The sequence below is a fragment of the Streptomyces sp. NPDC050619 genome (genome assembly GCF_040654815.1).
In the GTDB taxonomy this organism is placed as follows: Bacteria; Actinomycetota; Actinomycetes; order Streptomycetales; family Streptomycetaceae; genus Streptomyces.
The window spans coordinates 115,344-172,525 of the sequence record NZ_JBFAIR010000014.1; the positions used below are offsets into that span (position 1 = coordinate 115,344).

Annotated in this window: 50 protein-coding genes and 4 pseudogenes (2 of these 54 cut by a window edge); 32 read left to right on the forward strand and 22 right to left on the reverse strand. The window is 71.0% G+C overall.

Annotated features, from left to right (window positions below; translation table 11 throughout):
- Positions 1-361: the 3' portion of a hypothetical protein gene (locus tag AB0I77_RS23575; protein WP_363284629.1), read on the forward strand. It extends 224 nt beyond the left edge of the window; 361 of the gene's 585 nt are visible here — the last part of the coding sequence; its start codon lies off the left edge, out of view; it ends in the stop codon at positions 359-361.
- 62 nt (positions 362-423) lie between these two features.
- Here AB0I77_RS23575 and AB0I77_RS23580 read toward each other — a convergent pair whose 3' ends face one another.
- Together AB0I77_RS23580 and AB0I77_RS23585 are read right to left on the reverse strand one after the other, a co-directional pair.
- Positions 424-2,583 (reverse strand): HEAT repeat domain-containing protein, encoded by a 2,160-nt coding sequence (locus AB0I77_RS23580; protein ID WP_363284630.1) that lies wholly within the window; start codon positions 2,581-2,583, stop codon positions 424-426.
- A gap of 126 nt (positions 2,584-2,709) precedes the next feature.
- Positions 2,710-4,365 (reverse strand): acyl-CoA dehydrogenase family protein, encoded by a 1,656-nt coding sequence (locus tag AB0I77_RS23585; protein ID WP_363284631.1) that lies wholly within the window; start codon positions 4,363-4,365, stop codon positions 2,710-2,712.
- Between the two features lie 73 nt (positions 4,366-4,438).
- Between AB0I77_RS23585 and AB0I77_RS23590 the strand changes: the two genes are divergently transcribed.
- Entirely contained in the window at positions 4,439-5,197 is a 759-nt protein-coding gene (locus tag AB0I77_RS23590; RefSeq protein WP_363284632.1) for a PaaX family transcriptional regulator C-terminal domain-containing protein, read from the forward strand.
- Between the two features lie 66 nt (positions 5,198-5,263).
- Here AB0I77_RS23590 and AB0I77_RS23595 read toward each other — a convergent pair whose 3' ends face one another.
- A complete protein-coding gene (locus AB0I77_RS23595; RefSeq protein WP_363284633.1) occupies positions 5,264-6,046 on the reverse strand; it encodes a pectate lyase in 783 nt (260 codons plus the stop codon).
- Between the two features lie 32 nt (positions 6,047-6,078).
- Entirely contained in the window at positions 6,079-7,056 is a 978-nt protein-coding gene (locus AB0I77_RS23600) for a polysaccharide lyase family 1 protein (protein ID WP_363284634.1), read from the reverse strand.
- A 310-nt stretch (positions 7,057-7,366) separates the two neighbouring features.
- On the opposite strand from AB0I77_RS23600, the gene AB0I77_RS23605 reads away from it, so the two are divergent.
- The gene (locus tag AB0I77_RS23605; protein ID WP_363284635.1) at positions 7,367-8,449 is read left to right on the forward strand and encodes a non-reducing end alpha-L-arabinofuranosidase family hydrolase; all 1,083 of its coding nucleotides are present in this window, start codon (positions 7,367-7,369) and stop codon (positions 8,447-8,449) included.
- 62 nt (positions 8,450-8,511) lie between these two features.
- Positions 8,512-9,825: a PHB depolymerase family esterase gene (locus tag AB0I77_RS23610; RefSeq protein ID WP_363284740.1), complete on the forward strand. Its 1,314-nt coding sequence runs from the start codon at positions 8,512-8,514 to the stop codon at positions 9,823-9,825.
- A gap of 120 nt (positions 9,826-9,945) precedes the next feature.
- Here AB0I77_RS23610 and AB0I77_RS23615 read toward each other — a convergent pair.
- A pseudogene (locus tag AB0I77_RS23615) lies at positions 9,946-10,086 on the reverse strand (NADH:flavin oxidoreductase/NADH oxidase); the annotation flags it as partial.
- On the opposite strand from AB0I77_RS23615, the pseudogene AB0I77_RS23620 reads away from it, so the two are divergent.
- Positions 10,078-10,415, forward strand: a pseudogene (locus tag AB0I77_RS23620) (helix-turn-helix transcriptional regulator). The pseudogenes AB0I77_RS23615 and AB0I77_RS23620 overlap by 9 nt on opposite strands.
- Here the strand turns inward: AB0I77_RS23620 and AB0I77_RS23625 are convergent.
- Both AB0I77_RS23625 and AB0I77_RS23630 read right to left on the reverse strand, forming a co-directional pair.
- Positions 10,338-11,723: a nucleobase:cation symporter-2 family protein gene (locus tag AB0I77_RS23625; protein WP_363284636.1), complete on the reverse strand. Its 1,386-nt coding sequence runs from the start codon at positions 11,721-11,723 to the stop codon at positions 10,338-10,340. The pseudogene AB0I77_RS23620 and the gene AB0I77_RS23625 overlap by 78 nt on opposite strands.
- A gap of 128 nt (positions 11,724-11,851) precedes the next feature.
- Entirely contained in the window at positions 11,852-13,195 is a 1,344-nt protein-coding gene (locus tag AB0I77_RS23630; protein WP_363284637.1) for an FAD-dependent oxidoreductase, read from the reverse strand.
- Positions 13,196-13,440: 245 nt separating this feature from the next.
- Here AB0I77_RS23630 and AB0I77_RS23635 point away from each other — a divergent pair, with 245 nt between their 5' ends.
- Positions 13,441-13,923 carry a DUF6214 family protein gene (locus AB0I77_RS23635; RefSeq protein ID WP_363284638.1) on the forward strand — a complete coding sequence of 161 codons (483 nt, stop codon included), beginning with the start codon at positions 13,441-13,443 and terminating at the stop codon, positions 13,921-13,923.
- A gap of 89 nt (positions 13,924-14,012) precedes the next feature.
- On the opposite strand, the gene AB0I77_RS23640 is transcribed toward AB0I77_RS23635, so the two are convergent.
- Positions 14,013-14,666 (reverse strand): DUF305 domain-containing protein, encoded by a 654-nt coding sequence (locus AB0I77_RS23640; RefSeq protein WP_363284639.1) that lies wholly within the window; start codon positions 14,664-14,666, stop codon positions 14,013-14,015.
- Between the two features lie 202 nt (positions 14,667-14,868).
- On the opposite strand from AB0I77_RS23640, the gene AB0I77_RS23645 reads away from it, so the two are divergent.
- Complete coding sequence (locus AB0I77_RS23645) at positions 14,869-16,371, forward strand: hypothetical protein (RefSeq protein WP_363284741.1); 1,503 nt, start codon at positions 14,869-14,871, stop codon at positions 16,369-16,371.
- Here AB0I77_RS23645 and AB0I77_RS23650 read toward each other — a convergent pair.
- The 5 genes from AB0I77_RS23650 to AB0I77_RS23670 form a co-directional block, all read right to left on the reverse strand.
- The gene (locus AB0I77_RS23650; RefSeq protein WP_363284640.1) at positions 16,359-17,084 is read right to left on the reverse strand and encodes a helix-turn-helix domain-containing protein; all 726 of its coding nucleotides are present in this window, start codon (positions 17,082-17,084) and stop codon (positions 16,359-16,361) included. The two genes, AB0I77_RS23645 and AB0I77_RS23650, sit on opposite strands and share 13 nt — an antisense overlap.
- A gap of 163 nt (positions 17,085-17,247) precedes the next feature.
- On the reverse strand, positions 17,248-17,943 hold the full coding sequence (locus tag AB0I77_RS23655) for an HAD family hydrolase (RefSeq protein ID WP_363284641.1): 696 nt from the start codon (positions 17,941-17,943) through the stop codon (positions 17,248-17,250).
- 81 nt (positions 17,944-18,024) lie between these two features.
- Positions 18,025-18,696, reverse strand: coding sequence for a phosphatase PAP2 family protein (locus AB0I77_RS23660; protein ID WP_363284642.1), 672 nt, complete (start codon positions 18,694-18,696; stop codon positions 18,025-18,027).
- Between the two features lie 93 nt (positions 18,697-18,789).
- Positions 18,790-19,722, reverse strand: coding sequence for a M56 family metallopeptidase (locus AB0I77_RS23665; RefSeq protein WP_363284643.1), 933 nt, complete (start codon positions 19,720-19,722; stop codon positions 18,790-18,792).
- Positions 19,723-19,860: 138 nt separating this feature from the next.
- Positions 19,861-20,400, reverse strand: coding sequence for a DUF5134 domain-containing protein (locus AB0I77_RS23670; protein WP_363284644.1), 540 nt, complete (start codon positions 20,398-20,400; stop codon positions 19,861-19,863).
- 212 nt (positions 20,401-20,612) lie between these two features.
- Between AB0I77_RS23670 and AB0I77_RS23675 the strand changes: the two genes are divergently transcribed.
- The 3 genes from AB0I77_RS23675 (at position 20,613) to AB0I77_RS23685 (ending at position 26,035) form a co-directional block, all read left to right on the forward strand.
- A complete protein-coding gene (locus AB0I77_RS23675; protein ID WP_363284742.1) occupies positions 20,613-22,739 on the forward strand; it encodes an FUSC family protein in 2,127 nt (708 codons plus the stop codon).
- Positions 22,736-23,293, forward strand: coding sequence for a MarR family transcriptional regulator (locus AB0I77_RS23680; RefSeq protein WP_363284645.1), 558 nt, complete (start codon positions 22,736-22,738; stop codon positions 23,291-23,293). The genes AB0I77_RS23675 and AB0I77_RS23680 overlap by 4 nt, the downstream gene beginning before the upstream one ends.
- 135 nt (positions 23,294-23,428) lie before the next feature.
- Complete coding sequence (locus AB0I77_RS23685) at positions 23,429-26,035, forward strand: cellulosome protein (RefSeq protein WP_363284646.1); 2,607 nt, start codon at positions 23,429-23,431, stop codon at positions 26,033-26,035.
- On the opposite strand, the gene AB0I77_RS23690 is transcribed toward AB0I77_RS23685, so the two are convergent.
- Positions 26,032-27,084, reverse strand: coding sequence for an aldo/keto reductase (locus AB0I77_RS23690; RefSeq protein ID WP_363284647.1), 1,053 nt, complete (start codon positions 27,082-27,084; stop codon positions 26,032-26,034). The two genes, AB0I77_RS23685 and AB0I77_RS23690, sit on opposite strands and share 4 nt — an antisense overlap.
- 84 nt (positions 27,085-27,168) lie before the next feature.
- On the opposite strand from AB0I77_RS23690, the pseudogene AB0I77_RS23695 reads away from it, so the two are divergent.
- Positions 27,169-28,067: pseudogene (locus AB0I77_RS23695) on the forward strand (N-acetyltransferase).
- On the opposite strand, the pseudogene AB0I77_RS23700 reads toward AB0I77_RS23695, so the two are convergent.
- Positions 28,037-28,430 (reverse strand): annotated as a pseudogene (locus AB0I77_RS23700) (VOC family protein). The pseudogenes AB0I77_RS23695 and AB0I77_RS23700 overlap by 31 nt on opposite strands.
- Positions 28,431-28,781: 351 nt before the next feature.
- On the opposite strand from AB0I77_RS23700, the gene AB0I77_RS23705 reads away from it, so the two are divergent.
- The gene (locus AB0I77_RS23705) at positions 28,782-29,318 is read left to right on the forward strand and encodes a GNAT family N-acetyltransferase (protein WP_363284648.1); all 537 of its coding nucleotides are present in this window, start codon (positions 28,782-28,784) and stop codon (positions 29,316-29,318) included.
- A 33-nt stretch (positions 29,319-29,351) separates the two neighbouring features.
- On the opposite strand, the gene AB0I77_RS23710 is transcribed toward AB0I77_RS23705, so the two are convergent.
- Positions 29,352-30,035, reverse strand: coding sequence for a glycerophosphodiester phosphodiesterase family protein (locus tag AB0I77_RS23710; protein ID WP_363284649.1), 684 nt, complete (start codon positions 30,033-30,035; stop codon positions 29,352-29,354).
- A 291-nt stretch (positions 30,036-30,326) separates the two neighbouring features.
- On the opposite strand from AB0I77_RS23710, the gene AB0I77_RS23715 reads away from it, so the two are divergent.
- The 6 genes from AB0I77_RS23715 to AB0I77_RS23740 all read left to right on the forward strand — a co-directional run bounded on the left by AB0I77_RS23715 (position 30,327) and on the right by AB0I77_RS23740 (position 36,190).
- Positions 30,327-31,724 (forward strand): DUF6421 family protein, encoded by a 1,398-nt coding sequence (locus AB0I77_RS23715; protein WP_363284650.1) that lies wholly within the window; start codon positions 30,327-30,329, stop codon positions 31,722-31,724.
- A 41-nt stretch (positions 31,725-31,765) separates the two neighbouring features.
- A complete protein-coding gene (locus AB0I77_RS23720) occupies positions 31,766-32,521 on the forward strand; it encodes an SDR family oxidoreductase (protein ID WP_363284743.1) in 756 nt (251 codons plus the stop codon).
- A complete protein-coding gene (locus tag AB0I77_RS23725) occupies positions 32,518-33,588 on the forward strand; it encodes a low specificity L-threonine aldolase (RefSeq protein WP_363284651.1) in 1,071 nt (356 codons plus the stop codon). Before AB0I77_RS23720 ends, AB0I77_RS23725 begins: the two co-directional genes overlap by 4 nt.
- A gap of 74 nt (positions 33,589-33,662) precedes the next feature.
- The gene (locus AB0I77_RS23730) at positions 33,663-34,235 is read left to right on the forward strand and encodes a transglutaminase domain-containing protein (RefSeq protein ID WP_363284652.1); all 573 of its coding nucleotides are present in this window, start codon (positions 33,663-33,665) and stop codon (positions 34,233-34,235) included.
- A gap of 8 nt (positions 34,236-34,243) precedes the next feature.
- Positions 34,244-34,939: a phenylalanine--tRNA ligase beta subunit-related protein gene (locus tag AB0I77_RS23735; RefSeq protein WP_363284653.1), complete on the forward strand. Its 696-nt coding sequence runs from the start codon at positions 34,244-34,246 to the stop codon at positions 34,937-34,939.
- A gap of 48 nt (positions 34,940-34,987) precedes the next feature.
- Positions 34,988-36,190 (forward strand): hypothetical protein, encoded by a 1,203-nt coding sequence (locus AB0I77_RS23740; RefSeq protein ID WP_363284654.1) that lies wholly within the window; start codon positions 34,988-34,990, stop codon positions 36,188-36,190.
- Positions 36,191-36,208: 18 nt separating this feature from the next.
- Here the strand turns inward: AB0I77_RS23740 and AB0I77_RS23745 are convergent, their stop codons facing one another.
- The 3 genes from AB0I77_RS23745 to AB0I77_RS23755 all read right to left on the reverse strand — a co-directional run bounded on the left by AB0I77_RS23745 (position 36,209) and on the right by AB0I77_RS23755 (position 38,689).
- On the reverse strand, positions 36,209-37,228 hold the full coding sequence (locus AB0I77_RS23745) for a hypothetical protein (protein WP_363284655.1): 1,020 nt from the start codon (positions 37,226-37,228) through the stop codon (positions 36,209-36,211).
- A 127-nt stretch (positions 37,229-37,355) separates the two neighbouring features.
- Positions 37,356-38,084, reverse strand: coding sequence for a lysophospholipid acyltransferase family protein (locus AB0I77_RS23750; protein WP_363284656.1), 729 nt, complete (start codon positions 38,082-38,084; stop codon positions 37,356-37,358).
- A gap of 188 nt (positions 38,085-38,272) precedes the next feature.
- Entirely contained in the window at positions 38,273-38,689 is a 417-nt protein-coding gene (locus AB0I77_RS23755) for a DUF4395 domain-containing protein (RefSeq protein ID WP_363284657.1), read from the reverse strand.
- A 77-nt stretch (positions 38,690-38,766) separates the two neighbouring features.
- Between AB0I77_RS23755 and AB0I77_RS23760 the strand changes: the two genes are divergently transcribed.
- The 4 genes from AB0I77_RS23760 to AB0I77_RS23775 all read left to right on the forward strand — a co-directional run bounded on the left by AB0I77_RS23760 (position 38,767) and on the right by AB0I77_RS23775 (position 41,937).
- Entirely contained in the window at positions 38,767-39,180 is a 414-nt protein-coding gene (locus tag AB0I77_RS23760; RefSeq protein WP_363284744.1) for a thioredoxin family protein, read from the forward strand.
- 208 nt (positions 39,181-39,388) lie between these two features.
- Positions 39,389-39,898, forward strand: coding sequence for a flavin reductase family protein (locus AB0I77_RS23765; RefSeq protein WP_363284658.1), 510 nt, complete (start codon positions 39,389-39,391; stop codon positions 39,896-39,898).
- 232 nt (positions 39,899-40,130) lie between these two features.
- Positions 40,131-40,919, forward strand: a complete 789-nt coding sequence (locus tag AB0I77_RS23770; protein ID WP_363284659.1) for an electron transfer flavoprotein subunit beta/FixA family protein — start codon at positions 40,131-40,133, stop codon at positions 40,917-40,919.
- 55 nt (positions 40,920-40,974) lie between these two features.
- The gene (locus AB0I77_RS23775; protein ID WP_363284660.1) at positions 40,975-41,937 is read left to right on the forward strand and encodes an electron transfer flavoprotein subunit alpha/FixB family protein; all 963 of its coding nucleotides are present in this window, start codon (positions 40,975-40,977) and stop codon (positions 41,935-41,937) included.
- A 60-nt stretch (positions 41,938-41,997) separates the two neighbouring features.
- Here the strand turns inward: AB0I77_RS23775 and AB0I77_RS23780 are convergent, their stop codons facing one another.
- Positions 41,998-42,903, reverse strand: a complete 906-nt coding sequence (locus AB0I77_RS23780; protein ID WP_363284661.1) for an endonuclease/exonuclease/phosphatase family protein — start codon at positions 42,901-42,903, stop codon at positions 41,998-42,000.
- Between the two features lie 215 nt (positions 42,904-43,118).
- Here AB0I77_RS23780 and AB0I77_RS23785 point away from each other — a divergent pair, with 215 nt between their 5' ends.
- Positions 43,119-44,423, forward strand: a complete 1,305-nt coding sequence (locus AB0I77_RS23785) for an aldolase/citrate lyase family protein (protein ID WP_363284662.1) — start codon at positions 43,119-43,121, stop codon at positions 44,421-44,423.
- Positions 44,424-44,518: 95 nt separating this feature from the next.
- On the forward strand, positions 44,519-46,816 hold the full coding sequence (locus AB0I77_RS23790) for a protein kinase (RefSeq protein WP_363284663.1): 2,298 nt from the start codon (positions 44,519-44,521) through the stop codon (positions 46,814-46,816).
- Here the strand turns inward: AB0I77_RS23790 and AB0I77_RS23795 are convergent.
- The gene (locus tag AB0I77_RS23795) at positions 46,762-47,601 is read right to left on the reverse strand and encodes a hypothetical protein (RefSeq protein WP_363284664.1); all 840 of its coding nucleotides are present in this window, start codon (positions 47,599-47,601) and stop codon (positions 46,762-46,764) included. The genes AB0I77_RS23790 and AB0I77_RS23795 overlap by 55 nt on opposite strands.
- A gap of 7 nt (positions 47,602-47,608) precedes the next feature.
- Positions 47,609-48,685, reverse strand: a complete 1,077-nt coding sequence (locus AB0I77_RS23800) for a LacI family DNA-binding transcriptional regulator (RefSeq protein ID WP_363284665.1) — start codon at positions 48,683-48,685, stop codon at positions 47,609-47,611.
- A gap of 197 nt (positions 48,686-48,882) precedes the next feature.
- On the opposite strand from AB0I77_RS23800, the gene AB0I77_RS23805 reads away from it, so the two are divergent.
- From AB0I77_RS23805 to AB0I77_RS23840, 8 genes are all read left to right on the forward strand, one after another.
- Positions 48,883-49,836, forward strand: coding sequence for an ROK family protein (locus tag AB0I77_RS23805; RefSeq protein WP_363284666.1), 954 nt, complete (start codon positions 48,883-48,885; stop codon positions 49,834-49,836).
- 201 nt (positions 49,837-50,037) lie between these two features.
- Positions 50,038-51,069, forward strand: coding sequence for a TIGR01777 family oxidoreductase (locus AB0I77_RS23810; RefSeq protein ID WP_363284667.1), 1,032 nt, complete (start codon positions 50,038-50,040; stop codon positions 51,067-51,069).
- A gap of 170 nt (positions 51,070-51,239) precedes the next feature.
- Positions 51,240-51,431, forward strand: coding sequence for a hypothetical protein (locus AB0I77_RS23815; protein ID WP_363284668.1), 192 nt, complete (start codon positions 51,240-51,242; stop codon positions 51,429-51,431).
- A gap of 145 nt (positions 51,432-51,576) precedes the next feature.
- Positions 51,577-52,617 (forward strand): NUDIX domain-containing protein, encoded by a 1,041-nt coding sequence (locus AB0I77_RS23820; protein ID WP_363284669.1) that lies wholly within the window; start codon positions 51,577-51,579, stop codon positions 52,615-52,617.
- A gap of 392 nt (positions 52,618-53,009) precedes the next feature.
- Entirely contained in the window at positions 53,010-54,041 is a 1,032-nt protein-coding gene (locus AB0I77_RS23825) for an ABC transporter permease (protein ID WP_363284670.1), read from the forward strand.
- A gap of 82 nt (positions 54,042-54,123) precedes the next feature.
- On the forward strand, positions 54,124-55,791 hold the full coding sequence (locus tag AB0I77_RS23830; RefSeq protein ID WP_363284671.1) for an ABC transporter substrate-binding protein: 1,668 nt from the start codon (positions 54,124-54,126) through the stop codon (positions 55,789-55,791).
- Between the two features lie 78 nt (positions 55,792-55,869).
- Positions 55,870-56,862, forward strand: coding sequence for an ABC transporter permease (locus AB0I77_RS23835; protein ID WP_363284672.1), 993 nt, complete (start codon positions 55,870-55,872; stop codon positions 56,860-56,862).
- Between the two features lie 36 nt (positions 56,863-56,898).
- Positions 56,899-57,182, forward strand: partial view of an ABC transporter ATP-binding protein gene (locus AB0I77_RS23840; protein ID WP_363284673.1) — the start only. Its footprint extends 793 nt past the window's final position; only the first 284 of its 1,077 coding nucleotides appear in the window; the start codon lies at positions 56,899-56,901; the stop codon falls past the right edge of the window.

Consider the following 57,182-nt stretch of genomic DNA (forward strand, 5'->3'; position numbering starts at 1 on the left):
CGGTAGGTCCGTCCGGGGCTCCGGTACGGCGAGCGGCGATCGGGTGTGGGCCGAGGTCCGCTGGACCGTGGCGGACGGATCCGCCCACACGGGCCAGGCCCGGGTCGAGCCCGGCAGCGTCTTCGGCACCCCGGTCACCGTGTGGGCGGACTCCGAGGGCCGACTGGTGACGAAGCCCGCCACCGCCGCCCAGGCGCAGCTGCGGGCCGGCTTGATCGGCGGTCTGCTCGGAGTGGGCGCGGCGGCCGTCCCCTTCGCCGGCGGCCGTACGCTGTGCCGCCGTCTGGAGCGCCGCCGCATGGAGTGGTGGGACGCCGAGTGGGCCCGCTTCGGGCCGCTGTGGGGGCGCACGACCGGCTGACGTGGGGGCCTGTGCCCGTCCGTGTCCGCCTGCCCTGTCGCGGGCGCGCGGACAGGGTTGTCCTACCCACTCCTCAGCGCCTCGCGGCACGTCCTCAGCAGCTGCTCGTCCTGCGGGATGTCGTGACCGCTGTATCTCCGGTATCCCCCGTGCCCCGCCAAGTGGCGCCGCCGTGCGCGCAGTTCCGTCTCCAGCAGGTCCCGCAGGGGCGCGGCGGCCCGACCCATCTCGGCCAGGCACCTGGCGACCGTGCCACGCGTGTGCGGGTTCTGCGTCCAGGCCGCGCGCAGTGCCGGAAGAACGGGCTCGGCTTCCCCGTCGATCCGCCACACGGCGCACGCGGCCGTCGCCCGCTCCGACACGTCACCGGACCGCGTGATGCGCCGAAGTGCCGCCGACGCGGGACCGGCCGCCGGACCCATCCGCGACAGGGCGTCCGCCGCAGGCCGGCGACGGCGGGGCTCCTCGCCCGCAAGCTCCCGCAGCAGGACGGGCAGCACGACGGACGCGTCCCCCTCCACTTCCCACAGGGCCCGCGCCGCCACGCTCGCGTACTCCGTGTCCAGCAGTCCCCGCAGCACCGGTATCGCATCCCGAGCGGCGGGCCCGAACGTGCCCAGCGCCCGGACCACGTACCCGACGTGCGCATCGCCCGGCCGCAGACCTGCGGGAGTCCCGCGCACCAACCGCATCACCTCCGGCACGGCCTCCCTGTCGCGCAGGGCGACGAGCGCCGACAACAGCGGTACGGCACGGGCCGGAGTCTCGGGCGAACCCAGAGGTATCGCACCGAGCCTGCGCCGTATCGCGGGCGCGAGCGGGGCTGCGTACGGGCTCAGGTGGCCGATCACCTGCCCCAGATCACCGGGCACCTTCGGCCCGGCCAGCACCTCGGCGAGCACCGGCACCGCCCGTGGATCCCCGCTTCTGGCCAGCGCCTTGAGCGGACCGCCGAGCGCGGGCTCCACCCGATTCCATCGCCGCACCCACAGGTCGGGACGGAAGGCCACCAGCGCGGCGAGCTGGTCTGCGGCAGGAGCGGCCAGCTCGAAGAGATCCACGAGGACGCACACCGCCGCACTGTGCAACCTGTCCTCCTCCGCGGCCAGTTGGGCACCGATCAGCGTGACAGTCCCTGCGTGGTCGGCACGCCACTCGCGCAGCAGCCCCGCGGACATCCATACGCCGTTGCACCGGTCGGTCGGATCGGGGCTGGTCAACTGCCCACGCAGGAGGGCGATCCGGTCGTCCACCCGGTCGTCGAGCGCGGCGTGGAGGGTCCGCAGCAGCAGTGCGCCCTCCTCGTCCGAGGGTCGCGGGCGCCGCATCCGGCCGATGAGCATGTGCGTGCCGTGGCCCGCGGCATCGTCCCGCCCGGCGGGCAGCAGCGCGGACCGCTCCCTGAGCAACCGGACCGCGACGGGCACCAGGTCGGCCGGGAGACGGTCGGGAGCACACCCCGCGAGCTGACCGAGCGCGGCCAGCCGCAGCCCGGCCTCGTACGGCGACGCGCTCTGCGCCACCAGCAGGTCCAGCGCCGGGGCCGCGTGCGTGGGGTGCCGTCGGACGAACAGGCCGAGGCTCTCGGTGAGGGCGAGCAGGACCTGGTCGTCCCGCTCCACGGTGATCCGCTCCCGCAACAGGCCCAGGACCCGCGCCGGTTCGTCGAGGAACCGCACGAGGGCGCCCGCCGCCGCCCGGCGCACCGAAGCGTCCGCGTCCCCGATCATCCGCACGAAGCCCTCGGCGCCCGCGCGGACGACGGAACGGGCCATCGCGTAGGTGCCGTCGGTGCCGTGCACCCGGCCCGGGCTAGCCTGGTTTTCCGGTTCCAGTCCTTGGCTCGCCCGGTTCCCCAGCTCCAGCCCCTCGCTCGCCAGCCCCTCGCTCGCCAGTTCCTCCCCCTCCAGGCCCCCGCGCCCCTGATCCGCTCTAGCCCGGTCCTCGCCCTCCCAGCCGATGCTGACCAGCAACTCCACTATCCCGCCCCGGTCCCGCACCCCCTCGCTCTCCGCGAGCGCGAACAGAAACGGAACGCAGGCGAGCGTCGAGTCGTACACGTCCCCCTGCTGGTGCACGGCGCCGTACAGCCCGTCGAGCGCGCCCTCCCGCTCGGCCGGGTCCGCGGAGGCGAGGCCCCGCAGTAATCCGGGCACGTCCTCCGCGCTGCCGTACGCATGCCGCAGCGTGGCCCAGTCGACCTCGTCGATCCCCGTGAACACGTTGTCCTCCTCAGGCGAAGTCCCAACTGATCGTGAGTCTGCACCACGGCACTGACAACGAAGCGGAATCGAGAGGTGACTGTGTGCGAACCGGCCGAAGAGGCACCCGCCCCTCCAGGCCGCAGATCAGACCCCGTCGGGCAGCGCCCGCGCCAGGATCGCGTCCAGGTCGGCGGCATCGGGAAGCGTGCCGAAGGCATGCCCCCAGTCGCCGCCGAGCCGGGTCGCGCAGAACGCGTCGGCGACCGCGGGCGGGGCATGCCGGACCAGGAGGGATGCCTGGAGGGCCAGCGCCATCAGCTCCACCAGCCGCCGCGCACCGGTCTCGGACACCTGAGCCAACTGCCCCTCGATGCGCGTCACAGCGGCGTCGAGGCGGGCGTCCGCCCCCTGCGCCAGGGCGAGTTCGTCGAAGAAGGCCCGAGCGGTACCGGGCTCTCGCCGCAACGCCCGCATCACATCGAGCGCGTTGACGTTCCCCGAGCCCTCCCAGATCGACAGCAGGGGAGCCTCGCGATAGTGGCGGGGCATGCCGGACTCCTCGACGTAGCCGTTGCCGCCCAGGCACTCCAACGCCTCCGCGGTGAAGGCCGGGCCCCGCTTGGTCACCCAGTACTTGCCCACGGCGGTCGCGATCCGGCGGAACGCCGCCTCACCGGCGTCCCCGCGCACCGCCCGGTCGGCCGCGCCGGCCAGCCGCAGGCTGAGCGTCGTCGCCGCCTCGGACTCCAGCGCGAGATCCGCCAGTACGTTGCGCATCAGCGGCTGGTCGACCAGCCGTGCCCCGAACGCGCTGCGGTGGCGCACATGGTGCCCGGCCTCGACGAGCGTCTTGCGCATCAATGTCGACGACATCATCACGCAGTCCAGCCGGGTGCAGTTGACCATCTCGATGATCGTCTTGACGCCCTGCCCCTCGGGACCGACCCGCCAGGCGACGGTCCCGTCGAACTCGGGCTCGGAGGAGGCGTTGGACCGGTTGCCCAGCTTGTCCTTCAGCCGCTGGATGCGGAAGGTGTTGCGGCTGCCGTCGGGCAGCACCCGCGGGACCAGAAAGCAGGTCAGACCGTCGAGGGCCTGCGCCAGGACCAGGAACAGGTCGCACATCGGCGCCGACGTGAACCACTTGTGCCCGCGCAGGGTGTACAGGCCGGGCTCGGCGGTGGGCGTGGCCGTCGTGGTGTTCGTCCGGACGTCCGAGCCGCCCTGCTTCTCGGTCATCCCCATGCCCGCCAGCAGACCGCGCTTCTCGGTCGGCACCCTGAGTTCCGGGTCGTACTCGCGGCCGGTCAGCAGGGGTTCGTAGATCTTCGCCAGCTCCGGCTGCCTGCGCAGCGCCGGGACGGCCGCGTACGTCATCGAGGTCGGACAGCCGTGACCGGCGTCCGTGTGCCCCCACACCAGTCCGCCCGCGGTACGGGCGACATGGACGCCCGCCCGGTCCTCGGCCCAGGGCGCGCCTGCCAGTCCCTCGGCGACCGCGACCCGCATCAGGTGGTGCCAGCTGGGATGGAAGTCGACCTCGTCGACGCGGTTGCCGTACCGGTTGTGCGTGCGCAGCTCGGGCTCGTGGCGATCGGCCAGCTCGCCCCACTCCTGGGCCTCGGCGCTGCCGGCCCGCAGCCCGAGCCGCCGGATGCCCTCCTCGGCCCACCCGGCGCCCTCCCGGCGCAGCCCCTCGAGAAGGGCCGTGTCCTCGGACGCGTCGTACGGGGCCAGGGGAGGGGGCTGGTTGGTGACGTCGTGCGTGCTGTGCTGCTCGAGCTCGCGTGTGGAGACCATACGGCGAGTGTTGCACTATTGCTGCGATCGCAGCAATAGTGCAACACGCATCCGCCCCGTACAGTGCGTGTCCATGCGGATGAACGTGACAGCCCGGCCCGGCGAGGTCGATCCGCGTCCGCTGTCCGCGCGGTCGGTCGTCCTGAGCCTGCTGCTGGGCGTGCATCCCCCCGAGCTGGCGGCGAAGGACCTCGTGCGCGCCGTGGAGCCGTTCGGCGTCGGCGGGTCCACCCTGCGGGCGGCGCTCAGCCGGATGACGGCCGCGGGTGACCTGCGGCGCACGGACGGCGGCTACCGGCTGAGCGACCGGCTGCTGGAACGCCAGCTCCGCCAGGACGAGGCCGCCCGGCCGCACACGCGCGCGTGGGACGGCGACTGGGAGATGGTCGTGATCACCGCGACGGGCCGCGGCCCCGCCGAACGCGCCGATCTGCGCGCCCGGTTGGCCGCCCTCCGGCTCGCTGAACTCCGCGAGGGCGTCTGGCTCCGGCCCGCCAATCTGCGCCGCCCGCTGCCGGCCGACCTCGACGAGGTGGCCCAGCACTACACGGCCCGGCCCGAGGGACCAGCGCGCGAACTGGCGGCGACTCTGTGGCAGCTCGATGCCTGGGCCACCATGGCCCGGTCGCTGCTGGCCCACGTCGCCCGCGCGGACCGGCCCGCGGACCGTCTCACCGCCTTCGCGGCCGTCGTACGCCATCTGCTCGCCGACCCCGTCCTGCCGCCCGAACTCCTGCCCGCCGACTGGCCGGGCGCGCGGCTGCGTGCCGCATACGCGGACTACCAGCGGGAGATCACCGCGGCGGAGTGGGCGCGCGGACACCGGGCATGACACGGCGGCCGTACGAAGCGCCGTGCGGGGACGCTTCGGACGGCCGCCTCACCTACCGTGGGGGGTTTACCTGTAGGTGATGTCCGAGTTGCTGTACAGGCAGTTCGTGCTGTCGGGGCCCGTCCCGACGGCGGTGGTGTTGTTGTACTTCTGGCAGGGGACGACCTTGCGGCTGGAGTCGTTCAGGATCGTGATGCCGCGCAGGGTCGCCACGTCGTTGCGGTTGACGTTGATGCCGACGAGCCGTGCGGTGGAACCGGTCCCGGTCACCTCGATGTTGCTGAGGTTCACCTTGCGCGTGTACTGCGTGGAGCAGTCCCCGCAGGAGCGGTACAGCGTCTTGAACTCGCTGACGGCGAAGTTGGAGATGTTCACGGTGCCGGGCCCGTTGTGCTGGAAGACCTTGTCCGCCGCCTTCTTGGCGCCACCGCCGGTCACGGTGTAGGTGGAGCCGCCGCGGAAGGTCGCGGCGTCCTCGCCGACGTCCTCCCACCACACGTTCTGGAGGGTGCAGTTGCCCTCGCAGTGGATGCCGTCGGCGCCGGGCGCGCCGATGATGACGTTCTTCAGCGTCGCGCCGGCCGCGAGCTTGAAGATCGGGTCCTGGCCCTCCTCCTGGCCGTCGCCGGCCAGGTCGCCGCTGCCGTAGTACCGCACCATGCCGCCGTCCCGGACGCCGGACACGTTGATGGTCGAGCTCACTCCCTGGCTGCTGGAGGGCGTCGGCCAGGTCGCTGCGCTCGCCGTGGGGGCGTTGAATGTCATGATCATGACACTCGACAGTCCGAATGCGGCTAATGAGCCGGTGAGCGCGCGCTTGCGGGTGCGTGGTCGTGTTGCAGAAGTCATGTCCCGATTCCTTCTGTGGTGATGTGGGGGTGTCAGAGCTTCCCGGTGCCCGCGCCGCTCGTCACCGAGGCGACGACCGACGAGGCGGGCTCCGCGGTGTAGCTGTAGGGCGGGGTGGTGAAGGTGCCGACCCGCGAGACCTCGGTGGCGGCTCCACCGAGGTCGTTGCCGCGCAGGTTGGCGTATCCGTCGACGTCGCTGCTGCGGTTCGTGGTGACCGCGACCTTCGTCGAGCGGAAGACGTTGTTCTCGACCAGCATCTGGGCGCCCATGCGGGAGTGCACGGCGGTCTCGGCACCGACGACGTAGTTGTCGTAGAAGTGCCCGGTGCCGAAGCGCAGGCTGGGGATGCGCGAGTACACGTTGCTGAAGCTGTTGTGGTGGTACGTCACCTTCAGGTGCCCGGTGTCCTGGCTCGCGTTGTTGTCGCTGTGGCCGACGAGCGAGCCCTTGAAGTGGTCCTTGAAGGTGTTCCAGGACACCGTGACGTTGTCGGAGCCGTGGTTGATGTCCAGCAGACCGTCGTAGTAGTCCTTGTCGTGATCGCGGTCGGCCGAGAAGGAGTTGTGGTCGATCCACACCTTCGTCGACGCCTCGACGGTCACGCCGTCGGCCGGTGCGAGCGGCTTGCTGATGTTCAGATTGCGGAGCACGACGTTCGTGACCTTCTTCAGCCGCAGGCCGCCCCCGGTGAACCCGGCCGACGAACCGACGCCTAACACCGTGGTGTTGGAGCCGATGTCGACCTGACCGCTCAGCGAGATCAGGCCGTTGACCTTGACGACCTTCGCCGCGTTGCCGGTGACGGCGGTCTTGAAGGCGGCCAGCGACGAGACGGTGACCGCGGTGGCGCTGCCGCCGCCCGTCGTCCCGGCGCCGAATCCGATCGGCGAGGTCTCGGCGGCCCCGGCCGACTGCGGGGAGGCCAGGACCGCCACCGTCGCGAGAGCGACGGCTCCGGCTCCCAGTGCCGATCTTTGTGCCTGTGTACGTGGGGGGCGAGTACGCATGCGGGTGCGTCCCTTCGGGGGTGCCTGATGGATCATGTACGTGAATGTCGTACGCCATATTGAACGCCGCGCGTGTGCAATGTGACCGTTTGGGCCTTAGCGCGTGGGGGTCGGTCACACTGCTGAACGGAACGTAGGGGGTAAGCGCTTTCTAGTCAACGCTTCGCGCAGAAGACATTCGGCCGACCCAGGTAGGTCGAGCGGGCGAATTCTTTCGGACCGTGGGAGCGCTTCCATGGAAGCCATGTGCATGCCACGATGCTCGCCGGATGCTTCTTTCCCGAGAGGCCGGTGGATGACGACTCCCCGTATGCGTACGTTCATCAGCGGGCTCGTGCTCGCGTTACTGGCCGTCGGAATGTCGGCCCTGTCGCCCGGCCCGGCGGCCGCCGGTGACTCCGAGGCAGGCCGGCCGGACCCGCTGCCCGACTCCTTCACCTGGTCCTCGACCGGTCCGCTGATCGCTCCGAAGCCGGACGCCGCTCACCCGATCGTCTCGGTGAAGGACCCGACGGTGTTCCGGTACAAGAACCGCTGGCACGTCTACGCGACGACCGCCGACACCGCCGGTGCGTGGAGCCTGGCGTACACCAGCTTCAAGGACTGGTCCCAGGCGTCGACCGCACCGCAGACCTTCCTGGACGCCAACCCGAACATCGGCAACCGGTACGCCGCCGCGCCCCACGTGTTCTACTTCGCGCCCCAGAAGCTCTGGTACATGGTCTACCAGACAGGTCCGCCGTCCTACTCCACCACCACCGACCCCTCCAAACCGGAGAGTTGGAGCGCCCCGCGCTACTTCTTCGACAGCGAGCCCCCGGTCGTCACGGAGAACAAGGGCAACGGGTTCTGGCTGGACTTCTGGACGATCTGCGACAAGACCGACTGCTATCTGTTCTTCTCCGACGACAACGGTCACCAGTACCGCTCCCGGACCACCCTCGCGGAGTTCCCGAACGGCTTCCGCGACACCGAGATCGTGCTGTCCGAGCCCAACCGGTTCGACCTGTTCGAGGCGAGCAACGTGTACCGCCTCGGCAAGAGCGGCAAGTACCTCATGCTCGTGGAGGCGCTGGCCACCAAGTCGGACTGGCGGCGCTACTTCCGGGCCTGGACGGCCGACAGCCTGGGCGGCGCGTGGAAGCCGCTGGCCGAGACCGAGGCCAACGCGTTCATCCGCTCCAACAACGTCACCTTCGCGGCGGGCCGGCCGGCCTGGACCCAGGACTTCAGCCACGGCGAGCTGCTCCGCGACGGCGTCGACCAGACCCTGACGATCGACCCCTGCCGCCTGCGCTACCTCTACCAGGGCATGGATCCGGCCGCGAGCGGCGACTACTCCCAACTCCCCTGGAAACTCGGCCTGTTGACCCAGACGAACGCCTCCTGCTGACCGAAACCTCCGCACCACGTCCCCCAGAGCCGCGACCAGAAAGGGACCAGGACGTGTCCACCATCCCCCGCAACACCGCGAGAAGACCGCTGCGTTCGGTGCTCGTGGCGCTCCTCGGAGCGCTGGTGCCGTTGCTCGCGGCCACCGTCCTCACCGCACCGGCGGCCTCGGCCCGCCCCCAGCAAGCCGCCGCTCCCACCGCGACGCTCACCGAGGTCACGAACTTCGGCACCAACCCCAGCAACCTCCAGATGTACCTGTACGTGCCGGACAGCGTCACCGCGAACCCGGCGGTCGTGGTGGCCGTGCACTACTGCACCGGTTCCGGACCGGCCATGTACTCCGGCACCGAATGGGCCTCACTGGCCGACCGCTACGGGTTCGTCGTGGTCTACCCGTCGGTCACCCGGGCCAGCAAGTGCTTCGACGTCTCCTCGCCCCAGGCGCTGAAGCGGGACGGCGGCAGCGATCCGGTGGGCATCAAGTCGATGGTCGACTGGGTCACCCGCACCTACTCCGCCGACACGAGCAAGATCTTCGCCACCGGCATCTCCTCCGGCGCGATGATGACGAACGTCCTGCTGGGCGACTACCCCGATGTGTTCGCGGCGGGTGCCGCCTTCTCCGGCGTGCCGTTCGGCTGCTTCGCCACCACCGACGGCTCCGAGTGGAACAGCGCGTGCTCGGGCGGCACGGTGACCCACAGCCCGCAGGAGTGGGGCGACCTGGTCCGCTCCGCCTACCCCGGCTACACCGGCCCCCGGCCGCGCATGCAGGTGTGGCACGGCACCGAGGACGACGTCCTGCGCTACCCCAACTTCGGGGAGGAGATCAAGCAGTGGACGAACGTCCTGGGTGTCAGCCAGACCCCGGCCGCCACCGACTCGCCCGTCTCCGGCTGGACCCGCACCCGCTACGGCGCCACCGGTGACCGGGCCCCCGTCGAGGCGATCAGCCTCCAGGGCATCGGCCACAACCTCTACAGCTACGGCATGGCGTCCCGCGCGCTCACCTTCTTCGGCCTGGACAGCTCGGGGCCCGCGCCCCAACCCCAGCCGGGCGCCTGCAAGGTGACCGCGAGCACCAACGCGTGGAACACCGGCCTGACCGCCTCCGTGACCCTGACCAACACCGGTACGACGTCGGTCAGCGGCTGGCAACTCGGCTTCAGCCTCCCCGCCGGCCAGACGATCACCAACGGCTGGGGCGCCACGTACACACCGGCATCGGGCACGGTGACGGCCACGAACGCCACGTACAACGGCACGCTCGCCCCGAACACGAGCGTGACCATCGGCTATCAGGCGAGCCATACGGGGAACAGCGTGGCGCCGGGCACCTTCACGCTCAACGGGAAGGTCTGCAACGTGAGTTGACGTCTCCGTTACATGTGCGGCTGAGGCCCCGCCCTCAGACCGACCGGTGGTACTGGTCCGGAACGTGCACCTCCGCGCCGAGTTCCCGGGCCGTATGCCGGGCCCAGGAACTCGTTGCGCGTCCGGTCCGAGCGGCGCACCGCCCGTCCAGGGCGGGTCGGTCGATGACTTCCGGCCCTCGGGACTGACGGCGCTCGCCTCGACGATGATCAGGCCCGTGCCGCCGGCCGCGCATGCAGCGTAGTACGCGAAGTGCCACTCAGCCGTGACCTTCCGCATCCGGCGCGGGAGGAGATCCGGCTGGAATCCGTGCCGCACGCGCTCTGCGACCCCACGCGGCTGCGGATCGCGCGAGGGCTCGCCGCCCACGGCGGCGAGCTCTCCTGTTCGCACTTCCGTCTGCCCGTCACCAAGTCCACGACCACGCACCACTTCCGGGTGCTGCGCGAGGCCGGGGTGACCCGGCAGATCCAGCGGGGCACGGCCAGGCTAACGGCCTGCGCAGGGATGTCCTAGACGACCTCTTCCCGGGACTTCTCGACTGTCTGCTCGCCGCCGCCGGCCGGCAGGCCGTCCGCCTCGGCGGCTGAACCGCCCTTGCCCGGCAGATGGTTGAAGAGCAGGTTCAGCACGATCGCCGTCAGGCAGCCGGCGCTGATGCCGCTGTTCATGACCGTCTGGAACCAGTCCGGGAACTTCTCGTAGATCGTCGGCACGCCCACCGGCAGCATGCCCATGGCCACCGAAACGGCCACCACGGTCAGGTTGTTGTTGCCCCTGAAGTCGACCTGGGCCAAGGTCTTCAGGCCGCTCGCCGCGACCGTCCCGAACATCACCAGGCCCGCACCGCCCAGGACCGGCGCCGGAATGGCCGCCACCACCGCGCCCAGCTTGGGCAGCAGGCCGAGCAGGACGAGGATGCCGCCCGCCGTGGCGACGACCCAGCGGCTGCGGACGTGCGTCATGCCGACGAGGCCGACGTTCTGCGCGTACGCCGTGTACGGGAAGGTGTTGAAGACCCCGCCGAGCACGGTCGACAGGCCGTCGGCGCGCAGGCCGTCCGAGAGCGAGCGCGGCTCGACCTTCCGCCCGGTCAGCTCGCCGACCGCGATGAAGTCACCGGTCGTCTCGGTCATGGACACCAGCGCCACCACCAGCATCGAGATGATCGCCGACGCCTCGAAGGTGGGCGCACCGAAGTGGAACGGCGTGCTGATCCCGACCCAGTCGGCGTCCCCGACCCCGCCGAAGTCCGTGAACCCGAAGGGGACGGCCACCGCGAGGCCCACCGCGATGCCGATCAGCACCGCGATCCGGCTCAGGAACGCCGGCGCGAACCGCTGCACACCCAGGACCACCACGAGCACGAAGGCGGCGAGCGCGACGTTCTTCGGCTCCCCGAAGTCCTTCGCCCCGGCCCCGCCCGCGACCCAGTTGCCCGCGACCGGCAGCAGCGAGACGCCGATGATCAGGATCACGGTGCCGGTCACGAGCGGCGGGAAGAACCGCAGGAGCCTGCCGAAGACCGGCGCGAGCAGCACGATCGCGAGACCCGCGACGATCACCGAGCCGTAGATCGCGGGCAGTCCGCCGCCCGTCGTGCCGATCAGCACCATCGGCGACACGGCCGCGAACGTACAGCCCTGCATGATCGGCAGCCGCACGCCGAAACGCCAGAAGCCGATGCACTGGATGAGCGTGGCGATCCCGCACACCAGCAGGTCCGCGGTGATCAGATACGCCAGGTCGGCGGCCGACAGCTGCATCGCACCGCCGACGACCAGCGGTACGGCCACCGCACCCGCGTACATCGCGAGCACATGCTGCAGACCGAAGGCGGCCAGCTGCCGGACGGGTGGCACCTCGTCGACGGGATGCACGGGTGCGGTCGTTGCCATGGGCACTCCAGAGCGGCGGATGGCTGGGAACATGCGAACAGCACGAGACCGTACGAGTCTTGAACAGTTTGTTGATTTCGACGCTGTTGCCGATGTGTGTCATGCCCAGCCAGTTGCCCGCGATGCCGCTACGAGGCGTCCGATCGCGCCGCAGACAGCAGGGATTCCCAGTCCGGCAGCTTGACCACACCCCGCCCGAGCGAGGCCCCGAGCTCCGCTTCGGCCCGCTCGATCGCCTGCCACCCCGCCCACTCGACCGGCTCGATCCCCTCGGCCCGCAGCGCCGTGAGCGGGTCCCCGGGCAGCTCTTCGTGTACGAGGACGGGGGCGTCCTCCAGCAGAGACGTCACCGTCTCCTTCGCGCAGGGCCGGTTGGTGCCGATGACGCCCGTCGGGCCCCGCTTGATCCAGCCCGCCACGTACTCGCCCGGCGAGATCACGCCGTCGCGCAGAACTCGTCCGGCCTGGTGGGGGACCGTGCCGGTCGCCGGGTCGAACGGCAGTCCCTCCAGCGGTACCCCGCGATAGCCCACCGAACGCAGCACCAGCTGCGCCTCGATGTCCTCGAAGCGGCCCGTGCCCCGCACCCCGCCGCGTCCGTCCGGCGCCGTCCGCTCGAAGCGCACCGCGCCCACCCGTCCGGCGTCGGCGAGCAGTTCGACGGGACGCAGGAAGAACCGCACCCGGATCCGTCGGGGCGCCCCCTTGGCCGGGGCCTCGGCCCAGCCGCGCAGCACCTCCACATTGCGGCGCTGCGCTGCGGGCAGCCCGGAGGGATCGAGGTAGCCCGGGTCCAGCGCCAGCTCCTCCGGGTCGACGGCCACCTCGGTGTCCGGCAGGGCGCCCAGCTCACGCAGCTCCTTGGTGGTGAAGCGGGCCTGGGAGGCGCCCCGCCGCCCCACCATGTGGATCTGGGTCACCCGGCTCGCGGCCAGCGAGGTGAGCGCCGCCTGCGGCATGTCGGTGGGGCTCAGCTCCGCCGGGCCCCGGGCCAGCATTCGTGTGACGTCCACGGCGACGTTGCCCACGCCGATGACCACCGCCGACCGGGCGCCGAGGAGGAAGCGCTCGGGCGCGGAGTCGGGGTGCGCGCTGTACCAGGACACGAACTCCGTCGCCGACCAGCTGCCCGGCAGGTCCTCGCCGGGGATGCCGAGACGCCGGTCGGTGGCCGCGCCCACGCAGTACACGACGGCGTGGTACAGCTCCCGCAACCGCGTGGCCGGCACGCCGCCGGGGCCGACCTGGACACCGCCGAAGAACCGCACCCGCTCGTGCTCCAGGACCGTCCGCAGATTGTTCTGCAGCGACTTGATCTTCTCGTGGTCCGGCGCCACGCCGTACCGCACCAGGCCGTACGGACACGGCAGCCGGTCCAGGACGTCGACGAGCACCTCGGAGTCCTGCTGGACGAGGCTCTGGGCGGTGTAGCACCCGCTCGGTCCCGAGCCGATGACGGCGACACGCAGCACGGCGGAACTCCTAACCCGAGGGATCGACCAACCGAGGGATCGACCAGCTCGAGGGATCGACAGAAGATCGCTCTCGCTTCCAGGATCGCACCGCCACCCCTCCTCTGACAGTCCGCTGACAGGGTGCTGTGCGGAGGACGGGCACGCGTGTCCGTCCGCAGGGGATGTGATCATGCGGTTACGTTGCGTGTGTGCTAGAAGCATCCTTTCTTAATCTTTCTGATCGTTGTCCGACGGACGGCACCGTGTCCGTGCGGCCCGCGTGGGAAGTGCGGGAGGACGGGGGCGCGACGACGTGGTTCGACGTCCGGCTGGAGTTCACCGACGGCGCCCGGGTCGACGCGCTCGCCGTGGTGTCCGCGCAGGGCGTCTGTGTCGAGGACGTCCGGGCCCAGCCGGCGCTGTCGCTCGACGATCTGGCCGTGTTCGCGGACTGGATCGAGGACCCGCTCTGCGAGGCCTGCGGAGTCGGGCCCGGGCGGGTCGCGGGGCCGGACGCGGGGCTTGACGCCGAGGCGGCCGGATCGCGCCGGGCCCGTCCCGCGTGGCCGCGCGGCGTCGAGGGGCGGTGGCTCGTCGCGCAGCGGTACCGCGCGGCCCAGGAGGAGGGCGCCGACCCGGTGCTCGCGGTGATGTGCGCGACCGGGCACAGCCGTCGCAAGTCGCTCAGGCTGATCGCCCAGGCGCGCGACGCGGGTTTCCTGACGCCACGTCACGCGCGCCGCTGAGCGGGCCTGTTACTACCGGCTTCTCGACATTCGCGCCGGTCCCGCCATCCCCGCCATTCCGGCCACCCCTGTCATCCCTGTCAGCCCCGTCACAGCATGTCGCGCATCCGCGTGATCTCGCTGGTCTGCTGGGCGATCACGTCGTCGGCCATCTCTTCGATCCGGATGTTGTTGCCCTGTGCCTTGGCGTCGGTGGCCATGGTGATCGCGCCCTCGTGATGGGTGATCATCAGAGTGAGGAAGAGCTGGTCGAATGCCTTGCCCTCTGCCGCCCGCAGCTTCTTCAGCTGCGCCTCGGTCGCCATGCCGGGCATCGTGGCATGGTCGTGGCCGTCGCTGTTCTCGTCCTTGCCGTGTTCCTTCAACCAGCCCTGCATACCGCCGATTTCCGGTCTCTGGGCCGCGGCGATCCGCTCGGCGAGCTTCGCGACCTTCGGTGACTGGGCCCGGTCCGGGACCAGTTCGGTCATCTCCAGGGCCTGGGTGTGGTGCTCGATCATCATCCGCGCGTAGGCGATGTCCGCCGAGTTGGGGGAATCGTCGTCGGTGCGCTGCTCTTCCGCGTCCTCGGCGGACAGCGTCCGGTTCGCCTCGCCGGGCTTGCCGGGTACGAGCACCGAAGGGCCGGTCGCCGCAGCCGGCTTGGGCTCGGATCCGGAGTCGCAGCCCCCGAGTCCGAGCACGGCCAGAGCGGCCAGCGAGGCCGCGATGAGGGGGGCGCGGGACGCACGGGGGAAGAGCACAACGACCTCCTGTGGCAGGCGGGATGGGGCAGCCTCGGGGACACCTCGTGAGTGTCGATGACCGTCCTAGCACGCTTGAGCGCGTGACTGATCAAAAACCTTTATTACGTGTTCGTTGCCCCCTGTTGATATGTGCATGGTCACGACGATACTTCGGGGGTGCGTGAACCGTTCCGACACGAACGGCACCAGGGAGGAAACAGTGATCCTGTTAAGAGAACCCCGAACCCGGCGCAGACGCCTGGGAGTTGCCGCGGCAGCCGCCGGACTCCTGGCCGCGCTGCTGACGGCCGGACCGGCGGTCGCGACCCCCGACCCGGGGGACGCTCCGGCCGCGAGTGAGAAGGTGTCCAAGAGCGCCGAGGCCGAGGCCAGGGCGGCGATCGACGAGGGCGAGATACCGGGTGTGGACGAGATCGTCCACTCCGACAACATCGAGCACCTCGTCAACATCCCCAAGGACGTTCTGCCCGGCACCAATTCGGACCTCGCCTTCCAGGGCAAGTACGCCTTCTCGGGCAACTACGACGGCTTCCGCATCTTCGACATCAGCAACCCGAAGGCGCCGAAGACCGTCTCGCAGGTCCTGTGTCCGGGCTCGCAGAACGACATCTCCGTCTCCGGGAACCTGCTGTTCCTGTCCACGGACTCCTCGCGCAGCGACAGCAGTTGCAACAGCACCACGCAGCCCGCGACCGAGAAGTCGTCGTGGGAGGGCATGAAGGTCTTCGACATCAGCGACAAGAAGAACCCGAAGTACGTCGCCGCCGTCGAGACCCCCTGCGGCTCGCACACCCACACCCTGGTCCCCGAGCGCAGGAACGTGTACGTCTACGTGTCCTCGTACTCGCCGAACGCCACCTACCCCGACTGCCAGCCGCCGCACGACGGCATCTCCGTCATCAAGGTGCCGCGCGGCGCCCCTCAGAAGGCGGCGACGGTGGGCTTCCCGGTGCTCTTCCCCGGCGACGGCCCCGACGGCGGCGGCAACCCCGGCGCGCCCACCAACCCGGGTGTCTCCAAGACCACCGGCTGCCACGACATCACCGTGCTGCCCTCGAAGGACCTGGCGGCGGGCGCCTGCATGGGCGACGGCATCCTGTTCTCCATCAAGGACCCCGAGCACCCGAAGGTCATCGACCAGGTGCAGGACAACGTGAACTTCGCGTTCTGGCACTCGGCGACCTTCAACCAGAAGGCCAACAAGGTCGTCTTCACCGACGAGTTGGGCGGCGGCGGTGCGGCCACCTGCAACGCGGAGATCGGCCCGAACCGCGGCGCCGACGGCGTCTACGACATCGTGGGCAAGGGTGACCAGCGCAAGCTCGTCTTCCGCAGCTACTTCAAGATCGACCGCCACCAGGCGGACACCGAGGTCTGTGTGGCCCACAACGGTTCGCTGATCCCGGTCAAGGGCAAGGACCTCATGGTCCAGGCCTGGTACCAGGGCGGCGTCTCCGTCTGGGACTTCACGGACTCCGCGCACCCGAAGGAGATCGCCTACTTCGAGCGCGGCCCGGTCACCCTGGACCGGGTCACCACCGCCGGCTCCTGGTCGGCGTACTACTACAACGGCTACATCTACTCGAACGACATCGCCAAGGGCTTCGACGTACTGAAGCTCAACGACCGGCGCACCGACCCGGCCAAGTGGGTCCGCATGAGCGAACTCAACGTCCAGACACAGCCGGACTACTTCGACTGACCGGACTGGCTGCTGTGGCCGGCCCGACCGGGCAGGCCGTCGGGGCCGCACTCCGGTGCGGCCCCGGTCGCGAAGAACCGCGACAGATCCGAGTCGCCCGTCCCGCCGGACGCCACCGCGGTGTCCGGCGGGACTCCCAGCTCCCAGTCGAGCCGGTAGCGCTCGAACAACTCGGCCCGCAGGACCGGCAGGGGCATGGGCGCCCCCGGGACCAGTGCGGCGAAGACCGCGCCCATGAGCAGGGCGCGCAGCGTGGGGTAGTCCGCGTCGACGTCCGCGGAGCCGTGGCGGGCGACGGTGTCCCGCAGCAGCTGGGCCAGGCGCTGCTGCTCCGGGCACTGCACGAAGCCCTCGGCTTGAAGGATCCCGGCCATGTGCTGGCGCATCAGCAGGGGCTGGTCCCGCGCGAGGCCCAGGATCGCGTCGATGGCGCGCGCCATCCGCTCCCGGCCGTCCTGGGTGCGCGGCTCGCGCTCCAGCGCCTCCTCCAGCGTGCGGTGCATCAGCCGGTGTACGGCGGACTGCACGAGCGTGCGTTTGCCGGGGAAGTAGTACGACACCAGGCCGCGCGCCGAGCCGGCTCTGTCCGCGATGTCGCCGAGTGTCGTGGCCTCGTATCCGTGCTCGCTGACCAGCTCGATGGCCGCCTGAAGGAGCCGCTCCCGGGAACGCCGCCGCAACTCTTCGTTGACCGAGGCGCTGCGCGGGGACATGCTGTAACTCCCGTGTTGACTGGCTGCCAGCCAACTATACTCGGACGAGTCCGGACCGACGCCCGTAAGGGCTGGTCGGGGCTGCCGTCCGCCCTGGGTGCCGCGGGGGAGCGTCCAGGGCGGTCGGGACTTTTCGGTTGCCCGGTCGGCTTCGGTTGCCCGGTCAGCCCACCCGGTCCAGCACCGGCCGCAGCCCGTCGGGGCGCTGTGCCACCGGCAGGTGGTCCACGAAGTGCACCCCGCACCCCAGGGCGGCCGCACCGCCGTCCGCGCGCCGGTCGTCGCCGACCATGAGGGCGTCCGGCGCCTCGACACCGAGCGCCGCGCAGGCGGTCTCGAACAGGCGCGGGTCCGGCTTCTGGATGCCGTGCTCGTACGACAGCACGTAGACGTCGATGTAGGGGTCGAGGCCGTGCTCGCGGAACACCGGCCGCAGATCCCAGCCGATGTTGCTCACGACGCCCACGGCGATCCCGCGCTCGCGCAGCGTGCGCAGCACCCCGGCGGCGTCGGCGTACGGGGCCCAGGCGGCCGGGGTCATGTGCCGGTCGTACAGCGCGTCGTGCAACGCCGGGTCGGGGAGCGGTACTTGGCGGGAGAGGCCGGTGTACGCGGCCCGGTGCAGCTCGGCGCTCTTGTCACGGATGTCCCAGAGGGAGGCCAGCTCGTCGGGGATCCGCTGCACGGGGGAGGCCGTCCCGCCCGGCAGGGCGCCCACTCGCTCCAGTGCGTCCGCGGTCCGCAGCAACTCGGGCTCGGCGAGGGAGAGTTCGGCCTGGGCCAGGACAGCCCGCAGCCAGGACTCGGAGGACTCGATGCGGAAGAGGGTTCCCGAGAAGTCGAACAGCACGGCAGCCATGGGGGCGATCCTACGGGGCCGCGTTCCGCTCGTGTTCCGCTCGATCGGCCCGCTGCGGCGGAACGCCGGGTAACGCCGGGTTCATGCCCGCCACCGCACGAGGACCGTCACCGCCAGGGCCACCATCATCGCGCCCATGAGCCAGCCGCCGACGACGTCCGAGGTCCAGTGGACGCCCAGCCACACGCGGGTCAGGCCGACGCCGACGACGGAGACCCCCGCCACGGTCAGGGCCGTGTGCCACAGGGCGCGGTCGGCGCCGTGGCGGTGCAGCAGCCACAGGAGCAGGCCGAACACGACCGTGGCGGTCATGGCGTGGCCCGACGGGAAGGCCGCGTAGTGGGCGGAGTCGACGGGGTCGGGCCAGATCGGCCGGGCGCGTCCGACCGCGGCTTTCAGGGACTGCTGGAGCAGCGTGCCCAAGGCGCAGGTGGCCACCAGCCATCCGGCCGTCCACCAGTCCGCGCGCCGCCACACCAGCCACACCGCGGCGACCGCGGCGACGATGCGCATCGTCCACGGGTCCCAGACCCAGTCCGTCAGAATGCGGGACGCCTGGGTGACGCCGTGCTCGTCGACCGCCCAGCGATGGGTGGTGCGCGAGATGTCGCCGTCGACGGCGATCAGGGGATGCCAATCGGCCGCGACGAGCGCGAGCAGCAGCGCGGAGCACAGCGCGAGGATGCCCGTGGCGCGGGCGGCGGTGCGGTGCGCCGGCGGGCGGGGCGGGGAATCGACGGGCGGGGTGTGCATGCTGCGATCCTCGCCGACGTGTGGGGCGTGAGGCCAATCCCGGGGATCCCGGGCCGTACCCGGGCGCCCTCCAGGTGGCCCCCGCCCGGCCCGTCACCCCAGCGCCCGCAGTCCCGGTACGAACGCCACCAGTACCGGGACGACCGGCACCAGCGTGGCCGCGGCCGTCAGCCGTAGTCGGCGAGCCGGCGTGAAGCGGTCCGGGGGAGTGAGCAGCCGGTGCACCCGCTGCGGCACATGCGCCTGCGGGGTCGGGCAGGGGCCGAACACGCCCCGGTCCTCGTTGAGTTCCACCAGGGCGAGCGCGGTGGTCAGCCGGCCGAAGCGGCGGGAGGCCATGTCGTCGGCGGCGAGTTCGACCAGGCGGTGCATCTCGTCGCGGAACGCGGCGAACACCGGCACCTGCGGGAACCCGCCCGCCAGCGCGCCCGAACAGTGCAGCAGCCAGTCGTGCCGGGCCTGCGCGTGGCCCTCCTCGTGGGCGACGAGGGCGTCCAGCTGCCGGCCCTTCAGACGGCGCAGCGCGGCCGTGGTGACGACGAATCGGGGGGCCGCCCCCGGCAGCCACCAGGCGTCGGGCCGCTCGCCCTCCAGCACCACGAGCGGGCTGCCGGGTTCCTCGCCGGGCAACAGCGGTGCGCGGACGAGGAGTTCGGCCCGGCGCAGCCGACGCCGGGAACGCGCCCGTACGACCTCGCGGACCAGCATCGCCGCACTCCACACCCCGCCGCACGCGAGCGCCACCGCCGTCGTCGCCGCCCACGGCCCGGCCGCGCCCAGCGGGTAGGCCTCCACGACGGCATGCGGCGCCGGGGCGAACACCTGGCCGCCCACCGCCTGCCAGGCCGCCGCCGCGCTCAGCGTCATCGACAGCGCACAGCACAGCAGGACGGCCGCCACCACGCACTGCCACACCCACAGCGCGAGCACCGGTTCACGGTCAGCCCAGTCGGCCCGGGCCATCAGCCGAGGGGCGACGACGGCGGTCAGGGCGCCGAGCAGCAACAGTGCCGCGGGGAGCATCATGGGGGCAGCTTATGAGCGTCGCGCCGCTCAGGGGTACGGCCCGCGCGGCCGAAGTGACGCAAGCAACGGTTTACGTGCGGCGGATCAGGCATGGCGTCGTACCCACCGGCGTCACCATCGGCACGTCACATCGGCACGTCACATCGTCAGCAGCATCGTCACCATCGCGATCCCCATCGACAGCCGGCACGCCCGCGCCAACTCAGGCCGGTCACCCCACGCCACGGCCCCGCCACCGCCGGCTACCGGCACCAGCCGCACCCCGGACAGCAGCACGTACCCCGCGAAGTAGAGCAGCAGCGCCCCTGTCACCGGCGCGACCCCGGCGCCGCCGTGCCCGGTGTGCGAGCCCGGGGAGGCGGCCATGACCACCGCCATGTAGACCATGGCCGAGGTCCCCACGAGGTGGTGCAGATGGTGGGCGTCGGTCCGGGCCGCCCACAGGGCGTGCAGCCCGGCCGCGCCGAACACGACCGCGTAGCCGGACCAGGCCCACTGCGGCGGGGTGAACACCGCCGCCGGCACCGCCATCGCGGCCATGCCAAAGCCCATCAGCGCCTCGCTGCCCGCGGCACGGCGCTGCTCCTCGACACCGCTGCGCATCCGCAGCAGGCAGTAGGCCCCGGTCGCCGCACACAACGCCACCAGCAGCCAGCCGGGCGAAATCGGTCCGTGCACGGGCACCTCCCCGCTCGACGGTCGGTCAAGGAATGCCCGGGCCGTGCGGCGCGCAAGCGAGCGCAAGGGGGCAAGCGGGGAGCACTCGGCGGAGCACAGCAGGTCAGCGGCTATCATTTACAGGTAAAACACCTGTTAATCTCTCTCTCGTGAGCCGTACGCCCCCTGCCTCCGACGCGCCGCCCGCCCGACGTCTCCCGCTCGCCGGCACGCTGCGCGTCGGCCGGCCCTCCGACATCTGGTTCAAGCCCGCGCTGAGCGTGGTCGTCGCGGTCGCCCCGCCCAACCTGACCCTCCTGGCGCTCGGCCGGCTCGACCTCGCGATGTACACGATGGCCGGATCCCTGTGCGCGCTGTACGCCCACAACCGCCCGTACGCCGCCCGGGCCCGCGTCCTGGCCGGGGTGATCCTGGGCATGCTCGGCGGCCTGGCCGTCGCCCTGGTAGCGGCCTCGCTCACCACCAGTGCCGTCGTCCTGGTCGGCGTCGGTGCTCTCCTGGCCGCCGTACAGAAGGTCCTGTGCGATGCCACCCGCGTCGGACCGCCGGGCAACGTGGTCCTCACCTTCATCAGCTCCGCCGCCCTGTTCGCGCCGCAGACCCTCGGTCAGGTCCCCGCGCATCTGGCGCTGGGCGCCGTGGCGGGCGGCTGGGCCTGGCTCGTCGGCATGGCGCCCGGGCTGCCGCGCCCGCACGGCCCGGAACGCCGCGCCGTCGCGCACGCGCTGAACGCGGCCGCCGCGTACGCCGCCATGCACGGCGCCGGTGACAGCGCCGGTGACGACCGGGGCAACCCCCACGCCGTCGCGCACGCCCTGAACGGGGCCGCCGCGTACGCCGCCATGCACGGCGCAGGTGACAGCGCCGGTGACGACCGGGCCAAGTCCCGCGCCGCCGCGGCCGCCGCCGTGCAGGCCGCCTGGCAGTCGCTGCTCTCCGCCGGTGCCCGCACCGCGCCCCGGCGCCGTCTCGAACGGCTCGTCGTACGCGCCGAAACCGCCCTCGCCGCCCCCGCGGACACGAACCCGGAACGGCTGCGCACCTGGGCCCGCGCCCTGCGCGGCACCGGACCGATCCCGCGGGCGGACGAACGGCCGGCGGAGACTGGCGAACTCGGCCGGGCGGAGTCTGGCGGACTTCTTGGCCGGGCGGAGGCCGGCAAACTCCTTGGCCTGGCGGAGGTCGGCGAACCCTTCGGCCGGGCGGAGACCGGCAACCCTTTCGGCCCGGTCGGGACTGGCGAACCCCTTGGCCCGGTGGAGTCTGGCGAACCGCTCGGCCTGGCGGAGGTCGGCAAACCCTTCGGCCCGGTCGGGACCGGTGAACCCCTTGGCCCGGTGGAGTCTGGCGAACCGCTCGGCCCGGCGGAGACCGGCAAACCCTTCGGCCCGGCGGAGACCGGCAAACCCTTCGGCCCGGCGGAGACCGGCAAACCCTTCGGCCCGGCGGAGGCCGGCGAACCCTTCGGCCCGGCGGAGGCCGGCGAACCCCTCGGCCCGCCCGAGACCGACGAACTCCTCGGTGTGGACGCCGAACTCGCCGTCCCCGCACCCCGATGGTGGAGCAGGCTCGGCCTCGGCCCGCTGACCCCGCTCGCTGTCCGCACCGCGCTCGGCTGCGCCCTCGCCGGCTACGTCTCCCTCGCCCTCGGTGTCGGCCGCCCCTACTGGGCCTTGGTCACCGCCGCCTCGCTCTACCAGGCGAACCTCAGTCTCACCTGGAGCCGGGGCGTCCAGCGCGTCGTCGGCAACCTCGCGGGCGTCCTCCTCTTCGCCGCCGTGGTCCCGCTGGCCCATCTCGGCCCGGCGGCCCTGGTCCTGTGCAGCCTCGCCCTCAACTTCGGCGGCGAGGCGCTGATCAGCCGCAACTACTGGCTCGGCAGCGTCTGTGTAACCCCGATGGCGCTGCTCATCACCGAGTTCGCCGGATATCAGCAGCCCGGCCGGCTGATCACCGAGCGGGTCGTGGACACCCTCGTCGGCACCCTGGTCGGCCTCGCCGCGGCCGTCGCCGTCACCAACCGGCGCGCGGGCGACCGCGTCGAGCAGGCACTGTCCGGCGTCGAGCGCTCCCGCGAGCGCGCCGCCCGCCTCCTGGCGGAGCCGCACCCCGCCCCGGGCGCCGTGGAAGCCGCCCGCCGCGGCCTCACCGCCGCCCTGGTCGAGCTGCGCGCCACCGTCGAGGCCGCGTCCGGCGAGTGGTGGCAGCGTGCCGTGCCGCACGAGAGGGTCGTGCTCGCCGAGCGGTCGGGACACCGTACGCTCGCGACGACGGCACGGCGCCAGGGGCCGCACTCGGCCCCACGCACGGACACAGCGACGGAGGACGTACGGCCATGACGGCGACCAGCGGACGGCCGGCGACGGAACAGGACGCACCCGGCGGGACGAAGAGCGACACCGTCGCCGCGGTCGTCCGGCAGTGGCAGGCGGTCCACCCCGACCTCGACACCGGCCCCATGGAGATCATCGGCCGCGTCAACCGCTGCGCCGCCCTCCTCCAGCAGGCCGAGGACGCCCCCTTGCGCCGGGCCGGGCTCAGCCGCCCCGAGTTCGACCTGCTCGGCGCGCTGCGCCGCACCGGACACGAGCTGACTCCGGGCGAACTGGCCCGCGAGACCTTCTCCTCGGGCGCCGCGGTCACCAAGCGCCTCAAGGCCCTGACCGAGCGAGGCCTGGTGGAGCGCCGCGGCGACACCCGTGACCGCCGCGTCGCCCACCTCCGCCTCACGGACGCCGGACACGAGCTGGTCGACGCCATCCTGCCCGAGCAACTCTCCTACGAGACCGCCGTGCTGTCCGGGATGGCACCGGACGAGCAGGACGAACTGGCCGCGCTGCTCGCCGGCTTGCTCGGGCGGCTGGAGGGCCGCCTGGGAGCCCTGCGCCCCTGATCGTCGTTTCGCCCTGCCCCGGAAGTTTCAAAGACCGGTGCGCCATTGACGTGGCAGACCTGACCTTCTTACGTTCGACCAGGCCGGTTCGGATCATCGACTGGCGTACGACACGCCGGACGAAGGATGGATGCCGTGACCGCCGAAGAATCCGCCGCCCCCTCATCCGAGAAGCCCACCTTCTCTTCCGAGAAGCTCACCGTCGAGCTCACCGCCGAGACGGGACCTTTCCACGGCGGCGCGAGCGGAGCGCTCTACGGGCTGTACGGCGACGGCGTGCCCAGCCGCACCCTCGTCGAGGGCATGTACGTCCGCACGGTCACCACCAAGGCGCAGGACGGCATCCAGCATCCGGGCGCCGACGCGCTGGAGATCCTGCCGTCCTTCGTCGCGGCGGGCGGCAAGGACGTGTACGTCTATCTGCCCGACTTCTACCGGGGCTTTCCGTACGAGTGGCCCGGTGCCACCGGCGAGGAGCGGCTCGCCGGTTTCCTGGAGGTCATCCGCCGCCAGGTCGAACACGTGCTGACCCTGGGCGAGTACAAGTCCCATGTCGTGTACGTCCCGTTCAACGAACCCGAGGGCAACATGTTCGGCGAGGGGGAGTGGAGCTACGACCGGGTCTCCTGGCGCACCGACCCACGGGCCTACTTCGCGGCCTGGGAGAAGGCCTACCGCCTCATCAAGGGCCTCGACCCCGACGCGCGCATCGCCGGACCCAACACCAGCATCCTGTACCCCGAGGTCAGGGGCTTCCTGGAGTTCGCCAAGGCGCGTGACGTGCTGCCCGACGTGATCACCTGGCACGAGCTGTCCGCACCGGCCGAGGTCCGCACGAACGTCGCCAAGTACCGGGAATTGGAACGGGAGTTGGGCCTCGGTCCGCTGCCCGTCAACCTCAACGAGTACGCGCACAACTACCACGTGTCCGTCCCCGGCCAGATGGTGCAGTGGATCTCCGCGATCGAGGAGTCGAAGGTCGACGCCGACCTCGCGTACTGGAACATCGCGGGCAACCTCAACGACTCGGCGGTCGAGGCGAACAAGGGCAACGGACAGTGGTGGCTGTTCAACGCCTACGGACAGCTGACCGGCAGCACCGTCCGGGTCGTCGCCCCGCATCCCCACGCGCAGTACACGCTTCAGGGCGTCGCCACCCTGGACCGGGACAAGCGGCAGGCCCGGCTGCTGTTCGGCGGATCGGGCGGCGCCGCCGACATCGTCTTCGAGGGCGTCGACCCGCACATCTTCGGCGAGACCGCGCACATACGGCTTCAGGAGATCCCCTGGACGGGCCAAGTCGGGGCCAGTGCCCAGCCGTCGCGGCTGCGCGACGACGAACTGCCCGTCGTGGACGGCCGGGTGACGCTGCCGGTGAGCGACCTCGACGCGATGTCCGCCTACCAGGTGATCCTGTCGCCCGGCGGCAACGGGGCTACGTCCCTGCCGCCCTCGGCCGGCCGGCGGCGGACGTACGAGGCCGAGGACGCGACCTACACGGGCAGCGGTTACTCGAGGAACGGGCCCGAGGGATCCCCGTCCGACGTCGACAAGTTCGCCACCTCCGGCGGCTACCACGTGGGCGGCCTGCGCACCGGCTCCGACGGCGTGCTCGCCTTCGACGTCGAGGTCCCGCAGGACGGCACGTACGACGTCAGCGTGTTCGCCAACTCCCACAACCTCGCCGACCTGGTGCGCGAGCAGGGGCCCACCAACGTCTTCCTGCGCGTCGACGGCGAGGCCCCGCGCGAACTGCGGCTGCCGCTCGGCTACAAGTGGGCGGTGTGGGGACACACCGACACCCGCGTGGAGCTGACCGCCGGCAGACACCGCATCACCCTCGCCGCACGGGACCCCGAGCTCGGCGTCACGAAGGGCGAGGCGGTCGTCGACAAGCTGGACCTCGCCCTGCGCACCGACGACGTCACCGCGCTGTACGAGGCCGAGTACGCGGCACTCGCCGGCGGGGCCGCCGTCAGCTACGCGCACCGCGCGGCCTCGGGGCCCGGCGTCGCCGTGCTCCCCCGGGGCGGCACCGTCACCTTCTGGACGCACGCAGCCGACGACGGCGAGGCGAGCGTGACCGTCGACGTCCTCGGACCCGGCGAGGGCCTGCTGAGAGTCAACGGCGAGGACGTCGGACGCGTCGAGCGGGGCGCCATGGCGCTCTTCCTGGCCGGCGGCGTCAACAAGCTCACGGTCACCGGGACTTCGGAACGCCTGATCGTGGACCGGCTGCGCGTCGCCCCGTCCCGCGGCCTGCTGCCCGCCACCGTGTACGGCGCCGAGGAAGCGGCCCTGACCGGCACCGCGAGGGTGACCGGATACACGTACGCCACCGGCGGCAAGGCGGTGGACGGCATCGGCGGCGGACCCGGCAACGCGCTCACCCTGACGGTGACGGCGGACCGCGCCGGACGCCACGCGCTGACGATCCGGTACGCCAACGGCGAGCAGGCACCCGCCACGCACTACAACCCGGACCCCGTCTGCCGCCACGCGGACATCTCCGTCAACGGAGCCGACCCGCACCGCGTCCTGTTCCCCACCACCTTCCACTTCAACAACTTCTGGAACCTCTCGGTCCCGGTCACCCTGGAACAGGGCGCCAACACCCTCACCTTCACCGCCGACGAACTCCCCGACTTCGCCGGCGAGACCAGGAACCAGCACGGTCAGCGCTCCGCCTACGCGCCGGTCGTCGACCGGGTGACGGTGACACCGCTGTTCCAGCCGTTCTAGAGGACGTCGGTCGCGGTACGGCGGTAGGTGGAGCGCCGGTCGTCGATCTCGGACCAGCGGTCGCCGTAGATGTTCCGGGTGATGGCGGGCTCCCGTACGAAGTCGTGCGGGAAGCCGAGCGACACGGCGCTCACCTCGTCGAGGCGGGCCACGGCGTCGGCGTCGAGGCGGACGTCGACGCCGCCGAGGTTGTCGGCGAGCTGGTGCTCCTTGGTGGCCCCGATGATCGGCACGATATTGCCGGGGTGGCCCAGCAGCCAGGCCAGGGCCACCTGGGCGGGGCTCCAGCCGCCCTGCTCGGCGATGTCCAGGACGGCCGTGATGACGTCCTCCTCCTGGGAGGTCGGCTTGTCGTCCTGGAGGTCCAGCCGGCCGGACTCGCCCCGGCGGTACTTGCCGGTGAGCTTCCCGGCCGCCAGCGGCGCCCACGCGAGGACAGCGAGGTCGAACGCGCGGGCCTGCGGCAGCAGTTCACGCTCCGGGGTCCGCTCCAGGAGGCTGTAGCGCAGCTGCGAACCCGCGAACGAGGTCCAACCCCGCAGTTCCGCAAGCGTGTTGGCCTGGGCGATCTCCCAGGCGGGCCAGTCCGAGACACCGAGGTACAGCACCTTCCCGGTGCGGACGAGGTCGTCGAGCGCCCGCATGACCTCCTCGACCGGGGTGAAGTTGTCGCGGGCGTGCACCCACAGCACGTCGAGCCGGTCGGTGCGCAGCCGCTTCAGGCTCGCCTCCACCGACTGCACCAGGTTCTTGCGGTGATTGCCCGCGGCGTTGACGTCGCCCTCGCGGATCCCGCACGTGTACTTGCTGGCCAGTACGAACTCGTCGCGCCGCCCTTCGAGCAGTTCGCCGAGGATCCGCTCCGAGCTGCCGTCGGTGTAGTTGTTCGCCGTGTCGATGAAGTTGCCGCCGGCGTCCGCATAGGCGTCGACGATCCGGCCGCTGGTCTCCTTGGCGGCGCCCCAGCCCCAGTCGTCGCCGACGGTCATCGTGCCGAGGCTCAACTCGCTCACGCGCAGACCGGTCTTGCCGAACAGTGTGTAACGCACGGTGCTTCCCCTTCAGGCAGGTCGTGGGTACGACGCTAGGGGTTCGAGCCCACTTCAACGCAAGCGCGCCGTGCGACCGCACCCCTGACCATCCAACTGATCAACGCGCACGTCGCCGCCGTCGTCCCCGGCGTATCCGTCTCCGTGCACACCGTCCTCAGCGACCTGGAGCGACAGCCCGGCGAGTTCATCACCGATCCGTGGGTGGGCGAGCGGGTCACGCTCGTCGCCGAGCAGCGCGGCCATGTCGTCGCCGCGGTCCATCTGCTGCGCTACCGCGCCGATGCCGAGGTGGGCGCGAACTACCGGGACACGGGGGAGATCGACTGGTTCGTCTGCCATCCGCCGGCCTCCCTCTGGCCCGGCTCCGAGGAGGCCGCCGACCTGCTGATGTCCGCCTGGCACAGCTCGCCCGCTGGAACGTCCGCGTGCGCTACGCCGACGGCGCGCTCCCCGCCCCGGCCGTCTACGGCCTGCCCCGGAACTGGCCGCACATCCGCGCCGTCTACGAGCGCGCGGGCTTCCGGCACCTCGGGGACACGGAGGTCATCCTGATCGCACGGGTGGCCGATCTCCCGGCGCCCAAGCCTCGCCCGGGCGTCACGGTCGAGCGCACGCTGGGGGTGTGCGGCACCCGCTTCACGGCGCACGCCGACGGACGCGCCCTCGGCTTCATCGAAGTGGACACCGCCCTGGCCCGTCCCGAACGCCACATCCGAGCGGCGGGCCTCGCCGACATCGGCAACCTGCACATCGACCCGGCGCAGTACGGCCAGGGTCTGGAGCACTGGCTCCTCGCCCAGGCCGCCGACTGGCTCCGCCTGTGCGACGTGGACCGGCTCTTCGCCTATGAGCGGGCCACCGACCGCACCGCCATCGACCACCTGACCTCGGCGGGCTTCCGGGAACTGGCCCGCACCGACCGGCGCTGGGAGCACCGCCCCCGCTGCACTCAGGTACCGGACCGGTACCGCAGCGGGTGATCCGCCGGCACCTCCACCAGCACGATCCGCATCCCGTCCGGATTCGCGATCCACATCTTCGACCAGCCCCCACGGCTCCTTCACCGGCGGCCGCACGATCTCGACCCCCTTGGCCACCAGTTCGTCGTGCACCGCGGCCACGTCCTCGACCTGGAGCCACAGCCGGACGGCCGGGGACGGGGCCGCCTCGGACCGCCCGGAGACCTCCAGGAAGCCGCCGCCGAGGAAGTAGACCGTGCCCCGCTCCGGCCCCGTGCCGAACTCCCGGTAGACGGCGAGCCCGAGCTGCTCGCCGTAGAAGACACGGGACCGTTCCGGATCAGTGGGCCGGAGCAAGGTCCGGCCGCTCAGTACGTGCACCATGTCCCCGGAGACTAGGCCCTGTCGTCAAATTCCCTCCCCCACTGCCTTAAGGGCGTGGGAGGTACCCCCAGCCCCGCGACGCCATGCACGCTCCCCCACTGCCTTGAGGGCGTGGGAGGTGCCCCCACTCGCCGCACCGGGCGCAGACCCACGTACAACCAGTACGAGGGCCTGCGCCCGGCACTCCCCCAGCCTTCGGCCGGGGGGACCCCCAGAGCACGCACCTGACGCCGCGGTGCCCGCCCTTCGGGCGGACGACGGGAATTTGACGGCAGGGCCTAGTGGCGGGGTTACTCTCACCGATGCACGAGCCGCTGCACCAGCCGCGCCGAGGAATCGGAGACCCGAGTCATGGAAACCGCCACCGGACTGATCTTCCGCGATGCCACCGACGCCGACGTGGACGTGCTGGTCGCGCTGATCGAGTCGGCTTACCGGGGGGACACGAGCCGCACCGGGTGGACCACCGAGGCGGACATCCTCCAGGGGCAGCGGACCGATCCGGAGGGCGTGCTCGCCGTCATCAAGGCGCCCGGCAGCCGACTGCTCACGGTCGAGCGCGACGGGCAGGTCGTCGCCTGCTGCCAGCTCGAACACCGCGGCGATCACGCCTACTTCGGAATGTTCGCGGTCAGCCCGGCCCTCCAGGGCGGGGGCGTCGGCAAGGTCATCATGGCGGAGGCGGAGCGGACCGCCCGCGAGGACTGGGGCGCCCAGGAGATGCACATGAGCGTGATCACCGTGCGGAACGACCTCATCGCCTGGTACGAGCGCCGCGGCTACCGCCGTACGGGAAAGATGACCCCCTTCCCGTACGGCGACGAGCGCTTCGGCATTCCGCAGCGCGACGACCTGGAGTTCGAGCTGCTGGTCAAGCCTCTGGTCTGACGGCTGTTCCTGTGACGTCCATGCCTGTGACGTCTATGCCGTGAAGCGGCCGGTGCGTTTGATCTCGGGATAGTCGGTGGTCGCGCCGTCCAGTCCCAGGGCCCGCGCGAGCCGCAGGTGGTCCTGGGTGTTCACCACCCAGCCGATGATTCTCAGGTCCGCCTTGCGCGCGTGCTCCACCACCTCCAGCGTGAGCCGGCGGATGTTGAGGCAGACGGTCGAGGCCCCCGCGTCCACGGCGCGGTCCACGATGTCGGTGCCGTACCGGCTGCCGATGAGCGCGGTCCGTACGCCGGGAACCAGCCGGGCGATCTCGGCGACCGCCTCGTCGTGGAACGACGACACCTCCACACGCGCCGTCAGGTCCCGTCGGTGCATGACCTCGGCCAGCGCACGCGCCGCCGCGACGTCCTTGATCTCAGCCTGCAACGGTGAGCCCACGGCGTCCAGGACCTCCTCGAACACCGGGACCCGCTCGCCCAGACCCGCGTCCAGGGCGCGCAGTTCGGCGAGGGTCTGCTCGGCGATCGGCCCGGAGCCGTCGGTCGTGCGGTCCACGTCGGTGTCGTGCATGACGACGAGGGCGCCGTCCTTGCTCAGGTGCAGATCGAGTTCGAGGACGTCGAGGCCCGCCTGTTCGGCGGCGAGGAAGGAACGGAGTGTGTTCTCGGGTTCGACACCCATGACTCCGCGGTGACCGATGGTGAGGAAGTTCAAGGTTTCGACTCGCTTCCGTCGACGGCGGCGGTGGGGGAGCCGCGCGCGGGCCGGGGCGGACGGCCGCACGGGCAGATCCGCCAGCCTAACGGCCCGGCCCCGCGATGGACCCATGCCTGCGCCGAGAGCGGGGCTACCAAGCGCAAGTCGTTGCCGACAGGGTATCCGGCAGGAAAAAGTTCTGTGACAACCGGGTATGCGCAGGATAATTTCCCGAAGGCTCCCCTTGCTGAGTGAATCCTCATGTGCATACGGTGTCCGTACGCGAGGTTCTCCCGTGGAGGATGAGACATGACGGAAATTCTTGTGCAGGCGGCTTCGGGGGAGCGGGTTCCTCCCGCGACCAGGGTGGTGGAGCACCCGGCGTGGCCCGTGCTCAAGGATGCCGTGGAGCGGATCCGGCCATGGCAGTCCAAGGACGGATCGATCGACTTCGAAGCCGAGGGCGCCCCCGACCCGGCGGACGCCGAGCTCGCCGTACGGCGTGTCGTGCACGCCGTCGAGGAGCTGTCCCCGCTGCTCCCGCACGACCGCGCCTATCACGAGGCCCTCGTCAAGGACCTCCACCACTGGGTGGACGGCGGCTTCCGGGTGCCGGACTTCCTCGACTCGCTGCTGGCCTTCCAGCCCGCCGCGAACCGCGCGGACGGCCTCCAGCACCTGGTCGTCTTCCCGATGTACACGCAGAACGGCAACCCGGACCGCAACCTCGAAGCGATCGTGCTGCGCATGGTCTGGCCCGACTGGCTGGCCGAACTGGAGCGCACCCGCTACGACAACCCGCTGTTCTGCGGCCTCAAGTTCGAGGACTTCACGGCCGGTTACGACACCAACTCCGCGGTCCTCTTCCCCGAGACCATCGCCGTGCGCGAGGCCCCCGAGCGGTTCAGCTGGGGCGGCATCTTCTGCGACCGCGAGGCGGCCCGCTTCCGCCGGGTCACCGAGGCCGCCGTCGACATCCTGGGCCTCGACCTGCCCGAGGACGTCGCCGCGATGGTCCACGACCAGAAGCGCTGCGAGGAGGCCTTCGTCCTGTGGGACATGGTCCACGACCGCACCCACAGCCACGGCGACCTGCCGTTCGACCCGTTCATGATCAAGCAGCGCCAGCCGTTCTGGATGTACGGCCTGGAGGAGCTGCGCTGCGACCTCACCGCCTTCAGGGAGGCCGTGAAGCTGGAGTCCGACGGCGTCCCGCAGGCCCGTGACGTGCAGTACGCGGTGCTGTTCGACCGTATGTTCCGTTTCCCGGTCACCGGGGAGCGCGTGCGCAACTACGACGGCCTCGGCGGCCAGCTCCTGTTCGCCTACCTGCACAAGCACCATGTCGTCCGCTGGACCGACAACAAGCTGTTCATCGACTGGCAGCGCGCCCCGCAGGTCACCAACGAGCTGTGCGCCGAGATCGAGAAGCTGTACCGGGACGGCATCGACCGCCCCAAGCTCGTCCACTGGTTCGCCGGATACGACCTGGTCTCCGGCTACCTCGCCCCGCACCCGGGCTCCCGCTGGGCCAAGGGCCCCGACGCCCTCGACCTGAGCCAGCCACCGCGAAAACTCGTCGATGACGTGCTTCCGGACGAGTTTCCGCTGAGCATGTTCTATGAGGCACTGTCCAAGAAGCTCAAAAAGGTGATCGCGTCCACCAAGGGCATCACGGCGGACGGCGCCGAGCGGATCGCCGCGTGAGCGACCTGCGTACCGAGAACACTGCTCAGGAGGCGAAGACCATGGGGAACGGAGCGCTCAGCGGTGCGGTGATCGCGGTGGCCGGCGCGGGCGGACCCGCCGGGCGGGCGACGCTGCTCAGGCTCGCCGAGGCGGGAGCGACCGTCGTCGGCGCGGACAACGATCCCGAGCGACTGGCGGAGGCCGTGGACGCGGCCCGCTACAGCGCCGGCGGCGCCACGGTCACCGGGGAGACGGTCGATCTCCTCGACGTGGACTCGACCCGCGACTGGGCCACCCGTACCGAGAAGGAGTTCGGCCGGGTCGACGGCCTGGTCCACCTCGTCGGCGGCTGGCGCGGCAGCGAGACCTTCGCCAAGACCAACCTGCACGACTGGGACCTGTTGGAGATGCTGCTGATCCGCACCGTGCAGCACACCTCCCTCGCCTTCCACGAGTTCTTGCAGCGCAGCGACCGCGGCCGGTACGTCCTGATCAGCGCCGCGGGTGCCAGCAAGCCCACCGCGGGCAACGCCGCGTACTCCGCCGCCAAGGCCGCAGCCGAGGCGTGGACGCTGGCCATGGCGGACTACTTCCGCAAGGCGGGGCTCTCCGCGGGGGCGGACGGGCCGACGTCCGCGGCTGTCATCCTGGTGGTGAAGGCACTGGTGCACGAGGCCATGCGAGCCGAGCGCCCCAACGCGAAGTTCGCGGGCTTCACGGACGTCAAGGACCTGGCCGAGGAGATCGTCGGCGTCTGGGAGAAGCCCGCCGCCGAAGTGAACGGAAAACGTCTGTGGCTGACCGAGAAGCCGTGAACCCCCCGAAGACCGACGCGCGGCGCCACCACGACCCCGAGGTCCGCGGCTTCGCCAGCGACAACTACGCCGGGGCCCACCCGGAGGTGCTCGCCGCCCTGGCCCTGGCCAACGGCGGGCATCAGGTCGCGTACGGCGGGGACGACTACACCGAGAACCTCCAGCGGATCGTCCGTAGCCACTTCGGATCCACGGCGGAGGCCTTCCCGGTCTTCAACGGCACCGGCGCCAACGTCGTCGCCCTCCAGGCGGTCACCGACCGCTGGGGCGCGGTGATCTGCGCCGAGAGCGCGCACATCCACGTCGACGAGGGCGGCGCCCCCGAGCGCATGGGCGGCCTCAAGCTGCTCACCGTGCCCACGCCCGACGGCAAGCTCACCCCCGAGCTGATCGACCGGCAGGCGTACGGCTGGGAGGACGAGCACCGGGCGATGCCGCAGGTCGTCTCGATCACCCAGAGCACGGAGCTGGGCACCCTGTACACGCCGGACGAGATCGGCGCGATCTGCGAGCACGCCCACGCGCAGGGGATGAAGGTCCACCTGGACGGCTCCCGGATAGCCAACGCGGCGGCCTCGCTGAACATGCCGATGCGGACGTTCACCAACGCGGTCGGCGTCGACATCCTCTCCCTGGGCGGCACGAAGAACGGCGCGCTGTTCGGCGAGGCGGTCGTCGTCATCGACCAGGACGCCGTCAGCCACATGAAGCACCTGCGCAAGCTGTCCATGCAGCTCGCCTCCAAGATGCGTTTCGCGTCGGTGCAACTCGAGGCCCTGCTCGCCAAGGACCTGTGGCTGCGCAACGCCCGCCACGCCAACGCGATGGCCCAGCGGCTGGCCGAGGGCGTCCGGGCCGTGCACGGAGTCGAGATCCTCTACCCCGTGCAGTCCAACGCGGTCTTCGCCCGCCTGCCGCACGACGTGAGCGAGCGCCTGCAGAAGCGGTTCCGCTTCTACTTCTGGGACGAGGCGGCGGGCGACGTGCGCTGGATGTGCGCCTTCGACACGACCGAGGAGGACGTGGACGCGTTCGTGGCGGCGCTGAAGGAGGAGGCGGCACCCTAGAAGGTCATGCATAGATATGCGGTCGCCCGAAAAATCATTGACTCGCCGTGATCGCTTTTCTATGCTCTGCGGGTATGGAGCTCATCCAGGAAACCCTTGACCTGTCCGCCTACTTGGCCGCTGACGACACCATTGACCATCACCACCCCCGGGTGCGGGAGACGGCCGCGCGTCTCGCCCGGGAGGCGGAGGACTCGTATGCCTATGCGCGACTGGCGTTCGAGTTCGTGCGCGACACGATTCCGCACTCGCAGGACTCGGGCGACCTCCGTGTCACCTGGCGGGCCTCCGACGTGCTGGAGCAGGGCACCGGCATCTGCTACGCCAAGGCGCACGCGCTGGCAGCACTGCTGCGGGCCGAGGACATCCCGACCGCGCTGTGCTACCAGAACCTGGGGGTGGTGCACGGCCTGGTCGCGGTCCGGTTCAACGGGGCCTGGCACCGGCAGGACCCCCGCGGCAACAAGCCGGGGGTCGACGCCCAGTTCTCCCTCGGTGCGGAGCGGCTGGCCTTCACGCCCGACCCGGCGTCCAATGAGATGGACTACCCGGTCCTGTATGCTGCACCTCACCCGGTCGTGCTCGGCGTCCTGAAGGCCGCCCCCGACCGTCCGTATCTCTGGAAGACGCTCCCCACCGCACTCTGAGGCAGGCCATGACTTACTCCCTGACCGTGTCCGACGAGGTGCGCGCCCTCGCGCCCGGCTTCACGCACCTCGCCATCGAGGCGCACGGACTCGTCAACGGCCCCAGCACCGACGGCAGTTCGGCACTCCTGGACGACGCGGCCCGTCGGCTCGCCGTACGCCTGGACGGGCGCGCCCCGCACGAGGACCCGCACATGGCCGCCTGGCGGGAGGTCTACACGGCGTTCGGATCGAAGCCCTCGCGCACCCGCAACTCGGCCGAGGCGCTGGCGAAGCGAGCACTGTCGGAGGCGGGACTGCCCCGGATCAACCTGCTGGTCGACCTCTACAACGCCATCAGCGTCGCCCACCTGATCCCCGTCGGCGGCGAGGACATCGACCGGATCCAGGGCGGCATGCGCCTCGTGCGGGCCACTGGCGACGAGGACTTCGTGACCGTCGCCGGCGGCGAGGAGAGTGTCGAACACCCCGACGCCGGCGAGGTGGTGTGGCGGGACGAGACGGGCGTGACCTGCCGTCGCTGGAACTGGCGCCAGGGACCGCGCACCCGGCTCACCGAGGAGACCACCTCGGCCCTCTTCCTGCTGGAGGGCATGGCGCCCATGCCGGTCACCGACGTCGAGACGGCCGCCGCCGAACTCGCCGAGCTGCTGGAGAAGTTCAGCCCGGGAGCGGGGATCACGGTCCGGCCCCCGGTGTCCTGACCCACCCCGGCGCACGGCCGACCGGTCGCAGTCGCTAACCTCCCCGCCATGGGTGATGGGGGAACAACTCAACAAGCGGGCACGGACGGACAGCCGGACGGCGCCTCCGTACGCCGGTTCGCCCGGCTGAGGAAGCACTGGCTGCTCACCTCGGCCGTGGCGCTGGCCCTGCTCACGACCGCCACGGCCGTCCCCGTCGTCCTCGCGGACCCCGGCGACGACACGCCCTGCCGGGAGATCCCCGCGTCGACCCGTGCGCTTGCGAACAACCCGGCCGCCGCGACCCGGGCCCTGGACCCGGGCGACGACCTGTCGCGCTTCGACGCTGTGCGCGCACTGCTGGTGCGCGAGAAGCCCTGCGGTGACGGGGGCGCGGTGCTCGGAGCGGTCGTCGACGCGGCCACCCGGGCCACCGCCGACACAACACCGCACACCCTCGCCCAGGCCCGCAGCGCCTACGCGGTGGCCGCCGCCCTGGACGACGAGGAACTGCCCGACGGGATGGCGCCCGGCGTCGCCCGCATGCTGGCCGAGTACGTCGCGGACCAGAACCGCTACCTGAGCTCCGACGACGAGGCCATACGCCCCGCCGTCCCCGCCGAGCTGGCCGCACTGGACGTGAGCGGCTGGAGCCACTACGGCCGTTTCCTCGCCCCCGGCGAGGCCCACGCCGACTTCGAGCACAGCCAGCCGTACACGTCCGTACGGGCCGACCCCGCAGGCCTGATCGCCGAACTCGCCAAGGATCCCGAGGCCTTCGCGATCCTCTACGACGCCGAGCGTGCGTACTTCGCGTACTACCTGGAGCGGCTCACCCGCCAGGGCGGCGACCCCGACTTCCACCCCGAACGAGACACCGAGGACGGATCGTCGAGGTCCGCGACGACCTGGCCCGACATCGACCTGGAGCACCTCGCCGACCGCGTCGGCGCGCTGATGAAGTACCGGACCGGCTATGCCAGGAACGGCACCATCCCCGACCTCGAGGCCTTCGACAAGGCCGTACGGCGGCACACTCGCGGTGCCTACGCGGCCGCCGGACGGCCCGTCACCAGTCGCCCTCCCATGGCCGCCATCGCGCGGCGGCCGGTCTCCGGACCGGTGCGCGGTGACCTGATGGACGCGCGCCACCAACTGTTCACCGTGCTGGACGCCTGGACGAAGCCGCGTGAGGTGCCGCGGCAGCGGGCGGCCGACATGCGGCAGCTCATCGACGACCGGTACGTACGACAGTTGTGGCTGACGATCTGACGCCCGGGAGCGGACCGGTCAGCCGCTCACCCGGAGGTCCGAGCAGTCCCGTCGCCGTACCTGCTCCTCGGCGAAGGCCTTCAGCAGTGCCCGTTGCTTGTCCACGCCGACGCCGGGGATGTCGTCGGAGGCGCTGACCGCGAAGTTGGCGGCCTCCCCGGCGCAGCGGGCGGTCGCCGTCAGGGACGGGCGTTCGCTGTCGTCGCCGGCGATGAGGCGATCGCTCCAGTCGCCGAACCAGGCGCCGAAGTCCATCCCCTGCTCGCCGGCGTCCGACAGCTCATCGCCGATGGACACGGCGCAACGGCCCGTCGGCGCCGTGTCGTTGAGCGCGGCCGTGAGGTACCAGTGCGACGGGTTCGGCAGCCCCGCCTTGGCCAGCCAGCCGCAGGCGGTGTCGCGGGCGGCGGCGAACGACACCGTCTTCGGCTCGTCCTCGGGGTTCGCCGGGCTGACGCCCGTCGGAGCCGTCAGCTTCTCGGCGCCGCACCCCAGGCGCTCGGAGGCGGAATTGACGAACGCCACGGCCGCCTCGTAGGAGGCGGGTTGGCGCCACGGGCCGTTGGGGCTGATCATGGCGCGCACCAGCATCTTGCGCTGCCGTCCGGCATCGTCCTTGCCCAAGTCCGGGCAGGGCAGCAGGAATTCGAGGTTTCCGTAACGGGCGACGAAGCCGGGCAGACCGTCGGGCATCGGCGCCTGCGCGGTGAAGCCGCTCTCCGGAAACGCCCACATGAACTCCCGGTCCTGGTCGTCGCGCTGGGTGTACGCCTGCATGCTCAGCAGACGCCAGTCGGCGCTGTGATCGCCCCCGACCGTGACCGAGCACCCGTAGTCCCCGAGCTCCTTCACACCGCCCGACCCGGTGTCGACGATGTGCGAGTCGGCGGGGACGAGGTCGCGCAGGGCGTCGTCGGGCAGCACCCCGTCGCAGGCGCCGCGTATCAACCACCAGTCGTGGACATACGGCTGGGCGATCCAGCCGCCCAGGCCCAGCACCGCCGCAGCCGTCACCGACACCTTGATCCAGCGCCGCATCTCTTCGCCCCCGTAGCGCATTCGGCGGACACAGCCGGGCCGACGGCCCCCACAGGGGCCCGGAAACCCGGCTTCCGGTTACCGCCGGGACCCTATCGGCTGCCCCACGGGGAGCGGGGTGCGGGGGTCAGTGCGCCTCGGCCGCGCGGACCTCTTCCGGCGTCGGCGCGGTGCCGCCGAGGTGGGCCGGCATCCACCAGGTGTCGTTCGCGTCCTTGGGGCGCACCGGGTAGGCGCGCTGCGCGGCTTCCAGGAGCTCCTGGACGCGCTCGCGCACCTGCCGGGTGATGGCGCCCGCGTACTTGTCGCGCGAGGCCTCGAGCGCCTCGCCGACCCGGATGTTGATCGGGATGTGGCTGCGCTTGAAGTTGCGCGGGTGGCCCTTGGTCCACAGCCGTTGCGTCCCCCACAGCGCCACCGGGATCAGCGGGACGCCCGCCTCCTGGGCCAGACGCGCGGCACCCGACTTGAAGGTCTTGAGGGTGAACGACGGCGAGATCGTGGCCTCCGGGAAGACCCCCACGATCTCACCGGACCGGAGCGAGTCCAGGGCGTGCGCGTACGCCGCCTCACCCTGCTTGCGGTCCACCGGGATGTGCTTCATCCCGCGCATCAGCGGGCCGGAGATCTTGTGGCGGAAGACGGACTCCTTCGCCATGAACCGCACCAGACGCTTCTGCGGGAGTGCCACGAGCCCGTCGAAGACGAAGTCCAGGTAGCTGATGTGATTGCTCACCAGCACGGCACCGCCCGAGCGCGGGATGTTCTCCGAACCCTTGCAGTCGATCTTGAGGTCCCACGCCTTGAACAACGCTTGGGCGAGACCAACGACGGGACGGTAGACAAGCTCAGCCATGGACGGTGCAGGCCCTTCCTTCTCTGCCTGGGAAGGGAACTCCAGGCGGAAAGTTACGCAGCCGTAGGTTTACGGCATCTCGCAGATGGTGCCCCAAGAACGGACGGGGAGCCAGTATTAGTGCCCGTCTACCGCGAGATTCTCGTCACTTCCGTCCGAGTGATGGACCTCGGGCTTTTAAACCGCCTTTACTCCGCGCGTACCGTCGCCCGACGCACCAGCAGGTACATCTCGCAGCCCAGGCAGTACCCGAACGCGGCGTTGAGAAAAGCGGCCGCCAGCGCGGCCCCGGTCGCCGCCAGCCCCAGCCAGTCCGGCCCCAGCGTGTAGCCGACCAGGCCGACACCCGCGAAGACGAGCCCCACCGCCTGCGCGAACCGGGGCGGTTCGGGCGCCTCGAACTCGGCCGGCGGCCCGATCCGGGGACGTACCGCCGTGCGGAACAGCCAGCCGTACGGCGACCGGCCCACCCCGCCCGCCGCCCCCAGGGCGAACGCCAGCGTCTGCCAGGCCAGCAGCCAGGCGCTCCCCGTCACCAGCACGACCGCCAGGACGACGGTCGTCACGGCCGCCCCGAAGCGCGGCCCCCTCACATCGATGTCCATGGGAATCAAGCATTCCGTAGCGGACAGACTTCCGGGAGCAGGGAATCTTTGCAGTCTCGTGAATGCTTGTACGCAAGATGACCGGACTCGTGGTGTGTGTGGCGGTGCTCGCGCTGGCGAGCGCCTACGGAGTGCTGCATCGGCGGCGGAGCGGGAGGGTACGGGTGCGCGTGCGCGACGACGGAAAGCGGCTCGGTGCGGCCGAGTTGGGCGGGCAACTCGGCGAACGCGCCACGCTCGTCCAGTTCTCCAGCGCCTTCTGTGCCCCCTGCCGGGCGACCCGCCGGGTCCTCGGCGAAGTGGCCGGGCTGGTCCCGGGCGTGACCCATGTCGAGATCGACGCCGAGGACCACCTCGACCTCGTCCGCCGGCTGGACATCCTCAAGACCCCGACCGTGCTGGTCCTGGACGCCGACGGCCGGATCGTACGGCGGGCCACCGGGCAGCCGCGCAAGGCCGACGTGATCGCCGCGCTGGGTGAGGCGGTGTGACGCCCGTCATGCGCGTGGTGAGGCATCTCCCATATTCCGGGACGTACTTGACTGTGTGCACCATGCATCGTCAGCCTGGCCGTATGCCTTCGGAACTTCTTCTCTTCGGGCGGGTCCACGTCGATCTGGCCCGCACCGCGAGCGCGCGCTGTCCGGGCTGTTGAGCAGCCACGGCCCTCCACGCCACTCCTCGCAGAAGGACAGTTCCATGACGGCCACGCCCGGCCTCGGCACCCCTCGGCTCGCCTCTCCCGACCTCCTGCGCTCCGTCTTCCGGCGGCACGCGGCGGGAGTCGCCGTGATCACCGCCGGCGGCGACGCCGGCCCTGTCGGTTTCACCGCCACCTCCCTCACCTCGGTCTCCGCCGAACCCCCGCTGCTCTCCTTCGGGATCGGTACCGGCGCGTCCAGTTGGCCGGCGGTGTCCCGGGCCGACCATGTCGGCGTCCACATACTCGGGGAGCACCAGGAGGAGCTGGCCGCCACCTTCGCCCGCAGCGGCGCCGACCGCTTCGGCGAGGGGACCGCCTGGCGCGAGGGCCCCGAGGGGGTACCGGTCCTCGACGGCGTGCCGGCGTGGCTGGTGTGCCGGGTGGTCGGGCGTGTCCCGGCCGGCGACCACCGCATCGTGCTGGCCGAGATCGTGCTCGGCGACACCACGGGTCCCGGACGTCCCCTGCTGTACCACCAGGGGCGGTTCCACGGTCTGCGCGACTGATCGGCGCCCCGCTCTTCTGCGAAGCCGTCGAGTTCCGGTTACGCTGCGTTGCAAACGTCACAGTTCAAAGCGCTTGCTTAGCGGGAACGTACTGCGGGAACGTAATGGGCGTACTGACGAGTAATATTTCGGTCGGAGCGCAGGTCGCCCCGACCGGGATCGGCCGCTTGGGGCACCTATGCTGCCTGCAAGCAGGCAGCCGAGAAAATATCGATGCAGTAGGAGAGCCGGCGTGAGCTTGAGGATCGTTGTCACTGTGAAGTACGTGCCCGACGCCACTGGCGACCGGCACTTCGCCGATGACCTGACCGTCGACCGGGACGACGTGGACGGTCTGCTCTCCGAGCTGGACGAGTACGCGGTCGAGCAGGCGCTGCAGATCTCGGAGAACTCCGACGACGACGTGGAGATCACCGTCCTGACGGTGGGCCCGGAGGATGCCAAGGACGCGCTGCGCAAGGCGCTGTCCATGGGCGCGGACAAGGCCATCCACGTCGAGGACGACGATCTGCACGGCACTGACGCGATCGGCACCTCCCTGGTCCTGGCCAAGGCCATCGAGAAGGCCGGCTACGACCTGGTGATCTCCGGCATGGCCTCCACCGACGGCACCATGGGTGTCGTACCGGCGCTGGTGGCCGAGCGCCTGGGCGTGCCGCAGGTGACCCTCCTGTCCGAGGTCGCGGTCGAGGACGGCACGGTCACCGGCCGCCGCGACGGCGATGCCGCCTCCGAGCAGCTGGAGGCCTCCCTCCCGGCCGTCGTGTCGGTCACCGACCAGTCGGGCGAGGCGCGGTACCCGTCCTTCAAGGGCATCATGGCGGCCAAGAAGAAGCCGGTTCAGGCCTGGGACCTGTCGGACCTGGACCTGGAGGCCGAGGAGGTCGGCCTGGACGGCGCCTACACGGTCGTGGAGTCCGCGACCGAGCGCCCGGCCCGCACCGCCGGCACGATCGTCAAGGACGAGGGCGAGGGCGGCAAGCAGCTCGCCGAGTTCCTCGCGAGCCAGAAGTTCATCTGAGGCCCGCAGTTCGCCGACCGCCCCCTCACACTTTCGCAAGCAGGAGAGCAATCCCATGGCTGAAGTTCTCGTCTACGTCGATCACGTGGACGGTGCCGTCCGCAAGCCCACCTTGGAGCTGTTGACGCTCGCTCGTCGCGTCGGCGAGCCGGTCGCCGTCGCCCTCGGTGCGGGTGCCGCCGACACCGCCGCCGCTCTCGCCGAGCACGGCGCGACCCGCGTCCTGACCCACGAGGCCGCCGAGTACACCGACTACCTGGTCGTGCCGAAGGTGGACGCGCTCCAGGCCGCCGTCGCCGCCGTGTCCCCGGCCGCGGTGCTGGTGCCGTCCTCCGCAGAGGGCAAGGAGATCGCCGCCCGCCTCGCGCTGCGCCTCGGCTCCGGCATCATCACCGACGCCGTCGACCTGGAAGCCGGCGAGGAGGGCCCGGTGGCCACCCAGTCGGTGTTCGCCGCCGCCTTCACCACCAAGTCCCGCATCGCCAAGGGCACGCCGGTCATCACCGTCAAGCCCAACTCCGCCGCCGTGGAGGCCGCCCCGGCCGCCGGTGCGGTCGAGGCGCTGGAGGTGTCCTTCTCGGCTCAGGCGACCGGCACGAAGATCACCGCGCGCACGCCGCGTGAGTCGACCGGTCGTCCGGAGCTGACCGAGGCCGCGATCGTGGTCTCCGGCGGCCGAGGCGTCAACGGCGCGGAGAACTTCGCGATCATCGAGGCCCTCGCCGACTCCCTCGGCGCGGCCGTCGGAGCCTCGCGTGCCGCGGTGGACGCCGGCTGGTACCCGCACACCAACCAGGTCGGCCAGACCGGCAAGTCCGTGTCCCCGCAGCTGTACATCGCCTCCGGCATCTCGGGCGCGATCCAGCACCGGGCCGGCATGCAGACCTCGAAGACGATCGTCGCGGTCAACAAGGACGCCGAGGCCCCGATCTTCGACCTGGTCGACTACGGCGTGGTCGGCGACCTCTTCGACGTCGTCCCCCAGCTCACCGAGGAGATCAACACCCGCAAGGGCTGATCCCGCTCCGGGCGTACGAGGCCCTCGTGACCGCCGCACGGCAGTCACGGGGGCCTCGGCTCATCCCAGGGTCAAGGACGCCTGCACGGGCAGGTGGTCACTAGGGAACTGGCCGTACAGGGCGAAGGTGTTGATCGAGGCCCGGTGCGCCGTGACACCGGGCGTGGCGAGGATCCAGTCGATGCGGTCACCGTCGGGGATCAGCGGCTGGTAGCCGTGGAAGGTCGCGTACGGCGTGCTTCGCTCGGCCGCGGTCTCCCAGGTGTCGACCAGGCCCGCGCCCAGCATCGCGTCGTAGACGGGGTTTTTGTGGGCGGCGACATTGAAGTCGCCGGTCACGACGAGCGGGAGCGAGCGGTCCAGTCCGGCGATCCGCTGGGCGGTCAGGGCTGCGGCACGCGCGCGTGCGTCCTGGCTGGCGTTGTCGAGGTGGGTGTTCAGGAAGTAGAACTCCCGGTCGCCGTCGGCCAGAGCGCGAAAGCGCACCCAGGTCACCATCCGGATGGAGCCGCCGCCCCAGCTGTTGGACCCGATCACGTTCGGGGTGTCGGAGAGCCAGAAGTGGTCGTACTCCTGCGGGGCCAGTCGGCGGGTGTCGTAGAAGATCGCCATGAACTCGTCCCGGCTGCCGCCCGCGCGCCCGGTGCCGATCCAGTCGTAGTGCGGTCCGAGGTCGCTCTCGATGTCGCGCAGCTGCTGGTAGAGGCCTTCCTGGGTACCGATGAGGTGGAGGCGCTCGCGGCGCAGCAGTTCGCGCATCACGGGTCTGCGCACGGCCCAGCTGTGGGGGCCGGTGGTGCTCGCGAAGCGGAGGTTGAACGACATGACCTGGAGGTGGCCGTTGCGGGGCTCGTACGCCGAGGCGGGGGCGGGCGAGAGTGCTGTACTGGACAGGGGCACGGCGATCGTGGCGGCTAACGCGGCCTTGAAGCCTGTGCGGCGCGTGACTCGGCTGGGTTTCGGCACAGGGGCTCCTTCTGTGGCGGCTTCGGGCGAGTCGTGAGGGCTGCGCTGTGCGGGTGTGTGAGGAGTGCGTGGTTGAACCGTGCCATATGGACGTGAACATGCCGAGATGCGGGAGTGGATCGGACAAAAGACGGTGTTGACCATCAGGAAGGCCGACGGATAGCTTCGTTCTACGGATTGTTGATTCCGTAGAGTGGAAAACAGGAGGGTGCGGGATGGGTCAGAGCCGGCAGGAACAGGTGGCGACGAGCCTCGCGGGCGCCGTCAGCGAGGAGATCAGTGCCTCGCTCGCGCCGGTCGACGCCGAGCTGGAGCGCCGCTACCCCGGAGACCCCGGCACCCGCCAGCCCGTCCACACCGTCTACGTCGCCGGCGACGCCTTCGCCGCCGACACCGTCCGCTCCTGGGGCGACAGGGCCCTGGCCGCGCTCGACGAACACGCCCCGGACGCCGCCTCGTTCGCCGCTGTCCTCGGCCTCTCCGACGAGCTGGCCCAGCTTGTCCACGACCGCGTGCGCGCCAAGCTGGAGCGCGAGCCGATCGAGGATCTGCGCGTCGACTTCGAGGACGGCTACGGCCCCCGCCCGGACGCCGAGGAGGACGAGGCGGCGGCCCGCGCGGCCCGGCTGATCGCCGAGGCGTACGAGAACGGCACGGCGGCCCCGTACATGGGCATCCGTATGAAGTGCATGGAGGCGGCCGTCCGCGACCGCGGCATCCGCACCCTCGACATCTTCCTGACCGGCCTGATGGACGCCGGCGGCCTGCCCGAGGGACTGGTCCTGACGCTCCCGAAGGTGACCTACGCCGAGCAGGTCACCGCCATGGTGCGGCTCCTGGAGGCCTTCGAGAAGGCGCACGGTCTCGAGCCGGGCCGCGTCGGCTTCGAGATCCAGATCGAGACCAGCCAGTCCATCCTCGCCACCGACGGCACCGCGACGGTCGCCCGCATGATCCAGGCGGCCGAGGGGCGCGCCACGGGACTCCACTACGGCACCTTCGACTACAGCGCCTGCCTCGGCGTCTCCGCCGCCCACCAGGCCAGCGACCACCCCGCCGCCGACCACGCCAAGGCGATCATGCAGGTGGCGGCGGCAGGCACCGGTGTACGCGTGTCGGACGGCTCCACCAACGTCCTGCCGGTCGGCCCGACCGCGAAGGTCCACGACGCCTGGCGGCTGCACTACGGCCTCACCCGCCGCGCCCTGGCCCGCGCCTACTACCAGGGCTGGGACATGCACCCCGGGCACATCCCCACCCGCTACGCGGCCGTCTTCGCCTTCTACCGCGAGGGCTTCGAACAGGCCGCCGGCCGCCTCGCCCGCTACGCCAACCGGACCGGCGGCGACGTCATGGACGAACCCGCCACCGCCAAGGCCCTCAGCGGCTACCTGCTGCGCGGTCTGGACTGCGGCGCCCTCGACATCGCCGAGGTCGCCCGCCTCACCGGACTGACCCGCGCCGACTTGGAGAGCTTCGCGGCGCCCCGGCGCGGCGATCTGACCGTCTCCGCCACGTAGCGGGCCTGTCACAGCCGTCACCACCGGCTGGCGTTGTCACACCTGCCCCGTAGTCTGTACGGCACGCAATGACGGGTCACAGGAACGGGGCTGCGGTGTCTTCGGGGGAGTACGGACAGGGGGAGCAGGGGCCGGCCGAGGGGGCCGGGCGGTTACTGGCCGGGCGCTATCGCGTGGTGGCACAGCTCGGGCGCGGCGGCATGGGCGTGGTCTGGCGGGCCGTCGACGAGGTGCTCGGGCGTGAGGTCGCCGTCAAGGAACTGCGCACCTACAACGATGCCGACGGGCCCGAACTCGACGGCCTGAGGCTGCGGATGCAGCGGGAGGCGCGTGCGGCGGCCCGCGTGCGCCATCCCGGTGTCGTGGCCGTGCACGACGTGGCCGAGGTCGACGGACGTCCGCTGATCGTCATGGAACTGGTGGACGGCCCCTCCCTGGACGACATCCTGCGCGAGCGCACCCTCGACCCGCGCGAGGCGGCCGGAGTCGGCGCCAAGGTGATGGACGCCCTGGCCGCCGCGCACGCCGCCGGTGTCCTGCACCGGGACGTGAAGCCGGGCAACATCCTGCTCGAACGGTCGGGGCGGGTCGTACTGACCGACTTCGGCATCGCGACCATGGAGGACCCGGGCGACGGCTCGGCCACCCACCTCACCCGCAGCGGCGAACTCGTCGGCTCCCTGGACTACTTGGCGCCCGAGCGCGCCCAGGGCGCCGACCCGGGCCCGGCCTCCGACATCTGGGCCCTGGGCGCCACGCTGTACGCGGCCGTCGAGGGCTCCGCGCCCTTCCGCCGTACGTCGACCTTCTCCACACTCACCGCGATCGTCACCGAGCCGCTGCCCGAGCCCCACCACGCCGGACACCTCGCCCCCGTCCTGCGCCGACTGCTCGACAAGCGACCCGAGGCCCGCCCGGAGGCGGAGGACGCCCGCGAGCTGCTCCAAGCGGTCGCGGACACGGCCGGTACGGACACACCGACGACGACACTGCGCGGACCGACGGCACCGCTTGGCTTCGGGCCACCCGAGCCGGCGGGGCAGGGGCTCGGGACTCCGGGACAGGGCACGCCGGAGGCGGAGGGGTTCGACGGTGCCGGCCAGGGTGCGTCGGCGGCACCTGGGCTCCATGTTCCGGGGGAGGGTGCGTCGGTAGCACCTGGTTCCCATGCCCCGGGCCAAGGCACTCCCGAGCGCGGGGGCCCGGGGTCACACGGGTTCGGGGCTACCGGGCAGGTCGGGCACACCGGGGAGGCCGCGGGGACCGGGGAGGCCGGGCAGCCGGGGCATGCCGGGGGTACTGGGCGGGCGGAGCAGGCCGCGGAGACGCGGGGCATCGGGGGCACGGGCCGGCCCGGACCCGGGGGGATGGGGCAGCCCGGGGATACTGGGCAGGCGGAGCAGGCCGTGCAGATACGGGGCATCGGGGGGACGGGGCAGCCCGGGGGTACTGGGCAGGCGGAGCAGGCCGCGCAGACGCGGAGCATCGGGGGAACCGGGCGGCCGGGGCATGCCGTGGGCACGGGGCAGCCCGGACAGTCCGGGGGTACCGGGCAGGCGGAGCAGACTGCGCAGCCGCGGAGCACGGGACAGCCCGGGCAACCCGCCTCGCCCCCGCAGGGATTCGGGGCCTCCGCCCCGACCACCGCGCACGTCCAAGCCCACCACGACCAGGGCGGCGCCTCCGGCCGCCCCTCCCGCCGCAAGGGCCGCGCCCTGCTCGCCGCAGTGGCCGTCACCGTCGTACTCGGGGCGGCCGGGGGCACCGTCGCCCTGCTGAACGACTCGGGTGAGGCCGAGGCCGACGGGCGCCCCTCGTCGCCCACGACCTCCGCCTCCGCCTCCGCGTCCGCGTCGGACCGTACCGACGCCGACCGTTCGGAGGACCTCAAGCCCACCGAGCAGGGCGACGAGAAGGCGCCCTCCGCGACCTCCTCCCCGAGCCGGAAGACCGAGCCGAGGCCCACCGGCGAGGCGTCCTCATCCGCCCCGGCCAACTCCTCGGTCGGCGGTACCGGCGGCGGCACCGACGGGGGCACCTCCGGCGGTTCCGATGACGGCGGTACGCCGGGCGGTGGCGGTGGCGGCGGCGCGGGAGAGACCACGCCGGCCCCCTCCTGCGAGTCCATAGGCGCAGGCAAGTACAACTGCCAGGTCTGGCGCACCGCCAAGTCCTACACCGCCTCCGGCACAGAGGTCGGCGTCCTCAACGCGGGCACCAACTACTTCTACTGCCAGCAGAATCTGGGCCGCCGCGAGACCTACGGCGAGTGGACCAACGTCTGGTGGGCGAAGACGGACGACGACAGCGGCAACACGAACGTCTATGTCAGCGACGTCTACGTCCGGGGCGGCGACAACGACGCACCGGTCCCCGGACTCCCGGTCTGCTGAACCCGCACGTACCGCTCCAGGCCGGAAGCCGTCACCCGCTTCTCCTCCTTGAGCAGCCGGGTGCCCCGCTCGCACAGCCGCCGGTCGGCCCGCGCCCGGGCGCAGAACTCCTCGGGCGTGACCCCGAACAGCTCCCTCAACCGCGCCGAACCCACGAGGAGTTCGCTGAGCAGCGCCCGCTGGCCGGGGTGCGTGCGCGGGACGTCGGGGGCGCCGTTGTGCAGGACGCCGTGCCGGTTGACGTACAGGTGCACGCCGGGCAGCGTCACCGCGGGGCCCACCTCCACCCGCACCTCGGGCGCGGGCAGCCAGGCACGGCCGTAGTTGCCGTTCGGCAGCGGCACACCCTCGCTCGCGTCGACCACCGCGAGCTGCTCGGCGTCGAGCCAGACGACGAACAACTCCCGTACGGACCCCGGCGCTTCGAAGGGGGACGCGGAGACATATCCCATCCGGCTGACGTGCCCGGACACGCCCACACCGATGCCGGTGACCCGGGCCTTCACCATCGGGATGGGAGAGGTGATCCCGGACTCGGCCATCTTGTGCCGCAGTTGGGCCGGGCTGGCGTTGGAGCCGACGGCGAGGACAGGGGTGCGGTCCTCGTGCACGAGCCGGTCGAGGGGGAGGAGACGGTCCCCGTCTAGCAGCCCGGACTCCTTCGGCCAGGCTCCCGGGTAGAGCAGCGGATGGTTGCGCGGCGCCTCGGCCAGGCCGAGCGCCTCGAGTGTGCGGTCGGGCCAGGGCCCGTCCGTCTCTCCGAGGTGGTTCGTCAGGTTCTCCATGGGCGGCTCAGTCCGTCGGCGGCAGCTCGCCCGAGCCGCGCGTGATCATCCGGGTCGGCAGTTCGATCCGCTCCGGGGTGAGAAGGGTGCCGTCCAGCTGGCGGAAGAGGCGGTCCGCGGCGGTACGGCCGAGCGCGGCCGCGTCCTGGGCGACGACGGTGACGCCCGGCTGAAGCAGGTCGGCCAGCTCGATGTCGTCGAAACCGACGAGGGCGATGGGGCGGGACTGTTCGGCGAGGACGCGGATCACGGTGACCGTCACCCGGTTGTTGCCGGTGAAGATCGCGGTGACGGGGGAGGAGCCGGCGAGCATCTCCTCGGCCGCCCGGCGCACCCGCTCGGGGTCGGTGACGCCCAGCGACATCCAGGAGTCCGCCACCGGTATGCCCGCGTCCTCCATGGCGGCCCGGTAGCCGCGCAGCCGCTCGGCGGCGGTGTGGATGCGGGGCATGTCGCCGATGAAGCCGATGCGCCGGTGGCCGTGGGCGATGAGGTGTGCCACGCCGTCGCGGGCGCCGCCGTAGTTGTCCGACACGACGACATCGGCGTCGATGTGCCCGGCCGGACGGTCCACGAACACCGTCGCCACGCCCGCCTTCAGCTCGGGCTCCAGATACCGGTGGTCGTCACCGGCCGGGATGACGACCAGCCCGTCCACCCGCCGCGCGCACAGGGCCAGCACCAGCTCCCGCTCGCGCTCCGGGTCCTCCGCGCTGGAGCCGTTGATCAGCAGCGCGCCGTGGGATCGGGCCACCTCCTCGACCGCGCGGCTGAGAGGGCCGTAGAACGGGTCGGCGAGGTCCTCCAGGACCAGGCCGATGCTGGCGGTGCGGCCCTTGCGCAGCACTCGCGCACTGTCGTTGCGACGGAAACCGAGGGCGTCGATGGCCTCCTGGACACGACGCTCCGTCTCCGGGGTGACGCCTGGCTCGCCGTTGACCACACGGGAGACCGTCTTGAGTCCGACCCCGGCACGGGCGGCCACGTCCTTCATGGTCGGACGATTGCCGTAACGGGGTGCGGCAAGGCGGTCGGCTCGGTGTTGGGTCTCGGGCACGGTGCGGTGTCCTGTCCTGTCGTCCACGAGGATGCGGCGGTCCCTGATGTGTATGAGGATGTGGCGTCGAGCATAGAGCCTGGACAACGTTGTCAGATGCGGGAGAGACTGTCCACCGCAAACTCCGGCCTGCGCCCCCACCGCGAGACCGGCCTGCTGTTTCCTCATTTTCTTCATTGGTTGTTCTCATGGTTGTCCATGTCTGACGGGGAGATCCGACACTGATGCACACCGACCTCGTGGCCGCGCTCGACATCGGCGGCACCAAGATCGCCGGGGCGCTGGTGGACGGCCACGGCCGGATCCAGGTCCGCGCGCAGCGTGCCACGCCCGCCCGGGAGGGCGGCGAGAGTGTGATGCGGGCCGTCGAGGAGGTGCTCGCCGAGCTGACCGCCTCACCCCTGTGGGGGCGCGCCACGGCCCTGGGTATCGGCAGTGCCGGCCCGGTGGACGCCACGAAGGGCACGGTGAGTCCGGTGAACGTGCCCGGCTGGCGTGACTACCCCCTCGTCCAGCGGGTCCGGGCGGCGGCGAGCGATCTGCCCGTCGAGCTGATCGGAGACGGCGTCGCGATCACGGCCGCCGAGCACTGGCAGGGCGCGGCCCGCGGCCACGACAACGCCCTGTGCATGGTGGTCTCGACCGGCGTCGGCGGCGGCCTGGTCCTGAACGGCCGGCTGCACCCCGGCCCGACCGGAAACGCGGGCCACATCGGCCACATCAGCGTCGACCTCGACGGTGATCCGTGCCCGTGCGGCTCGCGCGGCTGCGTGGAGCGCATCGCGAGCGGCCCGAACATCGCCCGCCGGGCGGTCGAGAACGGCTGGCGGCCGGGCCCCGACGGCGACGCCTCCGCCGCCGCGGTGGCCGCCGCGGCCCGGGCCGGCGACCCGGTCGCCGTGGCCTCCTTCGAGCGGGCCGCCCAGGCGCTGGCCGCCGGCATCGCGGCCACCGCGACCCTGGTCGAGATCGACGTCGCCGTCATCGGCGGGGGAGTGGGCAAGGCGGGCGAGGTGCTGTTCACGCCGTTGCGCAAGGCCCTGAGCGACTACGCGACCCTGTCCTTCGTCCAGCGGCTGACCGTGACGCCCGCGCAGATGGGCACGGACGCCGGGCTGGTGGGAGCGGCGGCGGCGGCGCTCGCCAAGCGGGAGGATCCGGCCGCGGCCGGGGTCTGACGGGCCTCGGCAGGAACGCTTTTACCGGCGTCACTCGCTTGCGTCACCAGCTTGCGTCACTCGAAGAGCTCGACCGCCCCGCGGGGGGCCGGTCGAGCTCTTTCGTTCATGACGCTGCCTTGGCGTGGCCCTGACGCGGAGCGGTTTTGAACATGTTCAAATAATTGCGCTAGGCTTGCCCCACACGAGAGGGGGAGCCCCATGAAGATCGTGATTCCCGGGGGAACCGGGCAGGTGGGCACGATCCTGAACCGCGAGCTGACCGCCGCGGGGCACGAGGTCGTGGTCCTGACCAGGCGGCCGGAGCGCGACCGCGAAGTCGGCTGGGACGGCGAGACGGCGGGGCCGTGGGCCGCGGAGATCGACGGCAGCGACGTCGTGATCAACCTGGCGGGCCGCAGCGTCAGCTGCCGCTACACCGCGGCCAACCTGAAAGCCATGATGGATTCGCGGGTGCGCTCCACCGAGGTGGTGGGGGAGGCGATCGTGGCCGCCGCCCGGCCGCCACGCGTCTGGTTGCAGATGAGCACCGCCACCGTCTACGCCCACCGCTTCGACGCGCCCAACGACGAGGCGACGGGCACGATCGGCGGTGATGAATCCGGCGTCCCCGGCTACTGGGGCTACAGCGTCGAGATCGCGAGGAACTGGGAGTGCGCCCAGGAGCAGGCCGTAACCCCACACACCCGCAAGGTCGCCCTGCGCTCGGCCATGGTGATGAGCCCCGATCGCGGCGGCGTCCTGGACGTCCTGTCGTGGCTGGCGCGGTTCGGACTCGGTGGCCCGGTCGCGGGCGGCAGCCAGTACGTGTCCTGGATTCACGACCATGACTTCGTCCGCGCGGTCGAGTTCCTCATCGACCGGGAGGACCTCGCCGGCCCGGTGAACCTCGCGGCCCCCGCCCCCCTGCCGCAGCGCGCGTTCATGCGCGCGCTGCGCTCCGCCTGGGGTGTTCCGGTGGGCCTGCCCGCGACGCGCTGGATGGCGGAGATCGGCGCGTTCGCGCTGCGCTCGGACACCGAACTCCTGCTGAAGAGCCGCCGGGTCGTCCCCGGCCGCCTGCTCGAAGCGGGCTTCGTCTTCATCCACCCCGAGTGGCCGGAGGCGGCCGACGACCTGGTGCAGCGGGTGCGTATCAGGCCGCGCTCCACGGCGTCGGAGGTGCGAGGCTCCGCCGTCGGGCGTGCCCCGAGGGTTGCACCGTTGTCTCGGTCGCCTCAGCGCCGGGCGTGACCCGCTTCGGCCACTCCGAGTGGCTGACGATCTGGTGCGGCGGGCGCCCACTGGTCCCCGCTCCACGGCGTCGGGCGTAGTGGGTCCGGTCGTCGGGCGTGCCGCGAGGGTTGTGCCGTCGTCCCGATCCCGGGCGTGACCCCCGCGCGGGTTCGTCAGTTGAATCCGGCATGAAGAAGCGCAGCATGCTCGCCATCGCCTCCCTCGCCACCGGCTTCGTCGTCGCGGCGATCACCCCGTCCCACGCCACCGGCGACGAACCGGGTGATCTCGACGTCGACAAGACCCTCAGCGCCCTCGAGCACACCGTCGCCAGCGAGAGTCTGGCCGTCGACGACGACGCCCTCGGGCAGAACGGCTGACGACATACGGCACAACAGAACCATGGCGCCGGTGCCCCTCGCGAAAGGGGCGCCGGCGCCTCGCATGTGCGCCCTCAACTGCGGCTGGTTTCCGTGGCAGGGTGGAGCGGGCAAGCCTCAGGGGGCCAGCAGCAGAGGGGGAAACGTGATCGTTTGGATCAACGGCGCGTTCGGTGCGGGGAAGACCACCACCGCACGGGAACTGATCGAGCTGATCCCGAACAGCACGCTCTTCGACCCCGAGGTCATCGGCGGAGCGCTCACGCACCTGCTCCCGCCCAAACACCTCGCCGAGGTCGGCGACTTCCAGGACCTGCCGATCTGGCGACGGCTCGTGATCGACACGGCGGCCGCGATGCTCGCCGAGCTGGGCGGGACCCTGGTGGTCCCCATGACCCTGCTGCGCCAGGACTACCGCGACGAGATCTTCGGCGGCCTCGCCGCGCGCCGGATCACTGTCCGGCACGTCCTGCTCGCCCCGGCGGAAACGATCCTGCGTGAGCGAATAGCGAGGCGTGAGGTTCCGCCGGACCTCCCCGACGGCGAGATACGGATACGACAGTGGTCCTACGACCACATCGAGCCGTACCGCGCCGCCCTCGCCTCCTGGCTCACCGCAGACGCCCACCCGATCGACACCGGCGCCCTCACCCCGTACCAGGCCGCCGCCCGCATCGCCGAGGCCGTCAACAGTGGCGCGGCCCCCGTCAGCGACATCGTGCAGACCCCCGAGCCGACCGCCGAGACCCTCGCCGCCGGCGTCCTCCTCTTCGACGAGCGGGACCGGGTGCTGCTCGTCGACCCCACCTACAAGGCCGGCTGGGAGTTCCCCGGCGGCGTGGTGGAACCCGGCGAGGCGCCCGCCCGCGCCGGTATGCGCGAGGTCACCGAGGAGACCGGCATCCGCCTCGACGACGTCCCCCGCCTCCTGGTCGTCGACTGGGAACCGCCCGCCCCGCCCGGCTACGGCGGTCTGCGCCTGCTCTTCGACGGCGGCCGGCTCGACTCCGCCGAGGCCGGACGCCTCCTGCTGCCCGGGCCCGAGCTGCGCGACTGGCGCTTCGCCACCGAGGAGGAGGCCGCCGACCTGCTGCCTCCCGTGCGCTACGAACGGCTGCGGTGGGCCCTGCGGGCGCGGGAACGCGGCGCCGCGCTGTATCTGGAGGCCGGGATCCCGGTCGGCTGACCTGTGCGGTGACCTGGGCTGTGACCTGTGGTGAGATCCCCGCCGTTGTTCGACATCGGCGGGGATTTCGTCAAGCACCGGACGGTGATGTCCTGGCAAACCGACGTCAAGCGGGTCCCGCGACTGCGTAGCAATACCTCCATGTGAGAGCTAACTGGACGCCGCGTGCTCGTCAACTCTTGGCAACGAGCGCAAACAATCCCTTTTCTGCGGCATATCCGTCTTGACCGGACTCTCGACACGTTGCGAAAGTCCGCTCTGTCTCGCGGCGACGACAAACAGCCGCCGCCCACGCTCTTCACCCAGGGGCACATGCGCATGACGAGTCCCTCCACTTCGGCGACCGCGGAAACTCCGCGACAGCCCCAGCCCATATCCGGGACGTCCGAACGATGACCACGCAACACGAGCCGGTCCCGATCGCCACCGGCACCCCGCCCGCGGCCGGCGCACCGCCGTCGGCCTCCGTGGCCGGCCTCCCCGCCATCGCCGGGCGTTCACCGGCCCGCATGGCGTGGAAACGCATCCGGCGGGACAAGGTGACCCTGGTCGCGTTCGTGGTCACCGTCCTGTTCATCCTGATCGCGCTGGTGGCCCCGGTGCTCACCGCGTTCACCGGCTGGGGTCCGATCACCCCGGACGGAAAGGCGATCGACCCGGACACGGGCAACTTCCCCCATGGCTCCCTGGGCGGCATCAGCCTCACCCACCTGCTGGGTGTCGAGCCGGGCACCGGTTACGACCTCTTCGCCCGGATCGTCTACGGTCTGCGCACCTCGCTCTTCGTCGGCTTCGCGTCGGCCGTGCTGTCCACCGTCGTCGGTGTGGTGGCCGGTCTCGCGGCGGGTTATTCCGGCGGCTGGGTCGACTCCGTGCTGTCGCGGGCCATGGACGTGATGCTGGCGTTCCCACAGCTGCTGTTCATCATCGCGCTCACCCCGGTCATCCAGAACGCGCTGCAGACCAACATCCACGGCGGCACCGACGAGAACCTCCGGCTGCTGGTCCTGGTCCTGAACATCGCGATGTTCGCCTGGGCCTACACCGCCCGCCTGGTGCGCGGGCAGGTGCTGTCCCTGCGGGAGCGGGAGTTCGTCGACGCCGCGCGGATCATGAGCGCCGGCCGCCGGCACATCCTCTTCCGCCAGCTGCTGCCCAACCTCTGGGCGCCGGTCCTGATCTCCTTCGCGCTCGCCGTCCCGCAGAACATCACCACCGAGGCGGCCCTGTCGTACCTGGGCGTGGGCGTCATCCCGCCCAACCCGGACTGGGGATCCCTGCTGTCGGACGCCTCCCAGTTCTTCCTCCAGGACCCGATGTACCTGTTCGTTCCCGGTGTCCTGCTCCTCTTCCTCGTCCTGGCACTCAACCTCCTCGGAGACGGAGTCCGCGACGCCCTCGATCCCCGCGCAGGCCGCAGCTGACGCGTTGCCCTGAGCACCCGGCGCGCACGGTCCCGTGACGGACCGCCGCAGCCGAACCAGTACCAGAACGGAGAGTTTGTCCATGACGCGCAGAACGCGCACGCTCGCCCTGACGGCTACCGCCGTGGCGATCGCCCTGGGGGCCACCGCATGCGGGGGTTCCTCCAGCACCACCAACAGCGGCGCCCCGACGAAGGGGGGCACGCTGACGGTCCTCAACCAGGCGGACTACGACCACCTCGACCCCCAGCGCGTGTACACGACCGAGGGGTCGAGCATGGACGAGGAGTTCGTGCGCACCCTCACCGGATGGGACGAGACGGGCTCTTCGCCGAAGCTGGTCGGCGACCTGGCCACCGACACCGGTACGCCCAGCAAGGGCGCCACCGTGTGGACCTTCCACCTGCGCCACGGGGTCAAGTGGCAGGACGGCACCGAGGTGACCGCGCAGGACGTCAAGTACGGCGTCGAGCGGACCTTCTCCCCGGACATCAACGGCGGCCCGCCGTACGCCAGTCAGTGGCTGACCGGCGGCTCCACGTACAAGGGCCCCTACAAGGGGCAGCAACTCGCCTCGATCCAGACGCCGGACAAGTACACGATCAGCTTCCATCTGGACCAGCCGGTCGCCGACTTCGACCAAGCCGCCGCCATGCCCGTGTGGTCGGCGGTGCCCAAGGCGCACGACACCGGCTCCACGTACGACACGCACGTCTGGTCCGACGGGCCCTACATGTTCAAGTCGTACACCAAGAACAAGGAACTCGTCCTCGTCAAGAACCCGCACTGGGTCAAGTCGACCGACCCGATCCGGCAGCAGAACGTCGACGAGATGGACGTGAAGTTCGGGCAGGACCAGGCCGCCATCGACCAGCAGATCAAGGCCGACGCCGGCATCGCCCAGACCTCGATCATGCAGTGGCCGATAGCGGGTTCCGACCTGACGACGATCGCGAACGACTCGTCGCTCAAGTCGCGCTTCTACAAGATCCCGGCCCCGGGCATCAACTACATGGCGATCAACACGCGCCGGGTCAAGGACATCCGGGTCCGTCAGGCGATCGAGTACGCGATCGACAAGACCACCGTGCGCGGCGCCTTCGGCGGTTCGGCGTACGGCGACTACGCGAGCACGATGCTGAGCCCCGGCATCGACGGCTACAAGAAGTTCAACCTCTACAGCGCGAACCCGGCCGGTGACCTCACCAAGGCCAAGGCGCTGATGAAGCAGGCCGGCAACCCCAAGCCGACCATGTCGCTGGCGGTGGAGAACCAAACCACGCAGGAGCACTTCGCCGACGCGGTGAAGACGTCGCTGGGCAAGATCGGCGTCACCGTCAACATCACCCCGATCGACAAGGCGAACTACTTCAGCACCGTGGACAACGTGAAGAACCAGTACGACCTGACCTGGATGGACTGGATCGCGGACTGGCCCAACGCCTCCACCGTGCTGCCCATCCTGTTCGACGGCCGGCAGATCGCGAAGCTGCCGCAGGCCAACCAGGACCAGTCGTACCTGAACGACCCGAAGGTCAACGCGCAGATCGACAAGATCAGCAAGATGGCGAGCCTCGTCCGGGCCAACACGGCCTACGGAAACCTGGACGAGCAGATCATGAAGGACGCCTCCGTGGTCCCGCTGATGTACATGAACTTCAGCGAACTGGGCGGCTCCAAGGTCGGCGGCATCATCCCGGACCCCATCCTCGCCGAGCCGAGCCTGGTGCACGCCTACGTCACCCACTGACGCACCCTCCGTCCGACCCCCTCGCCGGCGGTACGCCGTCGGCGAGGGCCTCCCCCTCACGTCAGGTCCCGGGACGACATGCTCCGTTATCTCATCCGACGCCTGCTGGCAGCGGCCGCGATCCTGCTGGTGATCACCGTGATCACCTTCGTCATCTTCTACGCGCTGCCCTCCGACCCCGCACTCCTGGCCTGCGGAAAGACCTGTTCGCCCTCCCGGCTGGAGGAGATCAGGCACTCGCTGGGCCTGGACCAGAGCCTCGTCACGCAGTTCTGGGAGTTCTTCAAGGGGCTCTTCCTCGGCCGCGACTACGGCGACCAGAGCCTGCGCGTGCACTGCGGCGCGCCCTGCCTCGGGATCTCCTTCCAGACCGACACTCCGGTCCTCACCACGCTGCTCCAGGACTTCCCGGCCGACCTGTCGCTCGGCCTCGGTGCCGCGGTGGTCTTCCTCGTCCTGGGCGTCGGCCTCGGCACGGTGGCCGCGGTCCGCAGGGGCCGGGCCGCCGACAAGGCGGCGGTCGGTCTCGCGCTGGTCGGCGTCTCCGTGCAGATCTACTTCATCGGACTGCTGCTGCTGTTCCTGTTCGTCGACAAGTGGCAGATCCTGCCCGCGGCCGGCTACACACCCTTCACCCAGGACCCGACCGCCTGGTTCCAGGGGCTGGTCCTGCCGTGGACCACGCTGGTCTTCGTCTACCTCGCGCTGTACACCCGGCTCACCCGCTCCTCGATGCTGGACGTCTTCGCCGAGGACTACATGCGCACCGCCCGGGCCAAGGGACTGCCGGCCGCAAAGGTCGTCCTCAAGCACGGGCTGCGGGCCGGGATCACCCCGATCATCACCATCTTCGGCATGGACGTCGGCTCGCTCATCGGCGGCTCCGCCGTCATCACCGAATCGGTGTTCGGCATCAACGGCATCGGCAAGCTCGCGGTGGACTCGGTGCAGAACTCCGACCTGCCGGTCATCCTCGGCACCACGCTCTTCGCCGCCACGTTCGTCGTGCTCGCCAACGTGGTCGTCGACGTGGTGTACGGCCTTGTCGACCCCCGTGTCCGCCTTGCCTGAGGCACCCGATCCCTCTGTCGTCACAAGGACAAGCCAGTGACCCTGCACACCTCCCCGCAGCCCACGGACGTCACGACCACGTCCACCGCCTTCCTCGACGTACGGGACCTGCGGGTGCACTTCCCCAGCGAGGACGGTGTCGTCAAGTCCGTCGACGGCGTCTCCTTCACCCTGGAGAAGGGCCGCACCCTCGGCATCGTCGGCGAGTCCGGCTCCGGCAAGTCGGTGACCTCGCTCGCCCTGCTCGGGCTGCACAAGGGCACGCGCGCCGAGGTCTCCGGCGAGATCTGGCTGGAGGGCCGGGAACTCGTAGGCCTGCC

Excerpts from the sequence above, each read along its gene's own strand:
- AB0I77_RS23585 (WP_363284631.1), bottom strand. The coding sequence starts at position 4,365 with ATGGTCTCCACACGCGAGCTCGAGCAGCACAGCACGCACGACGTCACC.
- AB0I77_RS23590 (WP_363284632.1), top strand. The coding sequence starts at position 4,439 with ATGCGGATGAACGTGACAGCCCGGCCCGGCGAGGTCGATCCGCGTCCG.
- AB0I77_RS23595 (WP_363284633.1), bottom strand. The coding sequence starts at position 6,046 with ATGACTTCTGCAACACGACCACGCACCCGCAAGCGCGCGCTCACCGGC.
- AB0I77_RS23600 (WP_363284634.1), bottom strand. The coding sequence starts at position 7,056 with ATGCGTACTCGCCCCCCACGTACACAGGCACAAAGATCGGCACTGGGA.
- AB0I77_RS23605 (WP_363284635.1), top strand. The coding sequence starts at position 7,367 with ATGCGTACGTTCATCAGCGGGCTCGTGCTCGCGTTACTGGCCGTCGGA.
- AB0I77_RS23625 (WP_363284636.1), bottom strand. The coding sequence starts at position 11,723 with ATGGCAACGACCGCACCCGTGCATCCCGTCGACGAGGTGCCACCCGTC.
- AB0I77_RS23650 (WP_363284640.1), bottom strand. The coding sequence starts at position 17,084 with ATGTCCCCGCGCAGCGCCTCGGTCAACGAAGAGTTGCGGCGGCGTTCC.
- AB0I77_RS23655 (WP_363284641.1), bottom strand. The coding sequence starts at position 17,943 with ATGGCTGCCGTGCTGTTCGACTTCTCGGGAACCCTCTTCCGCATCGAG.
- AB0I77_RS23660 (WP_363284642.1), bottom strand. The coding sequence starts at position 18,696 with ATGCACACCCCGCCCGTCGATTCCCCGCCCCGCCCGCCGGCGCACCGC.
- AB0I77_RS23665 (WP_363284643.1), bottom strand. The coding sequence starts at position 19,722 with ATGATGCTCCCCGCGGCACTGTTGCTGCTCGGCGCCCTGACCGCCGTC.
- AB0I77_RS23680 (WP_363284645.1), top strand. The coding sequence starts at position 22,736 with ATGACGGCGACCAGCGGACGGCCGGCGACGGAACAGGACGCACCCGGC.
- AB0I77_RS23705 (WP_363284648.1), top strand. The coding sequence starts at position 28,782 with ATGGAAACCGCCACCGGACTGATCTTCCGCGATGCCACCGACGCCGAC.
- AB0I77_RS23715 (WP_363284650.1), top strand. The coding sequence starts at position 30,327 with ATGACGGAAATTCTTGTGCAGGCGGCTTCGGGGGAGCGGGTTCCTCCC.
- AB0I77_RS23720 (WP_363284743.1), top strand. The coding sequence starts at position 31,766 with ATGGGGAACGGAGCGCTCAGCGGTGCGGTGATCGCGGTGGCCGGCGCG.
- AB0I77_RS23730 (WP_363284652.1), top strand. The coding sequence starts at position 33,663 with ATGGAGCTCATCCAGGAAACCCTTGACCTGTCCGCCTACTTGGCCGCT.
- AB0I77_RS23735 (WP_363284653.1), top strand. The coding sequence starts at position 34,244 with ATGACTTACTCCCTGACCGTGTCCGACGAGGTGCGCGCCCTCGCGCCC.
- AB0I77_RS23740 (WP_363284654.1), top strand. The coding sequence starts at position 34,988 with ATGGGTGATGGGGGAACAACTCAACAAGCGGGCACGGACGGACAGCCG.
- AB0I77_RS23745 (WP_363284655.1), bottom strand. The coding sequence starts at position 37,228 with ATGCGGCGCTGGATCAAGGTGTCGGTGACGGCTGCGGCGGTGCTGGGC.
- AB0I77_RS23750 (WP_363284656.1), bottom strand. The coding sequence starts at position 38,084 with ATGGCTGAGCTTGTCTACCGTCCCGTCGTTGGTCTCGCCCAAGCGTTG.
- AB0I77_RS23755 (WP_363284657.1), bottom strand. The coding sequence starts at position 38,689 with ATGGACATCGATGTGAGGGGGCCGCGCTTCGGGGCGGCCGTGACGACC.
- AB0I77_RS23760 (WP_363284744.1), top strand. The coding sequence starts at position 38,767 with ATGACCGGACTCGTGGTGTGTGTGGCGGTGCTCGCGCTGGCGAGCGCC.
- AB0I77_RS23765 (WP_363284658.1), top strand. The coding sequence starts at position 39,389 with ATGACGGCCACGCCCGGCCTCGGCACCCCTCGGCTCGCCTCTCCCGAC.
- AB0I77_RS23775 (WP_363284660.1), top strand. The coding sequence starts at position 40,975 with ATGGCTGAAGTTCTCGTCTACGTCGATCACGTGGACGGTGCCGTCCGC.
- AB0I77_RS23785 (WP_363284662.1), top strand. The coding sequence starts at position 43,119 with ATGGGTCAGAGCCGGCAGGAACAGGTGGCGACGAGCCTCGCGGGCGCC.
- AB0I77_RS23795 (WP_363284664.1), bottom strand. The coding sequence starts at position 47,601 with ATGGAGAACCTGACGAACCACCTCGGAGAGACGGACGGGCCCTGGCCC.
- AB0I77_RS23805 (WP_363284666.1), top strand. The coding sequence starts at position 48,883 with ATGCACACCGACCTCGTGGCCGCGCTCGACATCGGCGGCACCAAGATC.
- AB0I77_RS23810 (WP_363284667.1), top strand. The coding sequence starts at position 50,038 with ATGAAGATCGTGATTCCCGGGGGAACCGGGCAGGTGGGCACGATCCTG.
- AB0I77_RS23815 (WP_363284668.1), top strand. The coding sequence starts at position 51,240 with ATGAAGAAGCGCAGCATGCTCGCCATCGCCTCCCTCGCCACCGGCTTC.
- AB0I77_RS23825 (WP_363284670.1), top strand. The coding sequence starts at position 53,010 with ATGACCACGCAACACGAGCCGGTCCCGATCGCCACCGGCACCCCGCCC.
- AB0I77_RS23830 (WP_363284671.1), top strand. The coding sequence starts at position 54,124 with ATGACGCGCAGAACGCGCACGCTCGCCCTGACGGCTACCGCCGTGGCG.
- AB0I77_RS23835 (WP_363284672.1), top strand. The coding sequence starts at position 55,870 with ATGCTCCGTTATCTCATCCGACGCCTGCTGGCAGCGGCCGCGATCCTG.